We start from the raw sequence: 57,671 nt of genomic DNA, 5'->3' as shown, positions 1-57,671 counted from the left end.
GACGCTCGCAGCGACATCTACGCGCTCGGCTGCGTGATGTATGAGGCCGTGACCGGCACCCCGCCGTTTGAGGGCGAGTCCCCCTTCGCCGTGGCGTACCAGCACGTGCAGGAGGATCCGCAGCCGCCGAGCGAGCGTATTAGCGCCACGTTGAGCCCCAACGAGGCCGTGAACGTGGACTCCGTGATCCTGACTGCCATGGCCAAGCACCCGGCGGATAGGTACCAGAGCGCCGATGAGATGTGCGCGGACCTGGCGCGGCTTGAGCGCGGCTCCGTCACCAACGCCGCCCGCAGCCACCTCGCCGCCGCAGAGCAAGACCTTGGTGGCCGCAGCGGATACAACAGCTCCGACACCACCGTGGTCGCGGCACCCGTGCGTTCCGGCCAGCCGCCGCGCAGGGAGCCAGCGCGCCGCGACGTGGCGCCGCGCGAGGACATGCGTGCGGCCGCTCCCGCCGCCGGCGCGGGCGCCGCAGGCGGGGCAGGTGGGGCCTCGCGCTACGAGGATCACCGCCGCGCGAACGAGAAAACGTCCAGCAGCAGCTGGATGAAGTGGGTTGCCTCGCTGCTGGGGCTCGCCCTGCTGGCGGGCACCGGCTGGCTGGCGTACACCTACTTCTCCACCCCGGAGCCGCAGCAGGACCAGGCACCTGCGCAGCCGCAGATGGTGGCGCTGCCGGACGTGAACGGCAAGCCGCGGCACGAGGCGGTGGCTGAACTCGAAGGCTTGGGCTTCAAGGTTGCCGTGTCCGATCAGCCCAGCCCCGACGTACCGCGCGGGCACGTGGTTGGCACGAACCCGGTCGCAGGCTCCGAGCTCGCCCCGGGCACCCTGATCACGGTCAACGTGTCCACCGGCCGCGAGATCACGGACGTGCCGGACCTGACCAACCTCACCGCGCAGGACGCTGCCGCGGCGCTGGAAGAGGCTGGCCTGGAACTGAACGAAGACATCCGCCGCGAAAGCTCTAACGACGTGCCGGAGGGCATTATCACCTCCCAGTACCCGGCCGCGGGATCCCAGATTTCCAAGGGGTCGAAGGTAACCATCACGGTGTCCACCGGCCGCGAGCGGGTGACCATCCCGTCCTTGGAGGGCCTGAACGTGAATCAGGCAACCGCCACGTTGTCCCAGCTCAACCTGCGTTCCACCGTCACCCGCGTGGATTCGGAGCGTCCGGACGGCGAGGTACTCGGTGTCGCCGGCGCCAACACCGAGGTGGAAACCGGCACAACGGTGGAGCTGCGCGTGTCCAACAACATGCTGATGACCATGCCGCAGATTACCCGCATGAACCCGAGCGACGCGGACCGGACCATGCGCGCCGCCGGCTGGAACGGCCGCCTAGTCGCCGGCCCGACGGTGCCTACCGGCGCGCTGGTGGATTCCGGCCTGATCGGCCACCAGGAGATCCCCGCCGGCAACACCATCCGGAAGGACCAGGCGATTGGGTACAACCTGTGGGAGTTCGACGCAGCCGTGCTCAATCCGCTGAATAACCAGGGCAACTAGGCCGGTGCTACCCTATTGCCAGCCCCGCGCGAAAGGATTTGATCAAAGATGCCCAAGGCAAAAGTAACTAAGGACGCCGCCCGCCCGGTATCTTCCACCTCCTCCGGTGCAAACCGCACCCCGGTGAAGATCAACACCGGCGGCACCCCCGCCTGGTACAAGGCCATCATGTTCGGTCTGATGATCTTCGGCCTGGCCTGGCTGCTGTTCTTCTACATCGCCGGCGACCAGGTCGCCTTTGTGGCGCAGCTGGGCCCCTGGAACTACGCCATCGGCTTCGCGGGCATCATCCTGGGTCTGATGATGACCATGGGCTGGCGCTAGCCCGTACCCCGGCTTAGTACACCGGCTTAGTACACCGGCGCAGACAGTGGCAGCGTAGCCGCCCACACCGCCGCCGTCCCCAGCGCCAGTCCGGCGAGCGCACCCACCCACCGGGTGCGCATGCTTTGCGACGTCAACGGCCACGCCATCAAGGCACCGAACACCAACCCGCCGGCGTGGCCCCAAAAGCTCACGTTGGTCGCCATCAAGGTGTAGGCCACGTTGACGGCGATGAGTGCGAGTGGGGCGCGGAGATCAACGGAACGTCGTAAAGCAATAGCCACCAGCATGGCCATGAGTGCGTACAGCGCGCCCGAAGCTCCCGCGGTGGGCGTGGCAAAGTTGAACGCCAGCACCGCGCCGGAAGAGCCAAGCACGCTGGCCAAATACCCCACCGCGTAGGGCCCGGAGCCCACGTAGCGCTCCACCTCCGCGCCCACGAACACCAGCATCAGCATGTTGAGGAACAGGTGCGTGATGTCCAGATGCAAAAAGCCCGCGGTGAGCGGGCGGAGGTAGCCCAAGCCCTCCACCAGCGGGCCCCACAGAATCATCGCGGAGCCCAGCGGAGAATCCCACACCACGTCCGTGATCGAGCGGGCCTGCAGTGCCGTGATCAGGAAGACCACGATGCAGATCGCCGTGATCGCGCTGGTTACGGGTGCGCCGCGCAGCGAATTGCGGATGACGGTGTTGGGACGGGAGGTGCTGGGGGCCATGTCAGCCGAATGTACCCGCCCCAGCTGGGGCGGGTCACGGCGCGTGGGAGGTTAGTTCACCTCGACGGACTCGATGACAACGTCCTCCACCGGGCGGTCCATGCGGCCGGTCTGCACGTTGGCAATCTCATCCACAACCTTGCGGGAGGCCTCATCGGTGACCTCGCCGAAGATGGTGTGGCGGTTGTTCAGCCACGGGGTGGCGTCCACGGTGATGAAGAACTGGGAGCCGTTGGTGCCCGGGCCGGCGTTGGCCATGGCCAGCAGGTACGGGCGGTCGAAGGAGAGCTCCGGGTGGAACTCATCCGCGAACTGGAAGCCCGGGCCGCCGGTGCCGGTGCCGGTCGGGTCACCGCCCTGGATCATGAAGCCCGGGATAATGCGGTGGAAAATCGCACCGTCGTAGAACGGGCCCTCGGTGGAACCGGAGGCGTTCTTGGTGGAGTACTCCTGCTCGCCGGTAGCCAGGCCGGTGATGGTGGCAACGGTCTTCGGCGCGTGGTTGCCAAAGAGGTCAACCACAATGTCGCCGTGGTTGGTGTGGAACGTAATCGTCTGCGTTTTCTGAGTCATACGTTCCACCCTACGCGGAATTACAGCCCGGAGACCACCTCGTCGCGCGCGGCGACAAGGTTGCGCAGGCTCGGCTCCACCTCAGCGTAGCCGCGGGTCTTCAGACCGCAGTCCGGGTTCACCCACAGGCGCTCATTCGGCACGTTCTCCAGCGCAGCCTTGAGCAGGCCGACGATCTCCTCCTGGGACGGCACGCGCGGGGAGTGGATGTCCCACACGCCCGGGCCGATCTCGGAGTGGAAGGTGTCGTCGATATCCTCCAGCAGCTCCATCTTGGAACGGGCCGCCTCGATGGAGGTCACGTCTGCGTCCAGGCCGGCAACAGCGTCGATGATCTGGCCGAACTCGGAGTAGCAGAGGTGGGTGTGGATCTGGGTCTCCGGCTTCGCCTCCAGGGCCACCAGGCGGAAGGCGCGGACGGCCCAGTCGAGGTAGGACGGGCGATCGTCGGCACGCAGCGGCAGCAGCTCGCGCAGCGCCGGCTCGTCGATCTGGATGACGGAGATGCCGGCCTCCTCCAGGTCGCGCACCTCGTCGGCCAGGGCCACGCCGATCTGGTCTGCGGAGAGGGACAGCGGGACGTCGTCACGCTTGAAGCTCCAGGCCAGGATGGTGACCGGGCCGGTGAGCATGCCCTTGACCGGCTTCTCGGACAGGGACTGGGCGTACTTCGCCCACTCCACCGTCATCGCGGCCGGGCGGGAAACATCGCCGACGACGATTGGCGGACGGGTGCAGCGGGAACCGTAGGACTGGACCCAGCCGTTCTCGGTGACCACGAAGCCGTCCAGCAGCTCCGCAAAGTACTGCACCATGTCGTTGCGCTCCGCCTCGCCGTGCACCAGCACGTCCAGGCCGATCTCCTCCTGGAGCTCAATGACGTTCTTGATCTCCGCCTTCAGCGCCTCGGTGTACTGCTCATCCGTCAGCTCGCCGGCCTTGTGGTCGGCGCGGGCCTTACGGATCTCCGGGGTCTGCGGGAAGGAGCCGATGGTGGTGGTGGGCAGCTTCGGCAGGCCGAGCTGCTCGTGCTGCACCTTGTTGCGCTCCGCGAACTCCGGCTGGCGCTGCACGGCACCGGTCGGCAGGGCGTTCACGCGGGCCTCAACGTCAGCGTTGTGGGTGCGCGCGGACTCTGCGCGGGTGCGCACGGCGCGGTCGGAGCGGGCGAATGCCTCTGCGGCGTTCTCTTCGCCGGCAACCAGAGCCTGGATCTCGGCGATTTTCTCGTCCGCGAAGGACAGCCAGTTGGCCACGTCCACCGGCAGGTTCTTCTCCGCGTTCAGGGTGTGCGGCACGTGCTGCAGGGAGGTGGAGGTGGAGACGTGCTCCGCGCCCAGCTGCTCCAGGAGCTCCGCCTTCTGGCGCAGGTTGGCGGCCCACACGTTGCGGCCGTCGATCAGGCCGGCGACCAGGGTGGTGTCCTTGCCCTCGAAGGCGGCGGCCACGCGGGCGGCGTAATCAGCGTCCACGTCCAGCGTCCACGGGGACAGGTCCACGTGCAGCGCCTCCGGAGCAAGCTCAGCCAGAACGTTCAGGCCCTCGCGGGTCGCACCGTACGGGGTGGTCAGGTACACGTTCGGGCGGTTCTCCCCGCCCAGCAGCTTGGACCACGCCTGCTGGGTGTACTTCGCCAGCTCCGCATCCGGGGTAGACAGGTCGGCGACCAGGGCCGGCTCCGCAACCTGCACCCACTCCACACCGGCGTCCTTCAGCGCGGCGAAGACCTGGGCGTATGCGTCGGTGAGCTTGTCCAGCAGGGACCACTCGGCCGGCTTAGACAGGGCGATCAGGGTAACCGGGCCAACCAGGTACGGGCGCACGGTGTGGCCGGCTTCGCGGGCCTCCTCCACCAGCCGAAGCACGCGCTCCGGCGCCGGGGTGATGTCCTGGTCAGCCGCAATCTCCGGCACCAGGTAGTGGTAGTTGGTGTCGAACCACTTGGTCATCTCCAGCGGCACGCGCTCTGCGTTGCCGCGGGCGAGGGCGAACTCCTCATCCAGGTCGGTGCCGCCCGGGATCAGGCCCACGGTCAGGCCCGTCTCCAGCACCTGGTCGTAGTAGGCCACGTCGGCCGGGATGGCGTAATCCTCGGTCAGGCCGAGGTCGCGCAGGTGGTTGTAGTTGTCAATGCGCAGGGCATGGGTGGTGGAGCGGAACGTATCAGCGTCGATACGCCCTGCCCAGTAAGACTCCAGCGCGCGCTTCAACTCGCGGTTCGCGCCGATGCGCGGGTAGCCCTCAATCGTGGCCTTAGGAAATGGTGCGGTCATCATCTCTTCCTTTTGTCAGTATTAATTACGGCTGCTGGATGCCAATGCGCCCGAGCAGGTCCCGCGTCACCGCGAGGTTGTTGTGCGTGTACACGTGCAGCCCGCCGGTTCCCGCGCGCAGGATCGTGCGCGCCAGCTCCGCGGACATTTCCATCCCCACCTCGTACTCAGCTTCCGGCGTCCCCGCTGCACTCAGCTTTTCGACGACACTTCCAGGCACCTCAAGCCCCGAAAGCTCACCCATTCGCTGCACGCGCTTCAGGCTGGTCATCGGCATGATGCCGGGGATCAGCGGGATGCGCACGCCGGCCAGGCGGGCTACCTCGACGAACTCGAGGTAATCAGCGGCGTCGAAAAACAGCTGCGTAATGGCGAAATCCGCGCCGAGGCGCTGCTTCGCCAACAGCACGTCCAAGTCCTCGTCGAAGTTCTTGGACTCAGCGTGGCCCGAGGGGTAGCACGCCACCGACAGCGCCAGCTTGCCCGCGGCAAGCCGGAACGCCTCTTCCTCCTGCACCTGATTAATCAGGTTCAACAGGTCGGTCGCGTGCTGCAGGTAGCCGTCCGGCAGCCGGGTTTCGCCGGGCTGCAGGTCGCCTCGGAGGGCAAGGAAGCCGCGAACTCCGACGTCGATAAGCTGCCGAATCCAGCCCTCCAGCTCAGCCTTCGTGCCCGCCGTGCACGCGAGGTGCGCGATGGGACGCAGGTCGGTGGTACTGGCCACGCGCTCAATCAGCGCGGAGGTGCCCTCCAGCCAATCGCTGCGCATGGAGCTGGTGACGGCGACGTAGTCGGGGTTGTAAGCGGCGAGGCCGGCAATGAGTTCGTCGAGAAGCGCGGAATCGGCCCCGTGACGCGGCGGGATCAGCTCGAAGCTGAGTGCCGTGCGGGCGCGCGGGCGCCGGGGGCTGGTGCTGAAAGCCTCATCCGAGCTGTCGAGGGGTGCCGAAGCAGACAGCCGCGTTGAGGCAAGATTCCCACGCATGGAAACCATCGCCTTTCGGTCTCGAGGTGTCTGGCCGGGCTCGGCACTTGACGGGCAACCGCGTGGCCGGGCATTGCGCCCGCACGACGGTGTTTTGAAATCTATTGCCCGGGTTTCCCGGACACAATGTACCGTGCTGTCTTCCGGATGTTTGTGCAGGCAGACGCTTTTCGACGGCTGAATTTAAAGCCCCAGAGTGAACAGCTCTGTCCACTTTGTTTGGGCTGCGGGGCCGGAGGCGCGGCGGGCGTTTTCAGTACGCTGGGGCCAAACGTTTACCCAACGACTTACCTACGACTTAACCCGAACAAAGGAGCCCCCATGAACCGCCTCGCAATTGCACTTGCCCTCAAGGGCGCGAATAGCGCTTTCAACTGGTACCGCGACCAGGACCGCAAGCACCAGGGCGATGTGTACGATGCCCTGCTTTCCGCCGTCAAGGACGGCAAGATCCAGGACTTGGGCAAGGACGCCAGCATCGACGACATTGAGGAGTTCTTTGACAAGGCCCGCGCCGAGGCCGGCGAGCTGACCCGCGATGCTCACGAGCGCCTGGACCGCCGCCGCGCGGCTTTCGCCGCCGCCGCGCCGGACCGCAAGGCCCGCCAGGCTGCGCTGAAGGCGCAGGCCAAGGCTTACGAGAAGGAGAGCAAGAACGGTGCCGGCAAGTTCATCGGCACCGCGCTCGGTGTGGCCGGCGCGGCCGCCGCCGCGTGGGCGGTGTGGGAGTACTGGCTTTCCGACATCGTGGAGGAGAAGACTTCCGGCTCCAAGTCCGGTTCCGCGAGCTCTTCAGGCTCCTCCAAGAAGGTCACCGTGACCAAGCCGGCCCCGTCCCGCACTGAGACCGATGCCGCCGGCAAGTCCACCCTGGTCTACTCCACCCGCAGCGAGGATGGTGCTGCGGGCACCGGCGCCGCGGGCACCGCGCACACCACCCGCCTCGCGGACGACCCGAACAACGAGATGCGCCCGAAGGTTGCAGGCCCGCTCGGCGAGGAACCGGCCGAGCGCGATGAGGCCCTGCTGACCTCCATCGACGACCAGCTTTCCACCCTGGACACGCTCGAGGACGACCAGCGCCAGGCCACCGCCCCGCGCCACGACGACTCCGCACGCAGCGACGTCCTGGGCGATACCGGTTCCGGCAGCCGCTCCGACAAGGTGTCCGACGCTGACACCACCATTGGCGCCTCCGGCCGCCACGAGCTGCGCAAGGACCAGGACGGCAAGAACAGGAAGTAGCGGCTCTGGGCCGGGGCCTTCGGGCCGCAGCTAGGTGCCGGGGCCTTCGGGCCGCAGCTAGGTGCCGGGGCCTTCGGGCCGCAGCTAGGTGCCGCTTGGCCTATTGGCTCCCGCGCCTCAGCCCCAGACGTATAGGCTCGGAACGATATGACGAACTCGTTCCGGGCCGCTCCTATTTCTGCAGGTCGCCAAACGAGACGCTTTGTGTCAAGTGGTTGTGAACCGTTTTTGTTATGGGTTGGTGGTTAGTGGTTGGGGGCTGGGGTGTGTGGTGGTGGTTGTGCGGATGATGGTGACTTCTCTGGGCAGTCCGGTTGGGGTTTTGGGTGGTGTGTGGATGCGTCCTTCTTCTAGGGCATCCTGGATGGCGTGGTGGCGGCTGGTTTGCAGTGTGCGCCAGGTGCCGTCGAGGACGCTTTGTGGGGTGTAGTAGTTGATCGCGCTGTTTGGCCGGCTGTTGTAGTTGGTGGTGAAGGTGCTGACCCAATTGGTGGCGTGGTCGATGGACGCGAACACTGGCGGGTAGTAGGGACTTCCTTTCATGGTGTGAAACAAAGACTCCATGTGGGGGTTGTCGTTGCTGGTGTGGGGGCGGCTGAAGGATTGGGTGATGCCGCGGGAGTGAAACAGCTCGGCGATGGTGGTGCTGGTCATCGAGGGGCCGTTGTCGGAGTGCACGGTGTGCACGTCGGGGTATTGGCTGAGGATGCGAGTGAACAGCTCGGTTGCGGCGCGGGTTTGTTCGCGCGGGGTGATGCTGGTGCCTACTACGGCTCGCGAGTACAGGTCGATCACGGTTAGGCAGGCGTAGTTCTGACTGATGCATGGTCCAGGTAGGAAGGTGATGTCCCAGCACAGCACTTGTCCCGGGGTCGTGGCGATGACGTGTGGGGGTGTTGTGCGTCCGCGTTTGGTGTTGTTGCGTCTGCGGGTGTGGGAGCGCTGTTTAAGCAGGCGCTGGTGTTGGCGGGCGGTGCGGTAGAAGCTGCTCAAGCTGGCGATGTATAACCCGTGGTTGTAGGCGTTGTAGTACACGTCGTCGACGCTTGAATACGGGTTGGCGTCGAGCAGCGCCAGAATGTCGTCGACTTGCTGCTCGCTCAGACGGGGGATGTTGCGGGCGGTGTGCGGGGTGGGATTGGGCTTCGTCGGGCGGGGTTTACGGGCGTAGAACACCCGGCTGCGGCTGACGCGAAGCAGTTGCTGGGCTTTGGTTAGGGAGTGTCCGTAGGAGACGAGGGCGTCGATGAGGCGTTGTTCTTCCTTGAGACCAGTTTCATAGCGGCGTGTTTCGTCTTCGGATAAGGATTTTCCTCCGCGTCGTAGTCCACGCCAGGAAGATCGGGCATGGACGCTAAAGCTTTTCCCAGCGCATCACTGGTCTGCCTCCACTTATCCAACTCCGCGTCTTGGCGCTGAAGCTTCTGGTTGGCCTTCGCCAACTCCCGCTTCAGCCGGTCGTTTTCGGCGAGCATCCGCTCAACCTGCTTACGACTGCGCGTTGGGTCGTCATGCGTACCAGAGCCCACAATATCTGCCTTCCGTTTCAGCGCGTATTGCTCGATTGATCCGTCCGCCAGAGGGTGTCAGGAGTTTTGTGTGTGAGGCTCTGATCTGAATGGAGTTTCACCGATAATGACTACGGTGTCACCAAAGAAAGGCTATGACCCGTCGAGGGTCAACGCGATCAGCGAGAAGCTGATGAATAACCCCGAGCTCGCTAAGCTCATCGGGGAGCTCTCCACCTCCACCGATGACGCCAGCGAGCTGGTGAAGGGTCTTCTACAAGCATCGATCAACGCTGGCCTGCAGGCGGAGATGGATGCTCATTTGGGCTACGAGCACTCCGACCGCAAAGCCAAAGCCCAGGTCGATGCCCGGGGTGGTGGTAACCACCGCAATGGGTCGTACACCAAGACCGTGGATTCCGGCTACGGTCCGCTGGAAGTGACCGTGCCCAGGGATCGGGCGGGCACGTTCCGGCCGCAGATGGTGCCCAAGGGCGCTCGCCGGCTCACCGAGCTCGATGACATGATCATCTCCCTGTACGCGGGTGGGATGACCGTGCGCGATATCCAGCATCACCTTGCAACCACCCTGGGTGTGGATATGAGCCCGGATACCATCAGCACGATCACCGACGCGGTGCTCGATGAGGTGATGATCTGGCAGAACCGCCAGTTAGATGAGTTCTACCCGGTGATCTTCCTCGACGCGTTGCGGGTCAAGATCCGCGACGGCCACCGCGTGGTCAACAAGTCCTGCTACATGGCCGTCGGTGTGGACATGGACGGCATCAAACACATCCTGGGCTTGTGGATCGCCGATACCGAAGGTGCCGCATTCTGGGCGTCCGTGTGCGCTGACCTTGCAAACCGTGGGGTGCAGGACGTGTTCATCGTCTGCTGCGACGGGCTCAAGGGCCTGCCCGAGGCGGTGGAGGCAACCTGGCCGAGTTCCATGGTGCAGACCTGAATCGTGCACCTGATTCGGGCGGCGAACAGGTGGGTGTCCTACCAGGACCGCAAACCCGTCTCCAGCGCACTGCGGGAGGTCTACACCGCACCCAACGAAGACACCGCGCGCGCCGCCCTAGACGCGTTCGAAGCATCTGAACTTGGGCGGCGCTACCCCCAGTCGGTGAAGGTATGGCGCGACGCGTGGGATCGGTTCGTGCCGTTTCTGCAGTTCCCGCCGGCAGCCCGCCGGGTGCTCTACACCACGAACTCCATCGAGTCGCTCAACGCGGAATTGCGGAAAGCCACCCGCAACCGGGGCCAGTTCCCGAACGACACTGCGGCGCTGAAGACGCTGTGGTTGATGATCTGCAACATCGAAGACAAGCGTGCCGCCCAGCGTGCGAAGAAGGCGAAACGGGCAACTGAGTGCAACGGCTATATTGAAGGGGCGAAAGCCACCGGGTGGAAACAAGCCATCAACCAACTAGCCGTGGCATACCCCGACCGGTTCGCGGACTACGTGTAAACCAAGCCCCCGCACACAAACAATCGGACACTCTCCCCGTCGGTGCGGTTTAACCCGGTGCGTTTCGACGTGCGCCGCACCGACAAAACCGGCGTTGTCACCCTAGACGGCAACCGTTACCTGGTCGGGCCTGCCTGGGCGAACAGGCAAGTCACGCTGGAGTTGTCCCACGACACCGTCACCGTTTTAGACGACGACACCAGACGCATCATCGCATTGCCGAGAGTTTTCGGTACCGCAGACTCGACGGTGATCAACCCGATGAGTTTGCTGCCTGGGTTAGCGAAAAAACCCGGGGCGTGGACGAACTCACCGCTTCGCCATCACCTGCCGGACGCTGTCGTGGGCTACCTCGACGGGGCGGATACCGCTACACGCCGGGAGTTTTTCACCCACGCGCAAACCACCGCCACAGAATGCGGATTCGACGCCACCGTCACCGCAGCCGCCGCACTCTTAGAGACCAACGCCCAACCAACCGGGCCTCATCTGGGTATCGCCGCACGCTACAGCTCCCCACCACCACCACAACACACACGAGCGAACCTCACCACCTATGACCAGCTCCTTGCCACCACAACCACCTCACAGCATGCGGAGGTGACCTCACAGTGAGCACCGATACCACCAACAACAAAGACCGCGTGGTGGCTCTTGGCCGCCAGCTCTACCTCACTACCGCCGTGTTACGCCAGTGCGCAGACCATGCCACCCCACGCCAATGCGACATCCTCATTGAGCTCTTCGAAGCGGAGCTTTCTTCCAGGGCCGCATCAAGAGCGCGGCGCCTGATGCACCGCGCGCGTGTCCCGGTACGCAAAACCCTCGACAGCTACGACTGGTCCCCGGTCACCTTGCCCGCCGACATCACCCGCGAACACCTCACCACACTCGACTTCCTCAACGGGTGTGAAGACCTCGTCTTCTACGGCGACGTCGGAACCGGCAAAACACACCTCGCCATCGCACTGGTCACCGCGGCATGTCTCAGAGGCATCCCGGCACGGTTTTTCACCGCCGCAGGACTCGTCGACCATCTACGGAACGCGAAACACGCAGGCAAACTCGACAAAGAGCTCGCATCCCTAGGCAAAAACGAACTCCTCGTCATCGACGAACTCGGCTACATCCCCATCGACACCGACGGGGCAAGACTTCTGTTCCAAGCAATCGCCGACGCGTACGAACAACGCAGCCTGATCATCACCACCAACCTTGCATTTTCCCAATGGGGCCAAGTCTTCGGAAACGACGACATGGCAGCCGCCGCAATCGACCGCATCGTCCACCACGGCCGCATGATCACCTTCACCGGCCAGTCCTACCGCATGGCAAACGCCCTCATGAAATAGCCCCGAAACCCCAGCAACGCTCACACGGCCCAAAACCGTGCAGACCTGGCCTAAAAAACCGAGCCGAAATGGCCTACTACAACTTGACAAAACACACGGCCCCGGCCAGGCGGCCCCGGCCAGGCGGCCCCGGCCAGGCGGCCCCGGCCAGGCGGCCCCGGCCGGGCGGTTCGGCCAGGCGGCCCCGGCCGGGCGGTCCGGCGGGGCGGCCCAGCCGTAGGCTCCGACCCCCGGACCCGAAGGTTAAAGGCGCCCGAGGGCGGCGAGCCTGTTTTCGATCACCGGCTTGAGTGTCTCAGGAAGGTCAGGAAGGCTCCCGTCTGAATAGCGCAGAGGTGTCCAATCCTCGCCCGCCACCGCGAGATTGATGGCGGTGTCTTTATCTCGGCGTTCCTTGTTCCAATGCTGGGCGCCGTCGTACATTAGGCCGATCTTGAGTTCCACGATTGCAAGGTCGAAACGGGTTATGTGGCGTCCGTCGATAAGCACGGGAACCTGCTCCGAAAGCAGCAGCCCGTACGCCGCTACAACCTGAGCCGCAAGGAGGCGCATTTCGGTCTCTTTCGGGGAATCCGCAAAAACGGAAGAGGCAAGAAGCACATCGGTGATCCACCGTTTGTTGAGCCGGGACTCGCTGGCGCGGAGGATGTCGACACCGTCGATGCCCAGCTGGTTGCGGGCGGCGTCGACAAGCTGAACAGCGCGAATGAACGCCGCTTCATGATCCGGAATCTCCAAGACTTTCCAACGGACAGCGTCCCGGCGGATAGCCATCAGCGCCTGCACCACGGCTAGGGCTGGTGAGGCAATAGCAATCGGAGCCTCTCCGCATTTCACCGTCCAGAGGTGGTGGTGAGGAGTCCGCCACCGGGAAATCGCCGGAGCGTTCGGGCCGGCAGGCTGGTTCATATCCCCAGCGTCGGCAAACAGCTCCGTGTCCGTACCCTCGACGAACGCCTCCAAGCCGTATAACGCCAGCGCCGCAAACCCGCCGACGGTGAATTCCGGGTGAGTCAGCGCATGCGCCGCGGCGCGGAAAGCCGCCGGCACCGGATACGCGATCCCTTTCGGATGCTGCCGTCCGTGATGCGCCACCAAACTCGGGTCAACCAGGACGTTGTTGTGCAGGCCGAACGTGCTGTTCACCGCACGGAAACCCGGCGGCAGCCCCCCTGCCGGAATACGCACCAGCTCCCCGCCGGCAACACTCATGCCGTTCTGAAGTGAAAAAGTCATGAGTATTAGACGCGCCCCGCCCCCGCGCGGTTCCCTACGCGCGCCAGGCGATCAGCAGATGCCGCACCAGGCGCTCGCGCACGTCCGGGAAGAGGGCGTTGAGCTGGGCATCCATGGGCCGCGTGACGACGATCAATTCAGACGCCAATTCAATCGGCTTCAGTGCCGGATCCACCAGCCCGTGCGCAGCGGCGCGTGCCAGGAGGACTTCGACATCCGCGAAGAACTGGTCGCGCTTGTCCATGACCACCGGGTCCACCCCGGCGGCCCCGCCGGCCCCAGCCCCGCCAGCCACCCCGGCCCCGCCAGCCACCCCAGCCACCCCAGCCGCGCCAGCCGCGCCAGCAACACTGTCGGGAAGATCACCCGCGAGCGCGCCGACGAGCATGCCCACACCGAAATCCACCAGTTGCCACACAAAGCGTTCCCACTGGCCCGCCGGATCTCGGTCAAACGCCTCGAGCGTTTCGGCCAGAAAATCCTCCAGCACGTCGATAAATTCCAGCGCGCACGCCTGCCGCAGCTCTGACCTGCGGGGGAAATGCCTGTACACGGTGGCTACACCAACACCCGCTTGGGCGGCGATGCCGTCCGTGGTCACCTGGGAGGCCGGCAGGGTGCGGTACTGCTCCATGGCGGCGGAAATGATTTGGGCGCGTTTTAAGCGAGCGTCGGCACGCAATGGAAGCCTCCTTCGGCGCGCAAATTTTGACATGATTGCCGGTGGCGAGGATGATAGCGCCAGATTTAAGTGATAGCCAATCCTCCGTTTTGGAGTAAACAACAATGCAACCTGTACTGATCGCGCGCGATCTCGTGGCCAATGAGGGCAATACGCCGGTCACGCTTGAGGTCTATGACGGCCTGACCATCGTGCAGACAAAGCGCGAGTCCGGCGGCTCCACGCTGTCGATGGCGCTTGCCGGGCGCTACCGCCCGCACTCCGGCACCGTGGAGGGCCCGGGATTCAAGGGCATCGCACTCGCCGGCGTGACGCTGATTGATTCGCTGGAGCGCCAGGTGCCGTCCCGCGAGGCCATCCGCGAGGAGGTCGTCTGGGCGCTGCCGTTCTTCTCGCGCACCCCGCGGCGCCAGAACATCCTGGAGCACAAATACGTCCAACCATGGCTGGAGCCCCTCCAGCTGACGGACTTCGACCCGGACCGGACCCCCGGCGAGCTGGGTGTCCTGGAGCGCTTCCGCCTGCGGATTCTGCTTGCGCTCATCGCGCGGCCGAACGCCGAGCTGCTTATTGTCGACGACATCGACCAAATCAAGAAGATGCCGCTGCGCAGTGAGCTGTTGGCGGATCTGGAGAACGTCGCAAAGCACGTGCCCGTACTTGTGACCACCGTAAACGAGGAGCTATGAGCGGACTGCACCTAGGAACCAACTTCCGGAAGTTTGGTCACGGCAAGCTGCCGCCGCTGGCGCTTATCGCGATCATCCTGCTGCCGCTGCTGTTCGGCGGCTTGTTTGTGTGGAGTTATTACGACCCGCTGGGCAACTTCAACAAGGTGCCCGTGGCGCTGGTGAACTCCGACGAGGGCGACGCCGGCCAGGAGGTGGTGGACAGGCTCCTGGAGGAAGATCCGATGGAGTTCCACGTGGTCAGTGCGGAGGAGGCGCGCGAGGGCGTGGGATCCGGCAAGTATTACCTGGCCATGGAGATTCCCACGGACTTCACCGAGGCCGCGACCAGCGTGAACTCGGATAATCCGCGGCAGGCCAAGATCAACGTCGCGCTGAATGAGACGAACGGTTTCATCCCCACCATGCTGGGCAACGTGGCCACGCAGTCCGTGGCCAACGCCGTGTCCAACACCGTCGGCGCGAAGGTGGTGGACCAGCTCTTCGTGGGCTTCAACACCATCGGCGAGGGCATGGACACCGCGGCCGAGGGCGCAGGCAAGCTTGACGACGGCGCAAATACCGCACGCGACGGCTCCGAGAAGCTCGGCGAAGGCGCCGGCAAACTGGACGGCGGCCTGCAGGAGTTCAATTCCCAGCTGCAGAAGATGCCCGGCGCGGCGAACCAGCTGGACCAGGGCGTGGGCCGCCTGCAGGACGGCGCGCAGCAGCTTGGTGCCGGCATTAACACCGCGGCCGACGGCTCCCAGCAGCTGGCGGACGGCATGACCAAGCTGCAGGGCGGCACGGAGCGCCTCGGCGCCGGCGCTGCGCAGATCGCCGGCGGCGTGGACAAGATCACGGGCGTTGCCGGCCAACTAGGCCAGGCGCAGGCGGCGGTGCAGGACATTGACGCGAACCTGGCGCGCGTGATCGCGGACCTGGATGCCTCCCCGATTCCCGGTGCGGACCTGATTAGCAAGCAAGCCAAGGACATCCGCTACCAGCTGAACAACTCCGCCCTGAGCGCGCTTGCGGGCAGCGACCTGGTGGGCCAGATGATGCAGCTGCAAAACGGCGCGCACGAGCTGGCCAACCAACTGCAGGACCCGGCGTCGGAGTATCGCTCCGGCGTGGACACCGCAGCCAACGCCGCCCAGCAGCTGGCCGCCGGCCTGGCCCGCCTGCAGGAAGGCTCCGGCACGCTGCTCGCCGGCGTGACCGAGCTGAAGAACGGCACCTCCCAACTGGTCGTGGCGGCCAACACCGCCTCCGACGCGTCCTCCAAGCTGGCCGCCGGCTCGAACCAGCTGGTGGTGGGACTGGGCGCGCTCAACGACGGCTTGGTCCAGCTTTCCGACGGCACCGGGGAGCTCTCCATGAAGCTTTCCGACGGCGCCAAGGAAGCCCCCCGCTGGGAAGGCGAGCGCCTGGACCAGGCAATCGAGGCCGCTTCCGAGCCTGTGGTGACCCACCACGTGGGCGATGAGGTGACCTACTTTGGCAAGGGCCTCTCCCCGTTCTTCCTCTCCCTGTCCCTGTGGTTCGGCGGCCTGATCATGTTCATGATCATGCCGGCGCTGAACCGCCGCGCGATCGACTCCGCGGCCCCGCGCGCCCGCGTGGCCATGAACACCCTGGTCCCGGCGTTCCTCATCGGCTTCTTCCAGTCCCTGGCGCTGTGGCTTGTGCAGGTGTTCGCCCTCAAGGTGGAGCCGGCGCACCCGATCTGGCTGCTCATCGTGCTGGTGGGTGTGTCCTGGGCGTTCATCACCGCGATCTACGCGCTCAATACCGTCTTCGGCCAATCCGTCGGCCGCCTGATCACCATGGCGCTGATGTCCCTGCAGCTGGTCGCCTCCAACGGCCTCTACCCGCCGGAGGTCCAGCCGAAGCTGATCCAGTGGGTGCACACCGTGGACCCGATGCGCTACTCCGTGGACCTGGTCCGCTTCGCCCTCTTCGGCACCACGGCGGATGATCCGCGCATGCACTTCGCGCTGTTTGTCCTCGTCTCCATGGCCGCAGTCTGCTTCATCGTGTCCTGCGTGGCGCTGCGCATCATCCGCGAGGTCCCGCGCAAGGACATTCACCCGGAGATTGCGGTCTAGTTGTGGCCCGCCGCGTGAGTGCCGCAGCCGCCGCGCTGCTGGCAAGCGTCGGCACGCTCGCGGCCCCCGCCGCCGCCCAACCGTGGGTGCCCAGCTGCGCCCCGGTGGAGGTGATCCAGGCGGCCGGCACCGGCTTCTCCCACTCCTGGCACCCTGACGCGCGCACCACGCTTTTCGACGACTCCTCCTCCCCAGCCGACGACCTTCAACAGCGCTTCGGTGCCCAGCGCGTACGCCACTACCAGGTGAAATACCCGGCCACCCTCGGCCGCGTGAGTGCCCTTGCCAGCGCCGGCGTTGGCGTGGAGGGCACCGAGGCCGCCACCTACGGCGAATCCGTCACCATCGGCCGCGACGACGCCATCCTGGAGATGCAAACCGTCACCCGCCACTGCCCCGGCACGAAGTTCGTGCTGGTGGGGTACTCCCAGGGCGCCCACCTGATCGGCGACGCCGCCGCGTTGGTTGGCGCCGGGAAAGTGCCGGGCGTGACCGCCGACAACATCGCCGCGGTTGTACTGTTCGCCGACCCCGGCCGGGCGCCGCTTGCGGGCGGGGGTGCTGCCGGTACTGCCGGTACTGCGGCTGGTGCCCCCGCTGCTGCTGGCACCGCCGATAGCCCCGCCCTCGCTGCTGGCGCCCCTACCGCTCCGTCCCGCCTCTACGGCCCGCCGCCCGCCGGCATCCGCGCCGCCAACTTCGAGACAGTCCAATCCGGGGGCACACCCCTCGACCCCACCCGCGTCGGCATGGCCGGCGTGCGCCCCGGCAACTTCGCCGCACTCGACGGCAAGGTCCTCTCCCTCTGCAACGCAGCCGACCTCGCCTGCGCCTCGCCACCCGGGTCCGTCATCCGCGCGATCGCCGACGTCGCTGCCCGCGAAGTTCGCGTCGGCCCGCCCAACCCCGTCACCGGCATGCGCGTGGCCAGCCTCGCCGGGCTGCTGGCCCAGGGCGAGAGCTTCCCTTCCGCAATCCGCGCTTCGGGGCTTTCGCTTATCGACGCCACCACCCTCCTCACCATGTTCCTCGAGATCGCCATGATCCTCGACGCCGCCGACAAAGCCTCCGCAGCCCCACCTGGCGCGTCGGCCGGTGGTCCCGCCGGTAGCGGGTCCACCCTTCCCGGCGGCCCGGTCGGTGGCCTCGCTGCCGGCCCGGTCACTCCGCCGGAGCAGCGCCTCGGTATTGCTCTGCTGGCCGCCCTGCCCAATCTGGCGATGGAAGGCGCAACCTGGCCGTACCTCCTCAGCGCTTTGCAGGGACTTCGCGATGTTGTCGCCCGCGGTGTCGATGCTGCTCCAACCAATGACCAGACCAACGACCCAGCTGCCGAGGCCCTCGCTTGGTTCGATGTCGCCCTGGAATCCATGCGAGCGATCGATGCCAGCGAGAATCTCTACCGGCAACTCGCTGCCACCGGCGTAGTCCCCCGCGTGCCCACGGGCACCGAACACCGCCAAGCGTTCGTCCACGCAACGGTCACCGAAGGCGTCAACCGGGTCATGGCCGCCGCCGGCCTCGATGCCGCCGCCCGAGCGAATCCGGCCCTCATCGCCGAAGCTCAACAAGCCGGCGACTTCGGCCCTCAGCACTTCGCCTACTACAAGCTCGGTTACACAGACGACTTCTCCATTAACGGCCGCACCGGATACCAGTACGCCCTCGATTGGACCAGCGAGGTCATCGAAGGCGTCCTCGCCGAGCAGTAGCCCCTGCGCCCTGTGCCCCGCACCCCCGCAGCGACCGGCGCAGCCCGGCAGCAGATCACCCGAACCGCTTTTACTATCCCCCGCCCCGTCCCAGCGTTGCGATCCCCTATCGCGATCCCCCATTGCCGATCCTTTTACGACGATCCAGAGGCTTTTATTCTTCAATCCTGGTTGAATTTAACCCCCTGGATCGTCGCGTGAGGATCGCCGACAGAGGATCGGAACGCGGTACCCCCTTCGCACTATCCCCACGGCTACGAAGCCGCCAGTCGAGCCTTTCGAAACTCTTCCTCGTAGAACCTCGCAATCTCCGGATCAATTCGCACTGGCTGGGTTGGCAATTTCGGCAATGCGGAGACTTTAGGCACCGCCGGGACACTCGGCACCGCGGAGATACCCGGCTCTACCGGCGAGTTTGGCGCGACCGGGACAGATGGCGCGCTAGGAACGCCGGCGCCGCTCGGCAAAGCCGGCACGCCAGGGACATTCGGCACACCAGGAATATTCGGCACGCCTCGGACATTTGGCACACCCGGCACCGCCGGCACCGTTGTCAGACCTGGCGCGGCACCCTTCTTGCCGATGCCGCGGATCTTTGTCGCCAATCCGCTTGCCAACACCCTTATCGCCCTGGGCACCCGCAGCACCGGCACCTCCGCCAGCGCCGCCAGCACCAGCACCGCCAGCACCAGCACCGGCAGCGCCCTGGCCACCAGCGCCCACACCATCAGCGCCCACGCCACCAGCGCCCACACCACCAGCACCACCAGCCTCACGCGCCAACTTCTCCAGCTGCTTCGCCGCCTCCTTCTCGGCCTTCTTCACCGATCGCTCCGCCGCGCCCTTCTCACCAGCGGTCTTAATCATGTGCGACGACGTATTCTCCGCATACCCGCACGCCCGCATCGTCAGATCGCCGGCCGCGAGACCCAGCGCCAACAACGCCAGCGCCCCAACACCGGCGCCGATCATTTCGGCATTCGTGCGCCGGAACGCGGCCTGTGCGTTGGCGGCGGTGCGGGCGCTGCGATCGTCGTAAATGCCCAAGCCCTGCTGCACCTGCGCGTTCACGCGCTGAATCGCGCCGTTGAGCTGGTCGTGCAGGTACTCGAGGCCGGGCACGCGCACCTGCGACAGAATCCCAATCGGAATCAGCAGCAGCAACGGCGCAGAGAACCCGACCAGCGACGCAATGCACTTCCCGTCCAGCGTCCTGGGCATTTTGCTTGCCGACGCCCCCTCCACCGACACCGTCACCGTATTCACAACCTCCACGCCGCCCGCGCCGCTCCAACGGATGGGGAGCGGACCGGTGATCGGGGTGCCGTCGATACGCGTGATGGTCCACGTGCCGTCGCCGTTATCCACAATCCGGAAGCTGCGGCCGTCGCCGACCGTGAGCTGGCCACCTGTACCCGGCACGCGGACGGTGACAGTGCCGTCCGGACCGACCGCGATGATTTCAATCGTGCCGCCCAGGCTCGGCGCCCCGGGGGCCGGTGTTGGTGTGCCCGGCGTGGGCGTTGGCATAACCGGCGTGGTCGTGCCCGGCGCGCCATTGCCGTTGGTGCCGTTGCCGTTGGCACCGTTGCCGCCGCCGTTGGCGCCGTTGCCGTTGGCACCGTTGCCGCCGCCGTTGGTGCCGTTGCCGTTGCCGCCGATCTCGGTGATGGTGCCGCCGGAACGGTCGGCGTTGCCCCCGATGATCGTCGTCACGCTGCCGCCCGGAGTTGCGGCCGGCTTGATCTCGAGGGTGTAGCGCACCTCAACGCGCCCGCGCTCGTCGCGGCCTTCGATGATGATCGTGCCGGTCGCACCCTCATTCGGGCGGATGGTCCACACACCAGTCTGCTTATCAATCGCGGCCAGCTCTCCGCCCGACACCACCACCAAGCCGGACCCGCGCAGCTCAAGCTGCTTCGTGCTGTCCAGCTTGTAGGTGTACTCCGCAATCGGAGCCGGCTTGATGGTGATTTCGTAGCGGGCCACCACCCGCCCCGCCGCGTCGCGCTCCTCCAGCACCACTAGCCCGTCAGAACCTTGCCGCGGCGCGACGATCCACCCGCCAGCCGTGGGCTGGAGCGGGAAGATGAGGTTGCTTTCCGACGCCACAACCAGCGTATTCGTGCCCGCACCCGCCGTAATCTTCGCGTCCTGGCGGTCCATGATGGTGATCCGGTGCGTCACATACGCCGGGGTCGGCTGGGGCTGGGGCTGTGGTTTCGGCTGCGGGGCCGGCTGGGGTTGCGGCGCCGGAGCAGGCTTCTGCTTTTCGACGACCGTAACTACATACCGGTACTTATTCCCCCACTCATCAGCAACTTCCACCACTGCTTCACCCGCGACCCCTTTATTGGCGGTGATCACAAGCTTCTTGCCGCTTTCCCGAACCTGAATCAGGTTGCTACCCGACACGATGGACCAAGTCTCCTGCCTATCGACCTCCTTGGATTCCCCCGACTCCAACGCCAACTCGTGCGTGCTCGTCTCGGTTACCACCGTTATTCCTCGGCGGTAATCCCATTGGTTTCCGGTCGCGTCGGTAAATCTGAACAGTAACTCTCTACCTTTGGACTCGGGAAGGATCGTGATCTTTAGTTGCCGCTCACTAGGGTCCACCGCCACATAGGTAGCCGGGAGTTTGGTTGGCTCGTCGAGTACTTCGTAGTCAGTCGCGCCCGCCGGAAAATCAAGAACTCTAGTGCGCTCTCCGTTCTCGAAAAGCCAAACCCGGTTGTCTCGGCGCACAGTCTTCCCCGAACCGGTCTCCGCCGCTACGGCCTGCTCCACTGGACCGACGATGTTTACAACTGAGACTGTCGTGAGGGAGACAACGCTCGCGACGGTCGCGGACAAAATCTTTTTTCTCAGGTTGCTCGAAGGCACTGGAATTCCTTTCGACGCATCGCACCCACGACGCGTATGTACAGGTCAACGTGATAGACGAACAGAAAAAATGGTTGCGCCTTTGGGCCGACTGAGATCCCCCGCCCCCCAAGGTTCCACACCGTGACCAAACACTAAGCTAAGTGTTTTCTACGTTCTCGCTAAGGTTCCATATAGATTTTCTTAACGTTCGCCCCGCCCTCCCCGACAGAGCCACGCTCGCGCCCAGAATCGCCGTGTTACCCCAGCTCATCGGCCGAAAGCCTCCCCAACCCCCACTACGGTCGAGCCGGGAATCGTAGAACCGCGCATCCCCAAATAGGGGGTAGATCTTTAATCCGCCCCGCATGACGCGGAGCCACCAGGCGGGGTCAATCCATCTGCAGCACAGTACGCAGTTCCGCGAACAATTCCGGGCAGACGTGATGGGTGACTGCTCTCCCGGACCGGCTGCGCTCCAAGAGGCCGGCCTCTGTGAGCTTCTTCAGGTGGTGGGAAATCGTCGGCTGGCTCAAACCGGTTCTCTCGGCCAGACCGCTGACGCTGATCGGCTCGCACCCGTCCTGCGCGAGCTGGGAAAGCAGACGCAGCCGGACCGGGTCCGCCAGCACCTTGAACAGCGCGGCGTAACGCTGCGCTTCCTCGGTAGAGAGCAACCCAGACCCGAGGGAGCAGCACGCCGCGCGTGCATCCGGCGAAGACACGGAGCCGTCCGGCACGATCCCGATCTGCATGCTCAGCCTCCTTGTATTGACGCATATCAATATAGCGTCTAGGTTTTGGTATAGATAACCGTCGATAAGTAAAGGTGCTTCCATGGCGAACGCTGAGCCAGCCAGGCAACCGTCCCCCCGCCTATCCTTCCTCGACCCTGCCGGTGTGGATCATGCTGGCAATGGCGCTGGGGCTCGGGCTGGGGCATGTGGCGCCGCAGTTAAGCAGCGCGTTGGAGAGCATGGAAGTGGGTGGCATCTCCCTCCCCATCGCCCTGGGCTTGCTGGTGATGATGTACCCGCCGCTGGCGAAAGTGCGCTTCGATAAAACGCTCGAGATCGCAGCGGACAAGCGCCTGATGGCGGTCTCCATAGTGCTGAACTGGATTGTCGGCCCAGCGTTCATGTTCGCCCTCGCCTGGATCTTCCTGCCGGACGAGCCGGAGCTCCGCACAGGGTTGATCATCGTCGGGCTGGCGCGGTGCATCGCCATGGTGCTGGTGTGGTCCGACCTAGCGTGCGCCGACCGGGAGGCAACCGCCGTGCTGGTGGCCATCAACTCCGTGTTCCAAGTCGCCATGTTCGGCGTTCTGGGGTGGTTCTACCTGCAAGTGCTGCCCGGCTGGCTGGGTCTGCCCGTTACTTCGGCGGAATTTTCGTTCTGGTCCATCGTGACTTCGGTCTCCTCGTATTCCTGGGCATACCCCTCATCGCGGGCTTCGCCTCCCGCATCATCGGCGAAAAGACCAAGGGGCGCGAGTGGTACGAAAACACGTTCCTGCCAGCAATTTCCCCGCTCGCGCTGGTTGGCCTGCTGTACACCATCATCCTGCTGTTCTCGCTGCAGGGGAAACAGATCGTCGCGCGTCCGTGGACCGTGGCCAAGCTGGCGCTGCCCCTGCTGTGTTACTTCGTGGGCATGTTCGCGATCGCCCTGATCGTGTCCAAGGCCTCCGGCATGGGATACGCCCAGGCCGCCTCAGTGTCGTTCACCGCCGCCGGAAACAACTTCGAGCTGGCAATCGCAGTTGCTATCGGCACCTTCGGCGCCGAATCTGCGCAGGCGCTCGCCGGCACAATCGGCCCCTTGATTGAAATCCCCGTTTTGGTGGGGCTTGTGTACGCCATGCGGTGGCTCGGCCCCAAACTTTTCCCCGGCGATCCAACGTTGCCTAACTCCCCGTCCGCCACCCGTGCGATCTCTTAAGAAGGTGTAACCACTATGCAACCTGTCCCTACTGTTCTTTTCGTTTGCGTACGCAACAGCGGCAAGTCCCAGATGGCGGAAGCCCTGGCCAAGAAGCACGCAAACGGTCGAATTGAGGTTCATTCCGCCGGCACCCAGCCCGGCACGTCGCTGAACCAGCAATCGGCCGCGGTGATCTCGGAGGTGGGCGCTGACATGTCGGCGGGGCACCCCAAACCAATCTCCCCGGATCTGCTCCGCACCGCAGACAAAGTCATCCTCATCGGCGACGAGGCCCAGCTGGATTTGCCGGAAGAGGCCGCGGGCACGCTGGAGCGCTGGCTTATCGACGAACCCTCCAACCGCGGCATCGAAGGCATCGAGCGCATGCGGTTAGTGCGCGATGAGATCGACACCAAGGTGCGCGCTCTGGTCGCCGAGCTCAGCGCTGATTAAACCGCCACGGGTTCGAACGGATTCGGAGGGTTAAACGACAGAATGTGTGTCCGGATTCGTCGGTTTGTTTGGGATGATCAGGGGTAATCCGGAAAGTATATGCTCCTGGGGCTTATATCTGCCCGAGGGCGGCGAAATACCGGGGTGTGACAGCAGCGTGTGGTAGTGGCCGGTGTTGGCTTGATCAATGCCGAAGAACCAACCCCGCTGCCAAGTGTGCGGCGGCGAGATGAAACGCAACGGAAAGACCTCCGCCAACCGCACCCGGTGGCGATGCAAAACCTGCGGCGCCTCCACCACCAAACAGCGCCCCGATATCACCAACGCCGCAGCCTTCGCAGCATTTATCACACACCTCACGACCGGTGCGAGCTTGAAAACCACTGCCACCGAAGCAGGGTGTCATCCTCGTACCCTCCAACGCCGGTTTAAACACTTCTGGCTAGTTGATGTCCCCGATCCCACGATCGGGCACGAAGGCCGGGTCTACGACCAGGTCTTTCTTGACGGCACCTACACCGCCGGTGGGTGTCTCATCGTGGCCGCCACCTTGGACCACGTCATTGCCTGGCACTGGTGCACACGTGAAACCACCCGCGACTACCAAAGGCTCCTCGAGCGTATCCCCGCACCCTTGATCGCTGTCATCGACGGTGGCCAAGGTGCCGCCAGCGCGATCAAAACATGCTGGCCTAACACCAAGATCCAGCGTTGCCTTGTCCACGCTCAACGCGTGGTGCGCCGGCACACCACCGCACGCCCGCGCACCGATGCAGGACGAGCGATCTATCAGCTCGCGCTCAACCTCACCAAGATCACCGATCTTGACGAGGCGGCCGTGTGGGGTGCGCAGCTGCATGAATACGGCACGATCTACCGCGACTGGATGAACCAGAAAACGTGGACAACCGACCCGGCGACACGTCAACGCACCTGGTCGTGGACACACGAACGCACCCGCAAGGCCTACAACAGCCTCCTCAACCACCTATGGCGCAACAACCTACTGTTCGTCTACCTCGAACCACCCAACGGTGTCCTCGATGTCAGCCGAATCAAAGCCACCACCAACAGCCTGGAAGGCGGCATCAACGCCCAGCTGAAACTGCTGGCCCGCACCCACCGCGGCAGATCCGGTGAGCATCAGCGCCGGATGCTGGAGTGGTGGCTGTATCTGAAAACGGAACTGCCTGACGATCCAGTAGAGATCGCCAGGCAGTCCAACTGGGGCCAGGACCAACTCGCCAAAGTATCCACCCTGACCCCCAACGAGAACCAAGCCAACCACGAAACCGGACGACCAGCCCTCTACGACAACGCTATCGACACCAACTACACACACTCAATCGGCATCCAAAAAGGCCACATCTAACCCCACGACACGCCGAACCCAGACACAATACATTTTGTCGTTTAACCCGATTCGGACCTGAGGTCTACCGCACCCAACGCAAGAACCCGCAGGCTTTCACCTGCGGGTTCAACTTGTGGAGCATAGGAGAATCGAACTCCTGACATCCTGCTTGCAAAGCAGGTGCTCTACCAACTGAGCTAATGCCCCGTCCACACAACCAGTCTAGACTAGCTGCAGTGGGCCTAGCAGGAATCGAACCTGCGACCTCATCGTTATCAGCGATGCGCTCTAACCGACTGAGCTATAGGCCCTGCGAACGAGATAGAACATTACCCAGCACGGTGCCAAGCACCAAATCGCCAGGTCAATGTCCGTTTCTCTATCGCACCACCAAGCGGTAGCGCCGGGGAAGCCGCCAACATTCTCGTCGGCAGCTTCCCCACCGCGCTACCCCCAAAACGGGCTACTTCACACGGTTGGACATAGTGAACACGATGCCGCCCACAAGATCGGCGATGGAGTTGTAAATCACCGTCAGCAGCGGTGCCATCACCGCTGTGAACACCACGCCGATCAGTCCAAGCAGCGCCGCGCCGGAGAGCACCAGTGTCATGTCGATGACCTGGTCGCCGCCCACGCCGCCGATCAGGGAGTTCATGGAATCAACCACGCCGACGCGCTCGAGGCCGTAGTAGATGATCGTCGCGGCGATCATCCAAGCCACGAAGCCGATCAGGGAGAGGATCGTGGCCACCTTGAACACGGAGCCGACCGCGATGTGCTTCACGGCCACCTTGCGTGCTGCCATGGTTACTCCTCGTCCTCGTCAGCGCCGGACTCATCAACGGCCTCGTCCTCATCCACGTCGTCGGACGCGGAGGTGATGCCCTCGGTGATCGGATCGTCGTCGTCCCACTGCTCGCCGGAGACGCCGAGCTTGAAGTCACCGTCGTCACGCGAGCCCCCAGTGCCCTCGCCTGCACCGCCCGGCGCGGAACCGGTCACTTCCTGGGCCTCCTCGAGGGTTTTCTGGCCGGTTGCCACTGCGGTGGCCTCTTCCTCGCCCTCGTCCTCGACGTTCTTGTCAATGGCCAGGAGCTCAACGCCGTCCCCAAGGTCCACCAAGCGCACGCCCATGGTGGCGCGGGAGGACGGGCGGATCTGGTTGACCTCGGTGCGGATTACGCCGCCGGCGGAGGTGATGGCGAAGATCTGGTCCTCCTCATCAACCGCCAGGGCACCGATGAGCTTGCCGCGCTTCGGGGTGTACTTGAACGTCATCACACCCATGCCGCCGCGGCCTTGGACGTTGTACTCCTCGATCGGGGTGCGCTTGCCGTAGCCGCCGGAGGTGGCCACCAGGATGTAGTCGCCCTCCTGGACCACAGTCATGGCCAGCAGCTGGTCGTCGCCGCGGAAGCGCATGCCCTTCACGCCGGCGGTGGCGCGGCCCATGGGGCGCAGCTGCTCGTCGTCAGCCGTGAAGCGGATGGCCTGGCCCTGCTCGGAGACCAGCAGCAAGTCATCATTCTCGCCGGCAAGGGCGGCGCCGATCAGCGCGTCGCCCTCGTTGAGGTTGATGGCGATGAGGCCGGCGGAGCGGGCGGACTCGTAGTCGGTCAGGCGGGACTTCTTCACGCGGCCGTCGCGGGTAGCCAGCACCAGGTACGGCGCGTCCTCGTAGGACTGGATCTGGATCACCTGGGCGATCTTCTCCTCCGGCTGGAACTCCAACAAGTTGGCCACGTGCTGGCCGCGGGCGGCGCGGCCCGCCTCCGGCAGCTCGTACGCCTTCAGGCGGTACACGCGGCCGAAGTTGGTGAAGAAGAGGATCCAGTCGTGCGTGGAGCAGATGAAGAAGTTCTTCACCACGTCATCCTGCTTCAGCTCGGCGCCGCGCACGCCCTTGCCGCCGCGCTTCTGGCTCTTGTACGCGTCCACCTTGGTGCGCTTGGCGTAGCCGGTGGAGGTGATGGTGACAACCACGTTCTCGCGGGCAATCAAGTCTTCCTCGGTCACGTCACCGGTGGCGGCGACAATCTTGGTGCGGCGCTCATCGCCGTACTTGTCCGCGATCTCCTTGAGCTCCTCGCCCACAATCGCCCGCTGGCGCTCCGGCTTGGCCAGAATGTCCTTGTAGTCCGCAATCTGGCGCTCGATTTCGGCCAGATCGTCGATGATCTTCTGGCGCTCCAGGGCGGCTAGGCGGCGCAGCTGCATCGCCAGGATCTCGTTCGCCTGGATCTCATCCACGTCCAGCAGGCGCATCAAGCCCGTGCGGGCCTCATCCACCGTGGCGGAGCTGCGGATCAGCGCAATAACCTCATCCAGCGCATCCAGCGCCTTGACCAAGCCGCGGAGGATGTGGGCGCGCTTCTCGGCCTCGCTGAGGCGGTGCTGGGTCCTGCGGACAATGACCTCGATCTGGTGCTTCACGTAGTAGCGCAGCATCTGGTCCAAACGCAGGGTGCGCGGCACGCCGTCCACAATGCTCAGCATGTTGGCGGAGAAGTTCGTCTCCAACGCAGAGTGCTTGTACAGGTTGTTCAGCACCACGCGCGGCACCGCGTAGGGTGACCACGATGCGCATGCCGATGCGGTCCGATGATTCGTCGTCAATAGCGGAGATGCCCGCCAGCTTGCCGGCGTTGATCTGCTCCGCGATGGAGTGGATGAAGTTATCCGGGTTGACCTGGTACGGCAGCTCCGTGATGACGATGACCTGGCGCTTGCCCACCTCTTCAATCTCGGTGCGCCCGCGCATGCGGATGGAGCCGCGGCCGGTGGTGTAGGCGTCCTTGATGCCGGCATCGCCCACAATTAGGCCCGCGGTTGGGAAGTCCGGGCCCTTCACGCGCTGCATCACCGCGTCCAGGGTGGCCTTCTCCTCCGCCTCCGGGTTATCCAGGATCCAGTAGATCGCCTCCGCCAGCTCGTTCAGGTTGTGCGGCGGGATGTTGGTGGCCATACCCACGGCGATGCCGTTGGAGCCGTTCATCAGCAGGTTCGGCACACGCGACGGCAGCACCGTCGGCTCCTGGGTCTTGGAGTCGAAGTTGGGGACGAAGTCCACGGAGTTCTCGCGGATGTCACGCACCATCTCCATGGCAATTGGGGTGAGCTTGCACTCCGTGTAACGCATGGCGGCTGGGCCGTCGTTGCCCGGGGAGCCGAAGTTGCCCTGGCCATCGACCAGCGGGTAGCGCATGGACCATGGCTGGGCCATACGCACCAAGGTGTCGTAGATCGCGCTGTCGCCGTGCGGGTGGTAGTTACTCATCGTCTCGCCGACGGCCTTCACGCTCTTCACATAGGAGCGCTCGGGGCGGAAGCCGGCGTCATACATCGCGTAAATCACGCGGCGGTGCACCGGCTTCATACCGTCGCGCACCTCCGGCAGCGCGCGGCCGACAATCACGCTCATCGCGTAATCGATGTAGCTGGTCTGCATCTCATCGTTGATGTCGATTGGCTGGATGCGGTCGAATCCGTCGCCGCCTAGAGTCTCATCACTCATTGATTGCCTTTCTCCGGTCGTCGTAAAGCATTCTAGCCCCCGTGAGCGGCCTTTCTCGGACCAGCAGTGGTATCACTTTGGTATGGCTATGACGCTGAGATTGACCGCAGACGAGGACAAGGCGCTCGTGCTCCTCGCCTCCGCCTGGGGCTGCTCGAAGCAGGAGGCGGCGCGGCGCGCGGTGGTGGCTGCCGCGTCCCGGCTTATCGACGACGCCACGGTCCGCGACCTCGCCCGCGACCTCATCCCCGAATACCGCGCCACCGAGGCCCGCATCCGGCAGGCCCGACCATGACGCGCGCGCTTTCCGCCGAGCAACTCCTCGCCATCGCCGACGAGTTCTGCGCCGCCACCAAAGCCCGCGTCCGCTCCTTCCCCGCCCTGGCCGCCTGCGCCGCCATCCCCGGCGCGCGCATCCACGGTGTCCCCGCTTGCGGCTCGGAGCGTGAGGCGGGGCTTTTGCTTTACGACGCCATCTTGAACCTCAAACCCCTCACCAGCCACAATGCCGAGTTCGGCGCCGCTGCCCGCGAGGTGTATTGGCGGTGGGTGGAGGGGACGTAGATGGAGTGGCGGCGCGCCCGCTGCCCTACAGTTATGCCCATGACCCGCACTTCCGCCCGCACCCGCGCCCTCGCAGCCGCCACCGCCGTAGCCGTCGCGTTGACCCTCGCCGCACCGGCCACGCCCGCGCACGCCCAGGCCGGCATCTTCGAGCTCTCCAGCGGCTCTAGCCTCCGCACCCCCGACCACACCTACCGCATCGATCCGGACGACCCATCCATCGACGTCCCCGCGCAGACCCCCCTCGGCAGCGCCTACACCGGCATCGCGCCGATCAGCCTCGCCCTCGCCGCGATCCTCCCGCTCGCCGCTGCACAATTGCTTATCGACGCCTCCCCAACCCTCCGTCAAGCCGTCGACAACGCCGCGGCTTCGTATGGCCTCGAGTACCTGCCCGGTTCCTCCGAAGGCGACCGGATTTTCGACGTTCCGGCGTGGCGCGAGCAGGCACGTCGCGTGATTGGAAACTTGCAACTGCCTTGAGTAGACCTGGCAGTACCCCCGTGTTACTGTTGTTGCCGTTGTGGTTGCAGTGACTTATGTGACTTGAGTGGTCTGGGTGCTGTGGCGGAAGAACTGCGACACCCGAAGCGGTCCGAGCTGAAAAGCAGCGCGGGCCGCTTTTCCTTGCGCCGCACTTGCCTGCGCTGCGCTTTTCCTGGCGCAGCACGGGTAGACTCGGCGCGCATGAGCGAAGCTAACAACGCAACTGTGCAGAACCTCCTCAACCCCGGCACCCGCGAGGCCGTGGTGGCTGATCTGGCCAACTTGGTGGAGAAGACCATTAGCAACCAGTCCGGCCTGACCGGCATGGCCCTGAAGTCCGCCGTCGGCGCCGCGAAGAAGGCGGACGCGAACGCTGTGTCTAAGGGCATCAACATGGGCATGCCGCAGATCGTGGAGGAGCTGGAGCCGTTCTGGCAGGGCTACCGCGGCGTGGACACCAGCAACGTCGCTGCCCCGAACTCCTTCGGCGACTACCTGTCCAGCCGCGAGGACGACGTGGTGAAGGCGCTTCTGGATGCCGGCGACAAAGCCGTGAACAGCGCTCCCGGCGCAATCCAGAAGGTGTACTCCTCCATGCGCGGCAAGGCCGGCAAGATTGTCAGCCCGGCACTGCCGGAGCTGGGCGCAATCGTGGAGAAGTACGCGGGCTAACGCTCACACGCGCGTGGGCCGCGGCGATGGGCTAGCGCCCTGCCCGGCCCTCCAGCCCGTCCGCGAACTCGATCAGGCGCTGCACCACAATCTCTGGTTCACGCGCCCATTTGTTGTGGCCCAGCCCGCCGGCGAGTTCCTTAACCCGCGCGCCGGCCACCGGCTCGGCCAAGGCTTGGGCGGAGGCGAGGGTGCAGTCGCGGTCGTTGCCGAAGCGGGTGAGCACCACCGGAGCTACAACCTTGCCCATGGCTTCGATGTAATCCATATCCGCGCCAGCCAACGCACCGCGCTTGCCCGAGCGGTTCATTCGGGCCCACTCGTTCAGATACGTGCGCGGGTGGCGGCCCCACGTGCCACCGAGTTTCACCTTGTCACCCGGCCAATAGCCCAGCACCTGGGAAGCCAGCCAGATCATCTGGATGCCCAGGCCGTACTTCAGGCGGTCCCGCCACGGAAACGCCTTGTACCACGGGTTTCCGGCACCTACGCCGAGCAATCCGACGACGTTAAGCTGCTGCGCCTCGGGCCGCGCCATGAAGAGCACCCCAACCTGCCCGCCCATGGAGTGGGTGAGGAGGATGGTCGGGTAATCGTCGGCAAGCGAGAGTGCCTTCTTCGCCTCCGCGATGGTCTGGGGAAAGTCCTCCGCGGCCACGTGGTGGTAGCCCCACTGGTTCTGCCGTGAGGCGAACTGCGGGCTGCGGCCCTGGCCGCGCAACTCCCCGATCGCAACCGGGAACCCGGCGGCGGCCAAGGCCTCCGCGATGGGGCGGTAGTAGCGGCCCTCCATGCCCATGCCGGGCATGATGACAACCAGCTGCCGCCCAGCCGCGCCACCCCCCGCCGGAAGCACCACCGGTGGCGCAATGACCAGGCCGGGCGCGGCCGCATCATGGCTAGACATCGAGGAAGCGTACGTCCTTTGCCTTGCGGGTGATAAAGCTGCGGCGGGCTGCAACGTCATCGCCCATGAGGATGGAGAAGAGCTCGTCCGCGCGCTGGGCGTCCTCGATGTCCACGCGGCGCAGGATGCGGGTCTCCGGATCCAGCGTGGTCTCCCACAGCTCCTTGGCGTTCATCTCGCCCAGACCCTTGTAGCGCTGGATGCCGTCGCCCGTGTTGATCTTGCGGTTCTCCTCTAAGCCCTCTGCAAGAAGCTGGTCGCGCTCCGCGTCGGTGAAGGCGAAGCCAGGCTCGCCCTTCTGCCACTTCAGCTTGTACAGCGGCGGGTTGGCTAGGTACACGTGGCCTTCCTCGATCAGCTGCGGCATGAAGCGGAACAGCAGCGTGAGCAGCAGGGTTGCAATGTGCTGGCCGTCCACGTCCGCGTCCGCCATCAGCACAATCTTGTGGTAGCGGAGCTTGGAGATATCAAACTCGTCGTGGATACCCGTGCCCAGCGCGGTGATGATCGCCTGCACCTCGGCGTTCTTCAGCACGCGGTCCATGCGCGCCTTCTCCACGTTCAGGATCTTGCCGCGCAGCGGCAGAATCGCCTGGTAGAGCGAGTTTCGGCCAGCCTTGGCGGAGCCACCTGCGGAGTCGCCCTCCACGATGAACAGCTCGCTGACAGTCGGGTCCTTGGAACGGCAATCCGCCAGCTTGCCCGGCAGTCCGCCGAGGTCGGACGCAGACTTGCGGCGCACTAGGTCACGCGCCTTACGCGCAGCCTGGCGGGCCTGGGAGGACTGCACCGCCTTGTTGACAATGGTCTTCGCCTCGGCGGGGTTGGCGTCGAACCAATCCGCCAAGTTCTCATTCACCGCGCGCTGCACAAAACCCTTGATCTCGGTGTTGCCCAGCTTGGTCTTCGTCTGGCCCTCAAACTGCGGGTCCGCCACACGCACGGAGATGACGGCGGCGAGACCCTCGCGGCAATCGTCGCCAGTGAGGTTCGGCTCCTTGTCCTTGAGCAGCTTGTGCTCGCGCGCGTAGCGGTTCATCAACGTGGTCAGCGCTGCGCGGAAACCTTCCTCGTGCGTGCCGCCCTCATGCGTGTTGATGGTGTTGGCGAAGGTGTGCACCGACTCCTTGTAGGAGCCGTTCCACTGCATGGCGATCTCCGCCTCATGCTCCGTGCCCTTCTGCTCGAAGCCCACGATGGTCGGGTGAATCGCCGTCTTGCCCTTGTTCAGGTGCTTGACGTAATCAATCAGGCCGTCCGGGTAGTGGTAAGTGACCTTCTTCTCGCGCTTCTTCTTGGTCTGCGGGGCGACTTCATCGCCAGGCTCAACCGGGTTGCCGTCACCGTCTTCGTCCACCTCCATGGGGGACTGCATCACCGTGTCATCGTCAAAGGAGTCTCCATCTACCGACGCAGCGGTGTCGCCCTCCTCCGCGATGGCCTCGAGCTCCAGCTCCTCATCCGTGACGCGCTCGTCCTTCAGCGTGATGGTCAGGCCCTTGTTCAGGAACGCCATCTCCTGGAGGCGGCGGGCAATCGTGTCGTAGTTGAACTCGACCGTCTCAAAAATTTCCGGGTCCGGCCAGAACCGGATGGTGGTGCCGGTGCCGCGGGCGTTGCCGCCCTCCTGCAGCTCATCCGGCACGGCATTCTCAAAGTTCTGGTACCAGTGCTTGCCGTCGCGCTTAATGTCCGCTTCCACACGGGTAGACAACGCATTGACCACGGAAATACCCACACCATGCAGACCACCAGAGACCGCGTAGGACTCCGAGTCAAACTTGCCGCCGGCGTGCAGCTGTGTCATGACAACCTGAACTGTTGGCGCGCCAGTCGGGTGCATTTCCACCGGGATACCGCGGCCGTTATCCACAACCTCCACGCCGCCATCCGCCAAGAGGGTGACGTCCACGCGGTCCGCGTACCCAGCCATCGCCTCATCGACGGAGTTGTCCACCACTTCCCACACCAGGTGGTGCAGGCCGCGCACACCGGTGGAGCCGATGTACATGCCCGGGCGCTTGCGCACGGCCTCGAGGCCCTCGAGGATGGTGATCGATGAGGCGTCGTAATGCGGTTGCTGCTCAGCCACGGTGAACGGGTACTCCTCTTCTCAATTACGGCCCCGGCGCGATAACGGCGCTCTGAGGCGGTTTAACCCGTCCTATCCTACACCTAGTAGGGGCTAACTACGGCAGCGACCAATCGCGCCAGAGGCCGCGTCACGCCGGTTTTTCGGGATTGGCGTTGTTCACATGGGTAGCCCCTTTGTCCCTTGGGTTCGCTTGGGTGCCGGGCCTCCCCGCGCACGCTCCGCTTATGCCGGGGCCTTTCCTCATCTCCCTAAATCACGTTTGTCCCATGTGCCCCGAGGCTTCTTCGGGGTGCGACCTTGTTTTTCCTCGCAGTCGGCGAATTCACGGGGATTTTTCCTGTCGCCTTCAATATCGGGTCCGGCTAGGATCTCACCCTGACAAAGACTTAACCTCGGCGATTTGCTTTCAAGCAGGGATCGTTCCGAGGCTTTCGGGGGAAGAATACAGTTTATGCGCGAGAGCGTCAACTTCGATCAGTTGGCTAAATGGTTTTCATCTGAGCGGATTGCTCGGTAAGGGTGAGCGAGATACGCGCTCGTCGACCCTGAGCATTCCCGGTAAATTATCCCGCTACAACACTTACCCGTACGTGTCGCGGGGGCCGCGGCCCTTCACGTGCAGCGGGCCGTGACGCCACGACTTCGTCTTCGGGCCATAGACGTGCAGTTTCGTAATCACTCCCGGACCCACCTTCTCCGCTACCGCGCGCAGGACCGTGGACTGCATGTACTTCAGCTGCGTCGCCCAGGCGGTGGTGTCGCAGGAGATGTGGACTTCGCCACCCTTGATCATCTCCACCGTCGTGTGCTGGGCAATCTTGGCACCGACCAGGCTCTCCCAGTTCCCCATCACCCAGCCGTACGCCATCTGCTCGGTCCAGTCGCGCTGCCGGATTTCCCGACCGACGAGCGCGCCGAACGACGCCACGCGGTTCGGTTTCGGCAGCGCGCGCCCGTCGATGCCGGTGGGCCGCCCGCGGAAAGGTGCAGGCGAGGGCACGGGCGCGGCTGAGGGAGCGCTGGGCTTTGCGGCGGCTGAGTTTCTTGCGCCTGAATTTCGATCGTCGAGAAGCGAAAGCCCCGGGATCTGCGCACCGCTCGACGCCGCACCAAGCCCACCAGCAGCGCCCACGCCCTTACCCACGCTGCGGCGAGGGACGACGGCGGTGCCTTGGCGGGAAAGGTCCGGCAGGCGTACGCCGCGGCGGCGAGCCATGTCGCGCCAGGTGTCGAAGGTGTTACGCACCAGATCGCTCAATGCTGCTCACCCCATCCTCCATGGTCACGGTGTAGCGGGCGGAGACGGCATCGTCGAGGTTGCCGGGCAGGTCGTCGCCTACCGCAGCGGTGATCAGGACCTGCTCCGCGGATTCGGCGACGTGCACCAGGCGCTCGCGGCGCTTGGCGTCAAGCTCGGCGAAGACGTCGTCCAGGATCAGCACCGGGTCCGACCCGTCGGAAGCCAGCAGCTGGTATTCGGCCAGGTGGAGCGCAAGCGCGTAAGACCAGGTCTCGCCGTGGGAGGCGTAACCCTTCGCGGGTGTCTCGCCGAGCATGAGCACGAGGTCATCGCGGTGGGGACCGACAAGGGTGGTGCCGCGGTCGATCTCTTCGCGGCGGCGGCGGCCCAGTTCAGCGAGCATGGCGGCCTCGAAGATCGCGGGGTCGCGGATGGGGTCGGTGGGGTTGGCATCGGTGTTTGTGGCGGTGCCGGTGCCTGTGCCGGTCAGCTCCCGCACCGCGGTATCCAGCGTGGACTTGGCGTACACCGACGCGGGGCGTGACTCCGGGGCGACGGCGGCGTAGGACTCGGTGATGCGGTCGGAGAGGGCGTCGATAAGCAGGAGCCTGCCCGCGATCAGCTGCGCGCCGTAGCCCGCGAGCTGGGAATCCCACACATCGAGCGTGGTCAGGGCGCTGGCGCCTGCCTCGTCTGCGTACCCGCGGCGCAGCGTCATGGAGGAGGTGCGGAGCAGGGCGTTGCGTTGGCGCAGCACCTTCTCATAATCCGCCCGCACGCCGCCGAGACGGGGCGTGCGAAGTGCCGCGAGGTCGTCGAGGAATCGGCGCCGCTCCGACGGCTCACCGGTGACCAGCCGCAGATCCTCCGGGGAGAACATCACGGTGCGCAGCACGCCGAGCAGCTCGCGCGGGGTTTTCAGGCGAGTCCTATTTATCTGCGCCTGGTTTGCGCCGTTGGCGTTGATGAGAAGGTGCGTGGTCAGCGCGCGACCGTCGTTGACCGTGGTCGCGGAGATGCGGGCGTTGTGTTGATTCGCGCGGATGAGCGGACCGTCCCCGCTCACCCGGTGGCTGCCCAGCACCGAGGTGTAATGCACCGCCTCGACGATGTTGGTCTTGCCGTGGCCGTTGCGGCCGGCGAAGACGGTGACCCCTGGCTCAAGCTCCAGGTGCAGTTCCGGCCAGGAGCGGAAATCGCGCAGGTCAAGCTCTGCGACGTACACGCCGTCGCACCGACTAGCCCGGCAGGCGCACCGGCATGAGCAGGTACGTGAAGTAGGTCTCCGGGGTGGGGAACGTGCCGTCCGCGTTCGCCTCCGGCAACTGCTCCGGCTCCGGAATCATGATCGCCGGGCGGGATGCCTCGGTGAAGCCGAAGAGCACGCGCTCGGTGCCGATCACGGCCAAACCGTCGCGCAGGTAGCCCGCGTTGAAGGCGATCAGGAGCTCGTCCGCGCCGGTGAATGCTGCGGGGATGGTCTCCTGCGCCTCGCCGGAATCCGCGCCGGAGGCGTGCAGCGCCAGCTCGCCCTCGCGGAAGTGGAGGCGGATCTGCGCGTTGCGGTCCGCCACCAGGGAAACGCGGCGGATGGACTCCATTAGCGGGGCGATCTCCACGCTGGCAATAGAGGTGTGGGACTTGGGCAAGAGCGGCGCCACGTTGGGGAAATCTGCGTCCAGCATACGGGTGGTGGTTTCCCGGTTGCCGGAGTGGAGGCCGAAGAGGCCCTCCCCGCCAACGTTTCCAGCACCGCCGACGGCGATCTCCACCGGCTCATCCACGTGCGTGTCCAGCGTGCGCGCGTTGTCCAAGAGCGTCTTCGCCGGGATAAGCAGTTTGGCCTCCACGTCCTGCGCGGCCGGCTCCCACTCCAGGGTGCGCAGCGCCAGGCGGAAACGGTCCGTGGCGGTGAGCTTGAGCTGGTTACCAAACATTTCCATGTGGATGCCGGTGAGCATGGGCAGCGTGTCGTCCCTTCCCGCGGCGGAGGCGACCTGGGTCACCGCGCCGGTGAACGCGGCTGGGGAAATCTTGCCGGTGACCTCCGGCAGGACCGGCAGCTGCGGGTAATCATCCAGGCTCATCAGCGGCAGATCGAACTTCGCGGAGCCGCCGCGCAGGCGCAGCGTAGAGCCGTCGACAGAAACCTCGACCGGCTTGTTGGGCATGTTGGCCACGATGTCCGCGAGCAACTTACCGGCCACGGCGATGCGGCCGGGCTGATCCACCTCGGCGCCGATGCGCACGCGGCTGGAAACCTCGTAGTCAAAGCCGGCGAATTCCAAGCCGTTGTCATCCGCCGTGATCACCACAGCGCGCAGGATGGGCTGGGTGTTCTTGGTGGGCAGGCTGCGCGCAACCCATGCGACGGCGTCGGACAGGTCCTCCTTGTGAACCCGGAATGACACGGCGTTGTCACCGATGCTTGCTGCCATGGCGCGCGCTGCTCCCTCGTTGCTCCTGTAATTCGACTCCACTCACTCTAGGCAACCGCGCGCCTAGAAGCCACGCGCTTTGGAAGTTGGCATTTGGTGCTGGGCGAGGGCGCTGGCGCTGCGTTGCGACGAGCAGTCGGCGTTGTGCACACACCCTGTTTCTTCTGATGAATTACAAGTAAACGAGTTGGTAACAACAGTAGGTGTTGTGGATTCTGTGGATTGTGGCCCGTCGCGCCAGCTCGCTCCGGCGAGTCGCCGTGTGATTCACACTGTGGATAACTTGTGGATAACTAGGTCCATCTGTGGACAACTTTCTGGGCCCGGATAGATCCCACAATTGGATGCTTCCCTATCCCCTGTGTTTCCACACGCGCGGTCACCTTTATCCCCAGGGGCTTTTTGCCTCGCTGGACGCTGGTTGTGACGTATTTAATAGAACTACATCGGCGTAATTACACAGATGTGGACAAGTCTGTGGATAACTCTTCAGGAACGCGAAGAGGTGGTGCCCGTAAGAGGTGGGAGCTGCCGTCGCAGGGGAAATTCGTCGATTCTTTCGCCGGCGGCTAGCTGATAGCGCATAACGTGCCCGACGCGCCTAGCAGTTCGCTTGGAACCGCCCGGATCGTGTTCTGCTGGCCCCGTTGTGCGCTGTTACGGGTTACTGATAGCGCACAACACCACCCAAAAGCCCCCAAAACGGGCCAGTTTGACCCCGTTGTGCGCTATCACCAAAAGCTAATAGCGCACAACGTGGTGATAGCGCACAACACGGAAGTCAAAGCACCGCACGGGCTACCGGCATCCCCCGTCCTGGCATCCGGGCTACCGGCGTCCCCAGCTTCCACCGGTCAATCCGGCCCGGCAGGCACTCGGCACCCATCCGGCAGCCCGCGGCGCTGGTGATCGAAGCCCCGGCCGGGCGGCTGGCTGCGAATGACTACCGCGTGCGGGCGCGGCTTTTGATGATCTGGGTAAGTTCCTGGATCTCGTCGTAAGTCCCGCGGTTTTCTTTCATCTCTTTGCGGATCTTGCGGTCTGCATACATCACGGTCGTGTGATCCTTGCCGCCAAATTCGTCGCCGATTTTGGGCAGGGAGAGATCCGTCAGCTCACGGCAGAGGTACATGGCAATCTGGCGGGCGTGCGCGACGTGGCGGGTTTTACCCGCGCCCGTGAGCTCGCCCATGGATACGCGGAAGTACTCGGCCGCGGACTCCTTGATGGTGGCGCCGGTGATGTTCACGTCGCTCTCATCAGGCAGGATGTCGCGAAGCGCTACCTGCGCAACTTCCATGGTGATCGGCTCATTGATCAGCGAGGAGTACGCGGACACGCGAATGAGCGCGCCCTCCAGCTCGCGGATCGAGGACTCGAACTGCGAGGCAATGAGCTCCAGCACGGCGTGATCCACCTGGGTGCCGTCCGCGGCAGCCTTCTTCATCAAAATGGCGATGCGGGTTTCCAGGTCTGGCGGCTGGATGTCGGTGATCAGCCCGCCCTCGAAACGGGTGCGCAGGCGGTCCTCCAGCGTGGTCAGCTGCTTCGGCGGGCGGTCTGAGCTCAGGATGATCTGCTTGTTCTGCTGGTGCAGCGAGTTGAAAGTGTGGAAGAACTCTTCCTGGGTACCTTCCTTACCCTCGAGGAACTGGATGTCATCCACCATCAGAATGTCCAGGTTGCGGTAGCGGCGCTTGAAGGATTCCTGCCGGTCATCGCGTACGGAATTGATGTAGTCGTTGGTGAATTCCTCGGAGGAGACGTACTTGATGCGCAAGCCCGGCTGCAGCACCTGCGCGTAGTTGCCGGCCGCGTGCAGCAAGTGGGTCTTGCCCAGGCCGGAGCCGCCCCAGATAAAGAGCGGGTTGTAAGCGCGGGCGGGATTCTCCGCCACGGCCACCGCAGCACCGTTGGCGAAGCGGTTGGAAGAGCCGATGACGAAGTTCTCAAACGTGTACTTCGGGTTCAGGCTGGTTTCCCGGTCCGGGTCGTGCGCCGGTTTCTCGCGCGGCAAACGCTGCGGCACCGTGGGGTGAGCGCGCTCTGCCTGCGCGTTCTGGTGTGCATTCTGCTGGGCGTGCATGGCGGCTAACTCGTCCAAACCCATGGGGATTTGTTCGCCCGCGGTCGGGTACGCCGGTTCCGTCATGGTGTGTGATTGTGTGGAAGACCAGTCCGGTACCACCGGTTCTGCCTGCGAAACGTGATGCTCAGCCGGAGCAACGTGCTGGGGCTGCTCGGTAGGCACTTGCTGCGCAGGTGCTGCAGGCGCACCCGGCGCCGCTGCAGGCGGCGCCGGTGGCACGGGGGCAGCCACCGAGACCGCCAGAGTGCACGGCGTACCAAGACGGGCTTGCATCAGCGCGGTGATGTGCGGTGCCAGGGAATCTTCCACAACCTTCTTCGCCGCGGCGTGGGGTGCGGACAAGATGGCATACCCATCCACCAACACAACGGGTTTGACTAGCTGCAGGTACGCGCGCTGCTGGTGGGTCAGGGTGGGTACGGAGGAATTCGGCCGTTCAGAGAGCTGAAGAATGTCCGCGACTATGTCGCGCCAAAGCGCCTCAAGCTGCTGTTCGGGCACGGGCCCCTCCCATCCGTGGTTACTGACATTCCAACACATCACACCATGTGCCACTCACGTGAAACTGACCAGCCGCTCCACAGGAACGACATCGTTTTCACGTCTCTCACCTGTTGTTCCACAGAGTTATCCACAACTGTGGATAGTGTCCCGTGAAAAGTTATCCACAGGGGTGTGGATAGTTGTGGATGGTGTGGAGTGATCGTCGAAAAGCGTTCTGCCTGCGAAAACGCTGGGTTTTCCGGCAAAGTCTCAACCATTACTTCACATTTATCCACAGGCCATGTGAGGCGGGAGGGTGTGAAATTGCGTGATAAGTCATTGTTACCGCGTCCGAGCTGGCCCTGTCTAGCAAATGCCTGTGAGCACCCCTGTGGATAACCGGCCAGTTCGAACACAGGTACCGGCCCCCGGAGGGCCGCATGAGCCACAACCCCAGCACCCTCCGGCGATTCGCGGCCCCACCTGCGGAAAAACACAGCTTTGTAATTCCGGGGGTATCGCTGGGGTGGCGCCGCGGAAGCGGTGTCTGCGATTTGTCGCGGGGCGGTCAAATCACGTAGTCTGACAACGTCTGTCACATCAGTACCTACTGGTGTGCTTGAGAGCGCCCCCCACGCTGTGGACCGGGCCGCCCACAAGCCGCATCCCGGCTCGCGGGCGTGTCGGCGGGGAGGTGCATGCGAACACCATCCCGCAATCTCACATCAACTTTCCACACTGGGACGGCCTCTGCCCCGGGAGGGTGGACGCGGCGCATCGAGCGTCGCGTCTGCCCGCTGGCCGTTCGCAACCTGTCTTAAGGAGACTGTTGTGTCCAAGCGGACCTACCAGCCGAACAACCGCCGTCGTTCCCGTAAGCACGGCTTCCGCCACCGCATGAGCACCCGCGCAGGCCGCGCGATCGTGTCCGCACGCCGCAAGAAGGGCCGCGCAAAGCTCAGCGCGTAAGGCTTTCGCGCACAAGCGCATAACACCGTGCTACCCCGCCCGCACAAGCTTTCCTCTTCCGCCGACTTCCGGCGGGCGATGAGGAAGGGTGCGCGAGCGGGGTCTCGCACGTTAATGGTCCACGTATACCGCCAGAACACCACGGCGGAGGACACAACACATGACCCAGCGGCGCAGGACCCGCCCGTCATCCACGGCGGCCCCCGCTTCGGGCTGGTGGTGTCCAAGCAGGTGGGCAACGCCGTGACTCGCCACGCGGTGTCGCGGAAACTTCGGGAGGTGCTGCGGGCGAACGTCGATAAGCTTGAGCCCTCGCACCATGTTGTAGTGCGAGCTCTGCCTGCCGCAGCGACGGCGACCAGCGCGGAGCTGGAGGCGGACTACCTGCACGCGCTGCGCAAAGCTCTCGCGAAGTCGCAGAAGTAAACACGATGGCGTACTACAACTTCCTCGGCGCAGAGATCCCGGCCGCCCGCGGACCGGCGGCAAAAGCCATGGTGGGGCTGGTGCGCGGTTACCAAAAGTACCTTTCCCCCCTTAAGATGAGTGGGACCTGTCGTTTCATGCCGGTGTGCAGCGCCTACGCGCTGGAGGCCGTGTCCAGGCACGGCGCGGTGCGCGGCGGCCTTATGGCTACCGCGCGTGTGTGCAAGTGCGGGCCGTGGCACCCCGGGGGATTTGACCCGGTGCCGGGCAGCATCGAAGCGGCTGTGACCACGCAAGATGAGGAGTAACACCGCAAAGTGCTGAATTTCGTCTACTGGCCGATCTCATGGGTGCTGAGATTTTGGCACGAGGCCGTCGGGCTCATCATCCCCAAGACCTCTGGTCTGTCTTGGGTGCTCGCCATTGTGCTGTTGACCTGTACCGTCCGTATCTTCCTGGTGCGCCCGATGGTGAACCAGATGCGCTCCATGCGCCGCATGCAGGAGATGCAGCCGCGGATGCAGGAGATCCGCGAGAAGTACAAGAATGACCAGCAGAAGATGGCGCAGGAGACCCAGAAGCTCTACAAGGAGATGGGTACCAACCCGCTGGCGTCCTGCATTGTGCCGATTGTGCAGATGCCGATCTTCCTGGGTCTGTTCCACGTGCTGCGCTCTTTCAACCGCACCGCCGGCCCGAACCAGCCGGGGTTGTCGATTGAGGAGAACCGCAATATCGCCAACTACGCCTTCCCGCCGTCGGACGTGCAGTCCTTCCTGGACGCCACGTTCTTCGGCGTTCCGCTGTCCGCTTACATGTCTATGCCGGAAGAGGCGTGGGCGGCGTTCACCGGCGTTGACTTGACCCGCGGCCACATCATCGCCGTCTGCCTCCCGATGGTGCTGCTGTGTGCGGTGATGATCCACCTCAACGCCCGCATCTCCATCAACCGCCAGAATGAGCGCCGCGCGTCCGGCAAGGTCGCCGCTCCGCAGGGTGAGCAGGCGAAGATGATGGAAGCGCAGATGGGCATGATGAACAACATGATGCTGTGGATCATGCCGCTCATGATCGTGGCCACCGGCTTCATGTGGCACATCGGCCTTCTGGTCTACATGCTGTCCAACAACATCTGGACCTTCTTCCAGACCAAGATCGTGTACGACAAGATGGATAAGGAAGAGGCGGAGGAAGAGGCCCGCAAGGCCGAGGCCAAGCGCGCTTCCGCCCCGGTGGTCGGCGCACGCAAGGTGGACAAGCGCTCCAAGAAGCAGCGTAAGCAGGGCAAATAAGCTTTACGACGTTCGCTTGAAACCACACACCCCGCACAGCCATACCGGCTGTCCGGGGTGTTCGTGCTTTATCGGCCGGATTTACTAACATCGGGATGTACCTGTCGCGGCCTGGCCCAAGGCCGCGGCGAATCCCGCAGCTTGAAGGAGTGCACAGCCGTGTCAGATCAGGTTCCAGCCATCGCCCGGGAGGTGTTCGGCGACCGCCTCGAGCTTGCCAAGGCGTACCACGATTCCCTGGCCACCACCGCGGCGGAACGCGGGTTCATCGGCCCGAAGGAAGTTGACCGGTTGTGGGACCGGCACGTGCTCAACTGCGGCGTGATCGCGGAGGCGTTCGCGGAGGGGGCCTTGGTCGCCGACATTGGTTCCGGTGCTGGCTTGCCCGGTGTGCCGCTGGCCATCGCGCGCCCGGACCTGAAGGTCACGTTGATAGAGCCGCTGTTGAAGCGCTCCACTTACCTCGCGGAAGTCAAGGAAGCGCTTGGGCTGGACAACGTCACCGTGGTCCGCGGCCGTGCGGAGGAGCAGCCGAAAGGCACGTTCGACGCTGTAACCTCTCGCGCGGTCGCCCCGCTGGGCAAGCTGGCCGGGTGGTCCCTGCCGCTGGTGCGCCACGGTGGTGCCATGGTGGCTATGAAGGGGGCGTCCGTAAGCGAGGAGCTCCAGCGGGATGCGAAAGAGATCGCTGCCGCGGGCGGCGTGGATGCGGAGATTTTCCAGGCCGGCGTTGGTGTGCTTGAGCAGCCGACCACCTTGATCCGGATTGTGAGGAAGTAGATGCTGGCAAAACCGGATCAGCCGCGCGTGATCACCGTGGCCAACCAGAAGGGTGGCGTGGGTAAGACCACCACCAGCGTGAACATGGCGGCGTCTCTGGCGCGCCAGGGGATGCGCGTGCTGGTGATTGACCTGGATCCGCAGGGCAACGCCTCCACCGCGCTGGGCGCGGAACACACCTCCGGCACCGTCTCTAGCTACGAGGTGCTGATTGGCCACGCGGAGCCCGCCGAGGCGATGCAGGTGAATCCGGAGAACCCGGATCTGTACTGCATTCCGGCCACGATTGACCTTGCCGGCGCGGAGATTGAGCTGGTGAGTATGGTGCGCCGCGAATACCGGCTGCACGACGCGATCCGCCGCGGGTTCCTGCAGGAGCACGGCTTTGATTACGTGTTTGTGGATTGCCCGCCGTCGCTGGGCTTGCTGACCATCAACGCTATGAATGCGGTGGATGAGGTGCTGATTCCCATCCAGTGCGAGTACTACGCGCTGGAGGGTGTGGGCCAGCTGCTGGGCAACATTGGCATGATCCGGGAGCACCTGAACCACAACCTGCACATCTCCGCCGTGCTGTTGACGATGTATGACGCGCGGACCAAGCTCGCCTCCGAAGTCGCCTCTGAGGTGCGGAACCAGTTCGGCGAAGTGGTGTTGAAGAACGTCATCCCGCGCTCCGTGAAGGTGTCCGAGGCACCGGGCTACGGCCAGACGGTGATTGAGTATGACCCGTCCTCCCGCGGCGCACTGGCGTATTTCGACGCCGCCCGCGAGCTGGCGGAGCGCGGCGATTACCAGCCGCACCCCGCAACCGGCCCGATCGGCGTCAGCCCGGAGGTGTATGCGGAGCTGGACGGTTCCGCCGCGACACCCGAGCCGGCGCACGACGCAGAAAGCAACGAGGAGTAACGCATGGCACAGGAACGCAAGGGCGGCCTTGGCCGCGGGCTCGCGGCGCTGATCCCCTCCGCGCCGTCTGAGATGGACAAGTCCGGTAAGACCGGCGGCATCGGCGGCGGCGCCTCCGACGTGATCTTCGGCACCCAACGGCAGGACGCGCCGGAGCGCCCCGAGGCTGGCGATCAGCCGACACCAGCCGCGCCGAAACCGCAGGCACCGAAGGGCGCTCCCCAGGTTGCCGGCGCGCCGCGCGCTGTGCCGGGTGCTCCCACCGTGGCCGCGACGCGCGAGAACGTCATGCAGCCGGTGCCCGTCGGTGCCCGCTACCAGGAGATCCCGCTCGGCCAGATCATCCCCAACCCGAAGCAGCCGCGCCAGGTCTTCGACGAGGATGAGCTGAACGAGCTGGTCCACTCCATCCGGGAGTTCGGTCTGCTCCAGCCGATTGTCGTCCGCGATACGCGCGACGGCTTCGAGCTAATCATGGGCGAGCGCCGCTGGCGCGCCGCCTCCAAGGCGGGACTGAAGTACATCCCGGCAATCGTGCGCGAGACGTCCGACCAGGACATGTTGCGCGACGCGTTGCTGGAGAATATCCACCGCGTCCAACTCAACCCTCTCGAAGAGGCGGCGGCGTACCAGCAGCTGCTTGAAGAGTTCGGCGTGACCCAGGAGCAGCTGGCGGACAAGCTCGGCCGCTCCCGCCCCGCCATCACCAACGCGATCCGCCTCCTCGGCCTCCCCGTCGCGGTGCAGCGCCGCGTTGCCGCCGGGGTGCTCTCCGCCGGGCACGCCCGCGCGCTGCTGGGCATCAAGCTTGGCGACGATACAGAGCAAGCCCAATCCACCCTTGCCGACCGCATCGTGGCGGAGGGCCTGTCCGTCCGCGCGACGGAGGAAGCCGTCACGTTACTAAATAAGCATGGGGAAGCACCCTCCAAGCCGAAGCGTGAGCCGACGCCGCAACCGGAGTATTTCACCCACGCAGCAGAGCGCCTCGCGGATGTGTGGGACACCAAGGTCTCGGTGACCATGGGCAAGCGCAAAGGCAAGATTGTTGTGGAGTTCGGCGACCGCGATGATTTCGAGCGCATCATGTCCCTGATCAAGGGCGAGGAGTAGATCCTGCCGTGGCGGCGCACCGGGACGCGTCCACTCACCGCGATGCGCACGCGCATGTGGTGCCGCTTCGCGCCGGCGCGCTCGATTGCATCCACCCACGCACAGCGGCGGGCGTCTTCTGGGAACTGGACCCGCTAGCTGCTGGTGTGGATGCCGCCAACCCGGAGATCGACAAAGAAGCCTGGATGGTGGCGATGGCGTACCGCCAGGATCCCATCGGCTTTTCCATCGTCGACTGCGACGTGTGCGAACCCGCCACCGCGGCCTTGGCCACCATTCTCTTCTGCCCGGCGGAAGACGCACCTGGCGCGGTGCGCATGCCCACTGCCCCGGTGAGCCGGGACGCCTGGCTGATCACCAGCCTGCACATTGATGTCGCAGTACGCCGCCGCGGGTGGGAATCGGTGCTGTTGGATTCCGTCATCGGTGCCGCGACGGCAGCGGGGATCGAAGCGCTGGAGGTATTCGGCGTGCGCGGCGATGCATCGGGGAGCGCGACATCCCCCGCATGCCGTGATCTCATCGAGCAGGCGCCGGTGGTGGGGCTCACCGAGGTATCCATCTTGGAGTCGGCCGGGTTCAAGGTGCACGTGGATCACCCTGCAATCCCCCGCCTGCGCCTCACGCTGCCGCCGCAATTCGATTTGCTCACCGCGCACGAGATCGCGGAGCTGTTGGCGGAAATCCCCGCGCGGTAGCGGCGCGCGAATTACATCATTCGTTTTCCATCCATTCAATCAGTTACACTGCGCGTATGGATGGGATGGATATCCGCGCGATGATCACGGCTGGTGAAGGTCTTACAGTCGCCTTCGCTCGACGTGTCTCCGCCGCCTACATCAATGAGCGGCGCGTGATTGAAATCATGGCCTGCCTGGCCAACGCGGAGGGCGGCACCTTACTCATCGGCGTAGATCACGACGGCACGGTGAGCGGTTGCCATCCGTTCCACGGGGACCGGACGGATCCCGCGTTGCTCGCCTCTGCAGTGTACCGCCACACCTACCCCGGCCTCCCGGTAACGGTGGATATTGAGGACGTGGACGGACGTGAGGTGGTGGCCATCACCACCCGCGCGCAACACACGCCCGTCGCCACGGCGTGGGGTGTGTACCGCACCAGGCGCCTCAACTCCCAAGGCAAGCCGGAGTGTGTGGGGATGGAGCCGGCGTATCTGTTCACCCGCTACCGCGACGCTAACGGCACGGACTGGGCGCTTACCCCTTCCGCCGGGGCGGGCGCCGAAGACCTAGACCCCAATGCCATCGCCGTGTACCGGGACATGTGTCAAGACCCCCGTTTGGCCTCGTTAGACGACATGGGGCTGGTCCGCGCTCTCGGATTCCTGGACGATTCCATCGAGCCGGTGTCTCTCGGAGCTATTGCCCTCTTTGGCACCCAAGACGCGCTGCGCAAGCACCTCCCCTACCACCAGGTGGTTGTGGCGGATCGCAGAGAAGCGCCGCGCACCTGGCGCTCCAGTGCTCCGCTGGCGCTCACCCTGGAGGCGATCCAGCGCAACAGCGAGATCCTGGGTCCCGCGTTCCCCCTAGTCATCAACGCGCTGCTACACCGCGACTATTTCCTTCCCGGCCCCGTCTACGTCGGCCTCGACGCAGATGGTGCCCGGGTGACCAGCCCCGGCGGCGCCCCGCGGGGCGTTGATCTCGCAGCAGCCGCGACCGGTGCCTCCACGCATGCTCCTCGCTCGCTGTACCTGGCCACCGCGATCGCGCACACGGGTATCGCCCAGGGCGCCGGCGCCGGGTTGCCGAGCCTCGGGGCGCGGGTGCGTTTCGACGGTTCCCACGACCACGCTGTCACCGCAACCGTGACCTGGGAAGATGGACCAGAGGAGACAAACCCGCCTTCACCCCAGCCCACCCCGGAACTCTCCGGCAACGAGCTTTTAGCCTTCAACGCGCTCCAGGCGGCGGGCACCGAGATGTCCAGCAGCGACGTCGCCGAGGCCGCGGGTCTGAGCACCCAGCAGGCCTACCGCGCGCTGCGCAAACTTGTGGATGCCGGCCACGTCACACGCAGCGGCGAGACGAGGATGACCCGCTACAGCGTCTAAGCCAGCTCTTCTCGCAGCAGGTCGGTGAAGGTGTACGTGCCGGTGGGCTGGTCATCCATATCCAGCAGGTAGAGGCGCTTCACCGCAACCACAATCGCCTCCGCGATGGCGTCGCGCTGTTTCGGATCGGTGAGCACCGCAACGTCCTCTGGGTTGGTCAGGTACCCGGCCACAACCTCCACGGTGGGCATCTGCGTCATGCGCAGCATCTCCCAGGTGCGGCCGTGGTTGTGGCAATTCTGCAGCTCGGTGCGTGCGGCAATCTCGCGCTGGATGTAGCCGGAGAGCGTCTCGCCCGCGAGGGAGGAGGTGCCGTGCTCCGAGCCGAAGTAGAAGGTGGCCACGCCGTGGGCCTTCTCATTACGGTACCTATCCAGTTTGAGGGAAATCACCAGGTCAGCGCCGAAGCTGTTCGCCAGGTCGGCGCGGGATTTCACCGAGGGGTTATCGCCCCGGGTGCGGGAAATAATGGTCTCCATGCCGGCGGCGACCATGCGGCCCTCAATGCGCTGGGCAAGGTCCCACAGAATCGCTTCCTCATCGATGGTGCCGTAGCGTCCGGCAACCTCCATGCCGCGCTCTTTGCCGCCCAGACCCGGATCAATCACCACACGCTTGCCGGAAAGGTGCGGGCCGGCCTGGCGCACGTGCTCACGCTCGCGGATCTGCGCGGCGGAGCCGCCGGTAATGCGGCGACCCAGCAGGCTCAGGGCGCGCAGCGTGTCTGGCCCGCACACACCATCGTCCTCAAGACCCGTATCAAGCTGGAAGTTCGCCAGCGCCTGGTGCGTGTCCGGCCCAAAGCGGCCGTCCACCCTGCTTTGGTAAAAGCCCAGCTCATGCAGCTGCTTCTGCAGCTCCCCCACGTCGTCGCCCACCATCATCTGGTTGGGTTGGTAGCTCAGCACCCGGGCACCAAGGCGGTAGGATGCCTCGCGCAGTTCGCGCAACGTCAGGTCGTCGATCGCTCCCGTCGGCACAATGCCGCGAGATTGCTGGAAGGCGCGGATGGCATCGGCCAAGCCATCGTCGAAAAGCATCTCCTGCTTGGAGAAGCTCCGCGACTTGAAGTCCTCGATATCCCCCGCGTAGCTGTCCAGCATGCCGATGCGGGCGAGAGCAGTGCGGACCTCCGCGACACGCGCGCTCGAATCACCGACGCGGAGAATGTCAGGCACGTCTACACCCTTCCTAGTTCGTGCGAATGGATAACAACAACGGTCAGTCTACGGCCGCGGGCTTTAGAGCTTTGCCTGCACCCGCTTGAGAATCTCAGACTTCGGGCGGGCGCCGACGAATTCATCCACCTGCTTGCCGTCCTTGAACAGCAGGACGGTCGGGATGGACATGACCTGGAACATGGCGCCCAGGGTGCGCTCATTGTCCACGTTCACTTTGGCCACCTTGACCTGGCCGTCCAGCTCCTGGGCAATCTCGTCCAGCACCGGGCCCAGCTTGCGGCAGGGGCCGCACCATTCCGCCCAGAAATCCACCAGCACCGGCACGTCCGATTCCACAACCTCGGACTTGAAGGTGGTCTGCGTGACATCGATCGGTGCGCTCATTGGATTCCTCGGCATTCTTCTCGGTGACGTATCTTGCTTTTCACCCACTCTAGTGGCGCTTCCCGCGCGGGCGTTAGCGCGCCGCGAGGTAGTGCTGCGCGTCCAGCGCCGCGCGGCAGCCGGAACCGGCCGCGGTAATGGCTTGGCGGTAGGTCTTATCCACCAGATCACCGCAGGCAAACACGCCGTCCACGCTGGTGCGGGTGGACGGCTCCGCCACGGTGACGTACCCGCCCTCATCCACCTCAACCTGGCCCTCCAGGAAGCCGGAGCGCGGGTCGTGCCCGATGGCCACGAACATCGCGGTAGCGTCCAGCACGCTGCGCTCCCCGGTTGCCACGTTAAGCACGTTCAGGCCGCCGACCTTGCCGCCAGCGTCGATGACAGATTCCACAATGGTGTCCGGCAGGAACTCAATCTTCTCGTCCGCCCGGGCGCGCTCCAGCATGATCTTGGAGGCGCGGAAGTTCTGGGAGCGGTTGATAATGGTCACCTTGGAGCCGAACTTGCTCAGGAACGTGGCCTCCTCCATCGCGGAATCGCCGCCGCCCACCACGGCAATGTGGTGGTCCCTGAAAAAGAAGCCGTCGCACGTCGCGCAGGTGGACACGCCGTGGCCAGTCAGCTCCTCTTCGCCCGGCACGCCCAGGTGGCGCGGCGCAGCACCGGTGGCCAGGATCACCGCGTGGGCGCGGTACTCCTCACCATCCACGTACACCTTCTTCACGTCGCCGGAAAAGTCCACGCTATCCACCAGCTCGGAGCGCAGGTCCGCGCCAAACTTCTCCGCCTGGTCCCGCATCTCCCCCATCAGGTCCGGGCCCATAACGCCACCGGAAAAGCCCGGGAAGTTCTCCACCTCGGTGGTGTTCATCAGCTCACCGCCGTACTCAAAACCCTCAAAGACCAGGGGTTTCAGCTCCGCGCGCGCCGCGTAAATCGCGGCGGTGTATCCGGACGGGCCGGAGCCGACGATGATCAGGTCGTGCACCTGGTCCGGGGAACTCGTCGCCGCGGGGGCTGCGGCCTCCGTCGCGGCCGTGGCCTGGGTGTTTGCGCCAAGGGTGATAAAACCGGGGTTTGTCATAGCCCCAAAGTCTACTTGCCCGCGTCAACTTCCCGCCCCGGCGCTGCTCAGCGCCGGCATCGTTTCAGTCAGCGCCGCAGTGACGCTTTCGCGCGCACGGTGGCGCCGGGATTTCACCGTCCCCGGCTTCACGCCCAGCTTGTCGGCGGCGTGCTCGACGGTGTAGCCGTAGACGTCGATAAGCAAAAGCGCCTTGCGCTGCGCCACCGGCAGCGTCGCCACCGCCTGCCGCAGCGCCAGGAAATGCTCCAGCGTCGCCGTCGGGTCGTGCGCCAGAAACCGGTTGTGGTCCTGGCTCACCGCTTCCCCGTCGTCCAAGCTCACGATGTTGCTGCGCCGCTGCAGCCGCCGCTGGTGGTCCAGCGCCGCGTTGGTCACGGTCCGGTGCAGCCAGGTGCTCAGCTTCGCGTCCCCGCGGTAGGTATGCATGCTTTTCGACGCTCGAAAGAGCGCCTCCTGCACAATATCCTGCGCATCATGCTCATTCCGGGCGTAGTTGCGGGCCACGTAGTACATCCGCTGGCGGTGACGCAGCACAATCACCTTGAATGCGCGCTCATCGCCTGCCAGATAGTCGTGCGCGAGCTGCCGGTCGGTGCGGTGCGGCATGGTGGTCCCCCTGTGCTGTTGTTGAATCCCCCGCTTTAGTGCGTACTGGTTCAACTATGCCGGGCACCCTTACCGCGCGGCAGGGGGCGAGCGCACACTTCAGTGGACACGCTCGCCGCTGCTGGGCCCCTGCTTATCTGCGGTCCGTGTACCCAATCACCGAGACCTCACGCAGCGTCGCGCTGCCCACGCCGTCCGCCGCGTCAGCGCGCGGCGGGAGGTACAGCATGACGGCTTCGAGCTTGACGTTGGTCAGGCTCTCCCCCGCCACGTCGATGTTGTTTTGCCCGCTGTGGAAGGTGCCTTCGGCCAGTAGCGGCATTTCGTCGGAAAGCGTCGTGAGCCCGTCTACGGGGTTCATGCCGTCGCCGTGGCCCTCCGGCAGGCCGTAGACCTTGTACGGCCCGCCCTCAGAGGCGGTGGTGACCAGCAGGTGCTCCAGCGTGAACCCACCTGCCCGCTCGTTCTCCGGGCGGAGCACCACCAGCGTGCCGCGCGGGGTGGTCCAGCTGGTGGAGTTATCGCCGTCCACAATGTCCGCGACGGTACCGGCGTCAGGTGCACCCGGTGTTCCCGGCGCGTCGGGTTTCGCGTCGCTGTCCAGGGTCACCGTCTCCGCCCGCAGCGGGCCGATGATCACGGGCAGCGAGGACGGCTGTTGCGCCGTGGGGTCGGTGACCTTGTCGGTGCTCTGGATAGATTCCTGGTTCACGGGGCTGTTGGTGTCCTCGCCGGAGAACACGCCGATCAAGTAGGTGGTCAGCGCCGCGATAATGACCACGGAGACCACCGCAACGAAGGAGAGCAGCGTGAGGGTGACCAGGCCGTAGCGGCGGGAACCAAAGCCGCCGCGCAGGGCCTCCGGGTCGCTTTCCTCCGGCGCGGGTTCCTCGCCAACCTGGCCGCCGAAGGCGATCTGCTCCGCGGTTGCGGGGGCAGAAGCATCCCCAGCGGCGTCGGCGGACGCGTCTGCGGAGGCGGACGCTGCGGCCGGTTCCAGGACCGCGTCGGTCACCGTGCCCGGCAGGTTCGCTTCCCGGCGCAGGGCAGTCTGGATGTCGCGGAAGTCCTGGGTCTCAATCGCCTCCGCATCCACCAGCGCGCGGGTGTTGCGGGTGAGCTCCGCGAGCGCATCCGAGTTCACGTCTGCGGTCAAGAGCTCCAGAGCTGAGGCGAAGGACGTTGCGTCGCGCTGCGGGGAGTTGTTGGGCAGCACTGCCGGGAAGGCGAGGCGGATCTTGCCGTCCGTGTCCACGCGCAGGCGCTGGCGGTTATCCAGGCCCAGCGGGACATCCGCGGTGCGGGCAGCCACCAGCGCCCCGGCAAGCGGCGCCAGCGCGTTGGCCACGGCTTCGGTGTGCAGCGTCTGGCCGCTCTCCGCGACGGCCTTCACGGAGGTGCCCTCAATCCAGTCCGCCACCACTAGCGCGCCGGTGCGGTAGGACAGGACCTCGATGTTGTCCGCGATCGCCGGGTGGTTCAGGGACGCAAGGAGCTTCGTGCGGTGCGCCACGCCGGCGGCCTCGATGGCGGCTTCGCGCGGGCTGGCCGGTGCCATCGGGGAGGCGCCGGTGGTATCCACAAACGTCAGCGCAACCGGGCGGCCGGTGGCCACCTCGCGGGCCTGCCAGAAGCGGGCGCCGGTGGTGGCGCCGTGGTCCCGGATCAGGCGGAAGCGGCCGTCGGACACGCTTGCGCCTGGCACCAGGCGCGGTCCGCGGACCACACCGGCGGACATCGGCGGCGGCACCGGAGAGGCGTTGAAGGTGTCGGAGGCCAGGAACTGGGTGGACACGTCGCGCGGATCCACCTCGCCGGTGTCAATCGCGCGGTCCTCATCCGGCGTGATAAAGCGGCCCATGCCCGGGATGCGGGCCAGGGCACGGCCCAGGTTCTGCACCTCCGGCAGGCCGGAGCGCGCCAGCACCATGCCGGTGACAATCACAAACACAATGCCCTGCAGGACAACCTCAATCAGCAGGCCCACAGACGGCACGCCTGCCATGCGCCCCAGCACGTCCGCCATCTCGATGCCGGCCACGCCGCGCACCAGCCAGCGACCCAGCAGCGTGGCGGCAATGCCCACCAGGCCGGCGCCGAACGCCCACAGGGAGGTGTGCAGCACGGTGCGCATCTGCAGGGTGCCCAGCTTCCGGCGCAACAGGAGCGCACCGATCAACGCGCCGGCGATGAAGCCGAAGCCGTTGGCGGCACCCAAGAGCACCACCACGTGCTCCGGGCTGTCGGCCACGCGCGGCGCCAGGTAGGACAGCACGACCTTGGTGGCGGTGATTCCGGCGATGATCAGCGTCGGCGTCCACGCTTCCTCGCGGGCGTAGAACACGCGCAGGTGCAGCATCACCAGCGCGTACGGGATCAGCGTGAACGCGGAGAAGCTGATGGTCAGACCCAGGTTGCGCGACGCCTCCGCGTCGAAGGCGCCGTAGGCGAACAGCGCGTGGCCGATGTCGGGGCCCAGCGCCGTCATGAACACGATGATGGGAATCAGCGCGATGAACGTCAGCTTGGTGCCCAGGGTCAGGTCCCGCACCACCGCCGCGTGGTCGCCGTCCGCGGCGTTGCGGGACAGGCGCGGCATGATCGCGGTCAGAAGCGTCACGCCGATGATGCCGTACGGCACTTGCAGCAGCATCCAGTGCTGCTGGTAGATAAACGGCGCGCTCTCCGATGCCAGCGAGGCGATGCGGGTGGTGACAAAGTAGCCGGCCTGGCTGATGGCCACGTACGCGATAATCGCCAGCGCCATGCCGCCGAACTGCTTCAAGCGATCATCAATACCCCACACCGGCTTCAGGTTGATCCCCAGCTTGCGCAGCGCGGGCAGCATGATCAGGCACTGCACCACCACGCCCAGCGTCGTGCCCACACCCAGCAGGAGCACGTGGGGGTTGCTGACGGAGGCCGGGGCGGCCGGGTTCAAGCTCCCGGGCAGCGCCATGTAGAGCAGCAGCACCGCAATGGCGACGATGTTGTTGGCCACCGGGGCCCACGCGCCGGGCCGGAAGTGCTCCTTGGTGTTCAGGATGGCCATGAAGAGGGAGAACATGCCGTAGAAGAAGATTTGCGGCAGGAGCAGGTAGGCGAACGATGTGGCCTGGACGATGTTGACCTTGCCGTCATCCTCCAGCGGCAGCCTGGTCAGCAGCGGCGCTGCGATGACGGCCAGGATGGTGACCACCGTCATCAACGTCAGCGTCAGCGTGAACAGTTGGCGCACGAAGCGCTCGCCGTGGTCCGCATCCTCCTTCTCCGCGCGCACCAGCACCGGCACCACCAGGGCGGTGAGCACGGAGCCGAGGACAATCTCCGTGATGAGGTTCGGCAGCGTGTTCGCCGTGTTGAACGCGGACGCCACCGCCGGACCCAGCGCGGCGCCCAGGAGCACGGTGCGGATGAAGCCGGTGATGCGGGAGATCAACGTGGCAATGGCCATCGACCCGGTCGCGCGCACCACCTGGGTGTTGGAAGTGCCCTCGCCGGAGGTGTCGCCCTCCCCGGCTGCACCTGCGCTGGCCCCGGACTCCCCGGCCCCGGACTCCGCCGCACCTGTTGCTACCGCGGCCTGGCCGTGCTTGGCCTCCATGGTTGCCACGGCGGTCTGGGTGGCCAGCTCCGTGCCCTCATCCCCCATCGCCACCACGGTGTCTGCCGTGGCCGGCGGGGCGATGGTCTCGCCCTTCGGGCTGGTGGTCAGCAACGAGCGGTCCGGCGCGTCCGATGCGGTGCTTGCGGCCGCCTTCTTCACGCGCGGTGCCGGCACCGGTGCGGGCGGAGCCGGGGTGACAATGCGCCGCCGCAGCCCGGCGCGGGGCTGAGCTGCGTTACCGGACCCTTGGTCAGGTGCGGGCGGCTGCGTCTCGTCCGGTGTGGTCACGGGGAATCTCCATTCGCTTTGGTGTGGTGCGGTGGGCGTTAGGTGTCGTCGATAAGCGGGGGCCCAGTGGAAGGAGCGCCGCGGGTGCGGGTGCGGCGTTTGCCGATGCTGTAGAGCAGGGCGAGTGCGACCGCCGCGGTGCCGATGAGGAGGAGCACCCAGCCGCGCAGCGCCAGGCGCGGGGTGCGCACGGAGATTTCCACGGGTTGGGAAATGGCGTGGCTCTGCGGGCCGGCGAGGTAGAGCTGAAGGTCTGTGCTGCGCGCCTCTTGCGGGAGGTCCGCCGTCATCTGGACGGTGACGGACCCGCGGGCGGGGATGCGCAGGCTTTCTGGCACGTTGAGGCGCACGCCGTCCGGCGCGGAGTAGCGGATTGCGGTGTCCACTGGCAACGGCATGCCGTTGCGGGCGACAATCAGCAGTGGACTGGACGGGCTGGTGCGCGTGTACACGTTGCCGGGCGGGATGAGGGTGACGGATGCGCGCAGGTCCTGCAACGTGGCGCGGGAGCCGGCGAGGCGTTCGCTGGTGGCGGTGACGGCGTCGTTGTAGCCCTCGATGGAGCGTCGGCCAGCGGGCGCTAGCGCGGTGAGGATGTCGCGGCGCAGCGGCAGCGTGAAGCCGTAGCGGGTCAGGGCGATGGAGGGGTCCGGGGCGAGCAGCGTGGAGAGGTCGTTGATAAAGCGCGCCTGTTGGGTGGCGGCCAGGATCTCCGAATCGGAATACGTGCTCGGGTCCGGGTACGGGGTACCCACGCGGGTGGCGGTGCCAATTGCGGTGCCGACGGGCGGGGTGATGTAGCTGGCGAAAGCGATCGGGTACGCGGCTCCGCCGGCGAGCAACTCCGCCACGGTGCCAAGAAGCGTTGCGGCGGCATCGGCGTCCCAGGCGGCGGGCGGGTTGATGAACACGGGCTCGCTCGCCGGCTGGCCCTCGTACGTCCAGGCTTCTTGCACCGCTAGCTGCACTGCGGCCGCGGCGTTGAGCTCGCGGGCCTGCGCGGAATCGGCGGTGTAGTCGAAGCGCAGGGCGTCGTTGGAATAACCGGCTGTTTCCGGCTCATCGCCGACAGTGGCCAACGTTGCGGCAAGGGAGTCCTGGTAACGCACCGCCATGATGCCCGGCGCAAGCTGCGCGAAGCGGTCCGCGGCAGGCGGGGGCGCGGCGTGCGGGTCCTCGGCGTTCGGTGCTGCCGCGGGCGCCTCCGCGTCCACCGCGCCGTAGGGCACGAGGACGTTGACAGTGTGCTCCGGTGCGGGCGCGGCGGCCCAGGCGGGGGCCGCGAGGTCGCGCTGCTCCAGCGAGCTTTGGCTGCGGCCGGCCGGGCGACTGCCCGCGGCGTCTTCCCCGCCCGCTGCCGCCACCTCGCGCTGGTGCGCCACGGCGCGCTCCCACGAGCCGCTCAGGCCCTCGGTTGGGATGGTGGAGCGCGTGTGGTCCGCCCAGCCGAGGGCGCCTACGGTGTCCGCGGCGACGTACCCGGTGCCTGGCACTACGGTGTTCATCGTGCCGGTACTGCCCAACACACGCCCGAGCACGAACGGGCCGCGCTCGATGGCCTCACGCATCAGCCACGGATCACCCGTGCGCGCCACGGCGTTGAGGTCGGTGTTGGCCCACGGCAGGGCGACGGTGCAACCCGTGGCGGAGATGTCCCGCACCTTGTCCAGCCAGGCGGCCGCATCCGCGGAGCCGGTGCCGGGTGTGCCGCGGTCGATCGCGCTGTCGCCCCAGCTGTCGCGCAGACGCTTCGGCTCCTCCACCGCCGGTTCGCGCTCCTCCGCCACGATGTAGCCGCGGCTCATGCGGTCCACCACGTCGATCAGGGCGGGGTCCAGCGCCGCGCACGTTGCCAGCCCCACCTCTGGGTTCTGGGTGGCCTCGCGGTACGTCTCCACCAGCGTGTCCAGGCGCCCGCCCGGCGCGATCTCGCCCGCCAGCGTCTCGGAGGCGAGCACCAGCTGCGGATCCTCCGGCGCCTCGCCCGTCTCGCCGGGGAGGATGTCCACCGGCGCGCTGATCGGGTACAGCGCAGTCACGCCCGCCGGGTGCGCGCCGTCTGGGCGCAGCGGGCGATCCTCCGCCGGCACACTCAGGTGGAAACGCTCGGTGTCCAGCGTCTGGCCGTCCTCATCCGTCAGCTGAAACAGCAGCGGGTACACGGCCGCGCCGGGCAGCGGCAGCGTGTCCGGGCCGAGCTCCACCGTCAGCTCCCGGGATTGGCCGGGGCCAAGGCGGGTGCCCAGCTCGCGGCGTGCGCCTACCGTGGCATATTCGCTTATCGACGCCACCGTGGCCACCCGTTGGTCCCACACCGACCCCGTCGCCGGCCCGCGCCGCGGGGTGACTGTTAGGCCCTCAAGCGTGTCGTCCGAGGTGTTGGTCACGCGAAGTTTCACGTGAAACATGCCGTTTTCGGCCTTCGAGGGAACGTCGACAAGCACAAGCTCCGCCCGCTTCCCCTCGCCCGCGCGGATGGCGGGATTGGCCCACTGCTCCGCTACCTCCGGATTCGTCGGGTCCACGGGCACCGGCAGCGCGCCCGCGACCGGCACCTGCGCCGCGGTGATACCGAGGGCGGCGCACACCGCCGCGGCTGCAGAGCGGGCCCTGCGGGCAAAGGCCGTCATCGCGGGGTCGCCCTTCCGGCCTCAGCTTCCTTTCTTGCCAGGTCCGGCATGCGGTCGACGGCGATGCGGGCGAGTTTGCGTTCGTCCGCGTACGCGAGGCGCTCAATCAGCTCGCTCATGGGCACCCACGTCACCTCGGTGACCTCCGGGTCCTCATCATTCAGCACCCCGTCCACGTAGCGCAGCAGGTTGTGGTGCACCGTCTTGTGGATGCGCACGCCGTCAGACACAAACCAGTAGTCGATGGTGCCCAGCGTGTCGAAGGCCTCGCCGCGGATGCCGGTTTCCTCCCACACCTCGCGCTCAGCCGTGCGCCACTGGTGCTCCCCGTCCTCCACATGGCCCTTAGGCATGGACCACAGCAGGCGGCCGCGCCGGTCCAGGCGGCCAATCAGCGCGGCGTAAATCTGGCTGAGGTCCACCGCGCCGTTGGGCGCCACTGCCTCCGCCATGCCGGAGACCACCAGACCGCCGGCGGATGTTTCGTCCCGCGTCTCTATCAAGGAATCATGCTGTTCTTGGTGCTGCGCCGGACGGCGGTGCTGGTACCCGGTGCGGCTGGATGGCGTCGGGCGCGGCCCGGGCTTGGAGCCGCGGCGGCGTGCGTTGCCCGGCTTCGGCGAAGTGTTGGACTGCGTCCGCTTGCCTGAAGCCTGCTGCTCCTTCCGCTTGCCGCTGTGCTGCTTGGAGCCCTGCTGGCTCTGGCCGGAGCCTTGCTGGCGCTGCCCGCGCTTATCGCCGTCGCTAGAGCGGTGCTGATCACCCTGGTTCGAACCCTGCTGGCCGCGCTGGCCCTGCCCGCGCTGCTGGCCCGAGCCGTGCTGGCCCTGGCCCGAACCCTGCTGGCCCGAAC

The 57,671-nt window shown here is 65.4% G+C and carries 47 protein-coding genes, 2 tRNA genes and 3 pseudogenes (2 of these 52 cut by a window edge); 25 read left to right on the top strand and 27 right to left on the bottom strand.

Features of this window, described 5'->3' with window-relative positions:
* Both pknB and crgA read left to right on the top strand, forming a co-directional pair.
* Positions 1 to 1,515 carry the 3' portion of a Stk1 family PASTA domain-containing Ser/Thr kinase gene (pknB, locus tag JZY91_RS11170; RefSeq protein ID WP_234947918.1) on the top strand. It extends 567 nt beyond the left edge of the window, so only the last 1,515 of its 2,082 coding nucleotides appear in the window; its start codon lies off the left edge, out of view; its stop codon occupies positions 1,513 to 1,515.
* A 48-nt stretch (positions 1,516 to 1,563) separates the two neighbouring features.
* Entirely contained in the window at positions 1,564 to 1,839 is a 276-nt protein-coding gene (gene crgA, locus JZY91_RS11165) for a cell division protein CrgA (protein WP_234947917.1), read from the top strand.
* 26 nt (positions 1,840 to 1,865) lie between these two features.
* Here crgA and JZY91_RS11160 read toward each other — a convergent pair whose 3' ends face one another.
* Genes JZY91_RS11160 through JZY91_RS11145 form a run of 4 tightly spaced genes read right to left on the bottom strand, consistent with a single transcriptional unit; the run spans position 1,866 to position 6,389 of the window.
* Positions 1,866 to 2,558 carry a rhomboid family intramembrane serine protease gene (locus JZY91_RS11160; RefSeq protein ID WP_234947916.1) on the bottom strand — a complete coding sequence of 231 codons (693 nt, stop codon included), beginning with the start codon at positions 2,556 to 2,558 and terminating at the stop codon, positions 1,866 to 1,868.
* 51 nt (positions 2,559 to 2,609) lie between these two features.
* Positions 2,610 to 3,131 (bottom strand): peptidylprolyl isomerase, encoded by a 522-nt coding sequence (locus JZY91_RS11155; protein ID WP_234947915.1) that lies wholly within the window; start codon positions 3,129 to 3,131, stop codon positions 2,610 to 2,612.
* A gap of 20 nt (positions 3,132 to 3,151) precedes the next feature.
* Positions 3,152 to 5,407, bottom strand: a complete 2,256-nt coding sequence (gene metE, locus JZY91_RS11150; RefSeq protein ID WP_234947914.1) for a 5-methyltetrahydropteroyltriglutamate--homocysteine S-methyltransferase — start codon at positions 5,405 to 5,407, stop codon at positions 3,152 to 3,154.
* Between the two features lie 22 nt (positions 5,408 to 5,429).
* Positions 5,430 to 6,389, bottom strand: a complete 960-nt coding sequence (locus tag JZY91_RS11145; protein ID WP_234947913.1) for a methylenetetrahydrofolate reductase — start codon at positions 6,387 to 6,389, stop codon at positions 5,430 to 5,432.
* A gap of 321 nt (positions 6,390 to 6,710) precedes the next feature.
* On the opposite strand from JZY91_RS11145, the gene JZY91_RS11140 reads away from it, so the two are divergent.
* A complete protein-coding gene (locus tag JZY91_RS11140; RefSeq protein WP_234947912.1) occupies positions 6,711 to 7,634 on the top strand; it encodes a hypothetical protein in 924 nt (307 codons plus the stop codon).
* A gap of 231 nt (positions 7,635 to 7,865) precedes the next feature.
* Here the strand turns inward: JZY91_RS11140 and JZY91_RS11135 are convergent, their stop codons facing one another.
* Both JZY91_RS11135 and JZY91_RS11130 read right to left on the bottom strand, forming a co-directional pair.
* Positions 7,866 to 8,810, bottom strand: coding sequence for a DDE-type integrase/transposase/recombinase (locus JZY91_RS11135; protein WP_234947911.1), 945 nt, complete (start codon positions 8,808 to 8,810; stop codon positions 7,866 to 7,868).
* A gap of 38 nt (positions 8,811 to 8,848) precedes the next feature.
* Positions 8,849 to 9,163 (bottom strand): hypothetical protein, encoded by a 315-nt coding sequence (locus JZY91_RS11130; RefSeq protein WP_234947910.1) that lies wholly within the window; start codon positions 9,161 to 9,163, stop codon positions 8,849 to 8,851.
* A 106-nt stretch (positions 9,164 to 9,269) separates the two neighbouring features.
* On the opposite strand from JZY91_RS11130, the pseudogene JZY91_RS11125 reads away from it, so the two are divergent.
* From JZY91_RS11125 to istB, 3 genes and pseudogenes are all read left to right on the top strand, one after another.
* Positions 9,270 to 10,619, top strand: a pseudogene (locus JZY91_RS11125) (IS256 family transposase).
* Positions 10,620 to 10,661: 42 nt separating this feature from the next.
* A complete protein-coding gene (locus JZY91_RS11120) occupies positions 10,662 to 11,234 on the top strand; it encodes a hypothetical protein (RefSeq protein ID WP_234947909.1) in 573 nt (190 codons plus the stop codon).
* Positions 11,231 to 11,971, top strand: a complete 741-nt coding sequence (istB, locus tag JZY91_RS11115; protein WP_234947519.1) for an IS21-like element helper ATPase IstB — start codon at positions 11,231 to 11,233, stop codon at positions 11,969 to 11,971. The genes JZY91_RS11120 and istB overlap by 4 nt, the downstream gene beginning before the upstream one ends.
* A gap of 243 nt (positions 11,972 to 12,214) precedes the next feature.
* Here istB and JZY91_RS11110 read toward each other — a convergent pair whose 3' ends face one another.
* Together JZY91_RS11110 and JZY91_RS11105 are read right to left on the bottom strand one after the other, a co-directional pair.
* A complete protein-coding gene (locus tag JZY91_RS11110; protein WP_234947908.1) occupies positions 12,215 to 13,207 on the bottom strand; it encodes a hypothetical protein in 993 nt (330 codons plus the stop codon).
* A 34-nt stretch (positions 13,208 to 13,241) separates the two neighbouring features.
* On the bottom strand, positions 13,242 to 13,889 hold the full coding sequence (locus tag JZY91_RS11105) for a TetR/AcrR family transcriptional regulator (protein WP_234947907.1): 648 nt from the start codon (positions 13,887 to 13,889) through the stop codon (positions 13,242 to 13,244).
* Positions 13,890 to 13,993: 104 nt separating this feature from the next.
* Here JZY91_RS11105 and JZY91_RS11100 point away from each other — a divergent pair, with 104 nt between their 5' ends.
* Genes JZY91_RS11100 through JZY91_RS11090 form a run of 3 tightly spaced genes read left to right on the top strand, consistent with a single transcriptional unit; the run spans position 13,994 to position 18,380 of the window.
* Complete coding sequence (locus JZY91_RS11100) at positions 13,994 to 14,578, top strand: hypothetical protein (RefSeq protein ID WP_234947906.1); 585 nt, start codon at positions 13,994 to 13,996, stop codon at positions 14,576 to 14,578.
* Positions 14,575 to 16,668: a YhgE/Pip domain-containing protein gene (locus JZY91_RS11095; protein WP_234947905.1), complete on the top strand. Its 2,094-nt coding sequence runs from the start codon at positions 14,575 to 14,577 to the stop codon at positions 16,666 to 16,668. Before JZY91_RS11100 ends, JZY91_RS11095 begins: the two co-directional genes overlap by 4 nt.
* 14 nt (positions 16,669 to 16,682) lie before the next feature.
* Positions 16,683 to 18,380, top strand: coding sequence for a cutinase family protein (locus JZY91_RS11090; protein ID WP_234947904.1), 1,698 nt, complete (start codon positions 16,683 to 16,685; stop codon positions 18,378 to 18,380).
* 441 nt (positions 18,381 to 18,821) lie between these two features.
* Here the strand turns inward: JZY91_RS11090 and JZY91_RS11085 are convergent, their stop codons facing one another.
* Both JZY91_RS11085 and JZY91_RS11080 read right to left on the bottom strand, forming a co-directional pair.
* On the bottom strand, positions 18,822 to 20,879 hold the full coding sequence (locus tag JZY91_RS11085) for a hypothetical protein (RefSeq protein WP_234947903.1): 2,058 nt from the start codon (positions 20,877 to 20,879) through the stop codon (positions 18,822 to 18,824).
* Between the two features lie 758 nt (positions 20,880 to 21,637).
* Complete coding sequence (locus tag JZY91_RS11080) at positions 21,638 to 22,000, bottom strand: helix-turn-helix transcriptional regulator (protein WP_234947902.1); 363 nt, start codon at positions 21,998 to 22,000, stop codon at positions 21,638 to 21,640.
* 161 nt (positions 22,001 to 22,161) lie between these two features.
* Here JZY91_RS11080 and arsB point away from each other — a divergent pair.
* From arsB to JZY91_RS11065, 3 genes and pseudogenes are all read left to right on the top strand, one after another.
* A pseudogene (gene arsB, locus JZY91_RS11075) lies at positions 22,162 to 23,186 on the top strand (ACR3 family arsenite efflux transporter).
* Positions 23,187 to 23,201: 15 nt separating this feature from the next.
* Entirely contained in the window at positions 23,202 to 23,621 is a 420-nt protein-coding gene (locus tag JZY91_RS11070) for a low molecular weight phosphatase family protein (protein WP_234947901.1), read from the top strand.
* Between the two features lie 187 nt (positions 23,622 to 23,808).
* Positions 23,809 to 24,993: an IS1249 family transposase gene (locus tag JZY91_RS11065; protein WP_234947900.1), complete on the top strand. Its 1,185-nt coding sequence runs from the start codon at positions 23,809 to 23,811 to the stop codon at positions 24,991 to 24,993.
* A 116-nt stretch (positions 24,994 to 25,109) separates the two neighbouring features.
* On the opposite strand, the gene JZY91_RS11060 is transcribed toward JZY91_RS11065, so the two are convergent.
* The 4 genes and pseudogenes from JZY91_RS11060 to gyrA form a co-directional block, all read right to left on the bottom strand.
* A tRNA-Ala gene (locus JZY91_RS11060) sits at positions 25,110 to 25,182 on the bottom strand.
* A 30-nt stretch (positions 25,183 to 25,212) separates the two neighbouring features.
* Positions 25,213 to 25,286, bottom strand: a tRNA-Ile gene (locus JZY91_RS11055).
* Between the two features lie 152 nt (positions 25,287 to 25,438).
* The gene (locus tag JZY91_RS11050; protein WP_234947899.1) at positions 25,439 to 25,783 is read right to left on the bottom strand and encodes a DUF3566 domain-containing protein; all 345 of its coding nucleotides are present in this window, start codon (positions 25,781 to 25,783) and stop codon (positions 25,439 to 25,441) included.
* A gap of 224 nt (positions 25,784 to 26,007) precedes the next feature.
* Positions 26,008 to 28,492 (bottom strand): annotated as a pseudogene (gene gyrA / locus JZY91_RS11045) (DNA gyrase subunit A); the annotation flags it as partial.
* Positions 28,493 to 28,574: 82 nt separating this feature from the next.
* Between gyrA and JZY91_RS11040 the strand changes: the two are divergent.
* The 4 genes from JZY91_RS11040 (at position 28,575) to JZY91_RS11025 (ending at position 30,214) form a co-directional block, all read left to right on the top strand.
* Positions 28,575 to 28,787 carry a CopG family transcriptional regulator gene (locus JZY91_RS11040; protein WP_234947898.1) on the top strand — a complete coding sequence of 71 codons (213 nt, stop codon included), beginning with the start codon at positions 28,575 to 28,577 and terminating at the stop codon, positions 28,785 to 28,787.
* Positions 28,784 to 29,056, top strand: coding sequence for a TetR family transcriptional regulator (locus JZY91_RS11035; RefSeq protein WP_234947897.1), 273 nt, complete (start codon positions 28,784 to 28,786; stop codon positions 29,054 to 29,056). The genes JZY91_RS11040 and JZY91_RS11035 overlap by 4 nt, the downstream gene beginning before the upstream one ends.
* A 39-nt stretch (positions 29,057 to 29,095) precedes the next feature.
* Complete coding sequence (locus tag JZY91_RS11030) at positions 29,096 to 29,539, top strand: hypothetical protein (RefSeq protein ID WP_234947896.1); 444 nt, start codon at positions 29,096 to 29,098, stop codon at positions 29,537 to 29,539.
* A 204-nt stretch (positions 29,540 to 29,743) separates the two neighbouring features.
* Entirely contained in the window at positions 29,744 to 30,214 is a 471-nt protein-coding gene (locus tag JZY91_RS11025) for a hypothetical protein (RefSeq protein ID WP_234947895.1), read from the top strand.
* Positions 30,215 to 30,245: 31 nt separating this feature from the next.
* On the opposite strand, the gene JZY91_RS11020 is transcribed toward JZY91_RS11025, so the two are convergent.
* The 6 genes from JZY91_RS11020 to dnaA all read right to left on the bottom strand — a co-directional run bounded on the left by JZY91_RS11020 (position 30,246) and on the right by dnaA (position 39,523).
* Complete coding sequence (locus JZY91_RS11020) at positions 30,246 to 31,121, bottom strand: alpha/beta fold hydrolase (protein WP_234947894.1); 876 nt, start codon at positions 31,119 to 31,121, stop codon at positions 30,246 to 30,248.
* On the bottom strand, positions 31,114 to 33,213 hold the full coding sequence (gyrB, locus tag JZY91_RS11015; protein WP_234947893.1) for a DNA topoisomerase (ATP-hydrolyzing) subunit B: 2,100 nt from the start codon (positions 33,211 to 33,213) through the stop codon (positions 31,114 to 31,116). Before gyrB ends, JZY91_RS11020 begins: the two co-directional genes overlap by 8 nt.
* Before the next feature lie 583 nt (positions 33,214 to 33,796).
* Positions 33,797 to 34,432, bottom strand: coding sequence for a DciA family protein (locus JZY91_RS11010; protein ID WP_234949141.1), 636 nt, complete (start codon positions 34,430 to 34,432; stop codon positions 33,797 to 33,799).
* Between the two features lie 22 nt (positions 34,433 to 34,454).
* Positions 34,455 to 35,681, bottom strand: a complete 1,227-nt coding sequence (gene recF, locus JZY91_RS11005) for a DNA replication/repair protein RecF (protein ID WP_234947892.1) — start codon at positions 35,679 to 35,681, stop codon at positions 34,455 to 34,457.
* A 13-nt stretch (positions 35,682 to 35,694) separates the two neighbouring features.
* Positions 35,695 to 36,894: a DNA polymerase III subunit beta gene (gene dnaN / locus JZY91_RS11000; RefSeq protein ID WP_234947891.1), complete on the bottom strand. Its 1,200-nt coding sequence runs from the start codon at positions 36,892 to 36,894 to the stop codon at positions 35,695 to 35,697.
* A gap of 943 nt (positions 36,895 to 37,837) precedes the next feature.
* Positions 37,838 to 39,523 (bottom strand): chromosomal replication initiator protein DnaA, encoded by a 1,686-nt coding sequence (gene dnaA / locus JZY91_RS10995; RefSeq protein WP_234949140.1) that lies wholly within the window; start codon positions 39,521 to 39,523, stop codon positions 37,838 to 37,840.
* 774 nt (positions 39,524 to 40,297) lie between these two features.
* Here dnaA and rpmH point away from each other — a divergent pair.
* From rpmH to JZY91_RS10950, 9 genes are all read left to right on the top strand, one after another.
* Positions 40,298 to 40,435, top strand: a complete 138-nt coding sequence (rpmH, locus tag JZY91_RS10990; RefSeq protein ID WP_234947890.1) for a 50S ribosomal protein L34 — start codon at positions 40,298 to 40,300, stop codon at positions 40,433 to 40,435.
* Between the two features lie 27 nt (positions 40,436 to 40,462).
* The gene (gene rnpA, locus JZY91_RS10985) at positions 40,463 to 40,861 is read left to right on the top strand and encodes a ribonuclease P protein component (protein WP_234947889.1); all 399 of its coding nucleotides are present in this window, start codon (positions 40,463 to 40,465) and stop codon (positions 40,859 to 40,861) included.
* A 5-nt stretch (positions 40,862 to 40,866) separates the two neighbouring features.
* The gene (gene yidD / locus JZY91_RS10980; protein WP_234947888.1) at positions 40,867 to 41,169 is read left to right on the top strand and encodes a membrane protein insertion efficiency factor YidD; all 303 of its coding nucleotides are present in this window, start codon (positions 40,867 to 40,869) and stop codon (positions 41,167 to 41,169) included.
* Between the two features lie 9 nt (positions 41,170 to 41,178).
* Entirely contained in the window at positions 41,179 to 42,153 is a 975-nt protein-coding gene (gene yidC, locus JZY91_RS10975; RefSeq protein WP_234947887.1) for a membrane protein insertase YidC, read from the top strand.
* Between the two features lie 159 nt (positions 42,154 to 42,312).
* Positions 42,313 to 42,933: a 16S rRNA (guanine(527)-N(7))-methyltransferase RsmG gene (gene rsmG / locus JZY91_RS10970; RefSeq protein WP_234947886.1), complete on the top strand. Its 621-nt coding sequence runs from the start codon at positions 42,313 to 42,315 to the stop codon at positions 42,931 to 42,933.
* Positions 42,934 to 43,842 (top strand): ParA family protein, encoded by a 909-nt coding sequence (locus JZY91_RS10965; RefSeq protein ID WP_234947885.1) that lies wholly within the window; start codon positions 42,934 to 42,936, stop codon positions 43,840 to 43,842.
* Between the two features lie 3 nt (positions 43,843 to 43,845).
* Positions 43,846 to 44,955: a ParB/RepB/Spo0J family partition protein gene (locus tag JZY91_RS10960; protein ID WP_234947884.1), complete on the top strand. Its 1,110-nt coding sequence runs from the start codon at positions 43,846 to 43,848 to the stop codon at positions 44,953 to 44,955.
* Positions 44,956 to 44,963: 8 nt separating this feature from the next.
* Positions 44,964 to 45,653, top strand: coding sequence for a hypothetical protein (locus tag JZY91_RS10955; RefSeq protein ID WP_234947883.1), 690 nt, complete (start codon positions 44,964 to 44,966; stop codon positions 45,651 to 45,653).
* A gap of 56 nt (positions 45,654 to 45,709) precedes the next feature.
* Positions 45,710 to 47,032 carry an RNA-binding domain-containing protein gene (locus JZY91_RS10950; RefSeq protein WP_234947882.1) on the top strand — a complete coding sequence of 441 codons (1,323 nt, stop codon included), beginning with the start codon at positions 45,710 to 45,712 and terminating at the stop codon, positions 47,030 to 47,032.
* Here the strand turns inward: JZY91_RS10950 and JZY91_RS10945 are convergent.
* The 7 genes from JZY91_RS10945 to JZY91_RS10915 all read right to left on the bottom strand — a co-directional run.
* Positions 47,029 to 48,210, bottom strand: coding sequence for an N-acetylmuramoyl-L-alanine amidase (locus tag JZY91_RS10945; RefSeq protein ID WP_234947881.1), 1,182 nt, complete (start codon positions 48,208 to 48,210; stop codon positions 47,029 to 47,031). The genes JZY91_RS10950 and JZY91_RS10945 overlap by 4 nt on opposite strands.
* Before the next feature lie 63 nt (positions 48,211 to 48,273).
* Entirely contained in the window at positions 48,274 to 48,597 is a 324-nt protein-coding gene (gene trxA, locus JZY91_RS10940; protein WP_234947880.1) for a thioredoxin, read from the bottom strand.
* 73 nt (positions 48,598 to 48,670) lie between these two features.
* The gene (gene trxB / locus JZY91_RS10935; RefSeq protein WP_234947879.1) at positions 48,671 to 49,684 is read right to left on the bottom strand and encodes a thioredoxin-disulfide reductase; all 1,014 of its coding nucleotides are present in this window, start codon (positions 49,682 to 49,684) and stop codon (positions 48,671 to 48,673) included.
* 24 nt (positions 49,685 to 49,708) lie between these two features.
* On the bottom strand, positions 49,709 to 50,293 hold the full coding sequence (locus JZY91_RS10930) for an RNA polymerase sigma factor (RefSeq protein ID WP_234947878.1): 585 nt from the start codon (positions 50,291 to 50,293) through the stop codon (positions 49,709 to 49,711).
* Positions 50,294 to 50,426: 133 nt separating this feature from the next.
* On the bottom strand, positions 50,427 to 54,188 hold the full coding sequence (locus JZY91_RS10925; RefSeq protein ID WP_234947877.1) for a murein biosynthesis integral membrane protein MurJ: 3,762 nt from the start codon (positions 54,186 to 54,188) through the stop codon (positions 50,427 to 50,429).
* A 38-nt stretch (positions 54,189 to 54,226) separates the two neighbouring features.
* Entirely contained in the window at positions 54,227 to 56,818 is a 2,592-nt protein-coding gene (locus tag JZY91_RS10920; RefSeq protein WP_234947876.1) for a hypothetical protein, read from the bottom strand.
* Positions 56,815 to 57,671 carry the 3' portion of an NUDIX hydrolase gene (locus tag JZY91_RS10915; RefSeq protein WP_234947875.1) on the bottom strand. The gene runs 166 nt beyond the window's last position, so only the last 857 of its 1,023 coding nucleotides appear in the window; its start codon lies off the right edge, out of view — the gene reads right to left on this strand; its stop codon occupies positions 56,815 to 56,817. The genes JZY91_RS10920 and JZY91_RS10915 overlap by 4 nt, the downstream gene beginning before the upstream one ends.

Source organism: Corynebacterium sp. CNCTC7651, from assembly GCF_021496665.1.
Classification (GTDB): domain Bacteria; phylum Actinomycetota; class Actinomycetes; order Mycobacteriales; family Mycobacteriaceae; genus Corynebacterium.
Note: the sequence above shows the minus strand (reverse complement) of the source record. Positions and strands in the feature narration are given on the sequence as shown.

Bases quoted from the DNA above. Each gene is read 5' to 3' on its own strand.
- crgA (WP_234947917.1), top strand. From the start codon at position 1,564: ATGCCCAAGGCAAAAGTAACTAAGGACGCCGCCCGCCCGGTATCTTCC.
- JZY91_RS11160 (WP_234947916.1), bottom strand. From the start codon at position 2,558: ATGGCCCCCAGCACCTCCCGTCCCAACACCGTCATCCGCAATTCGCTG.
- JZY91_RS11155 (WP_234947915.1), bottom strand. From the start codon at position 3,131: ATGACTCAGAAAACGCAGACGATTACGTTCCACACCAACCACGGCGAC.
- metE (WP_234947914.1), bottom strand. From the start codon at position 5,407: ATGATGACCGCACCATTTCCTAAGGCCACGATTGAGGGCTACCCGCGC.
- JZY91_RS11145 (WP_234947913.1), bottom strand. From the start codon at position 6,389: ATGCGTGGGAATCTTGCCTCAACGCGGCTGTCTGCTTCGGCACCCCTC.
- JZY91_RS11140 (WP_234947912.1), top strand. From the start codon at position 6,711: ATGAACCGCCTCGCAATTGCACTTGCCCTCAAGGGCGCGAATAGCGCT.
- JZY91_RS11110 (WP_234947908.1), bottom strand. From the start codon at position 13,207: ATGACTTTTTCACTTCAGAACGGCATGAGTGTTGCCGGCGGGGAGCTG.
- JZY91_RS11100 (WP_234947906.1), top strand. From the start codon at position 13,994: ATGCAACCTGTACTGATCGCGCGCGATCTCGTGGCCAATGAGGGCAAT.
- JZY91_RS11095 (WP_234947905.1), top strand. From the start codon at position 14,575: ATGAGCGGACTGCACCTAGGAACCAACTTCCGGAAGTTTGGTCACGGC.
- JZY91_RS11080 (WP_234947902.1), bottom strand. From the start codon at position 22,000: ATGCAGATCGGGATCGTGCCGGACGGCTCCGTGTCTTCGCCGGATGCA.
- JZY91_RS11070 (WP_234947901.1), top strand. From the start codon at position 23,202: ATGCAACCTGTCCCTACTGTTCTTTTCGTTTGCGTACGCAACAGCGGC.
- JZY91_RS11065 (WP_234947900.1), top strand. From the start codon at position 23,809: ATGCCGAAGAACCAACCCCGCTGCCAAGTGTGCGGCGGCGAGATGAAA.
- JZY91_RS11050 (WP_234947899.1), bottom strand. From the start codon at position 25,783: ATGGCAGCACGCAAGGTGGCCGTGAAGCACATCGCGGTCGGCTCCGTG.
- JZY91_RS11040 (WP_234947898.1), top strand. From the start codon at position 28,575: ATGGCTATGACGCTGAGATTGACCGCAGACGAGGACAAGGCGCTCGTG.
- JZY91_RS11035 (WP_234947897.1), top strand. From the start codon at position 28,784: ATGACGCGCGCGCTTTCCGCCGAGCAACTCCTCGCCATCGCCGACGAG.
- JZY91_RS11030 (WP_234947896.1), top strand. From the start codon at position 29,096: ATGACCCGCACTTCCGCCCGCACCCGCGCCCTCGCAGCCGCCACCGCC.
- JZY91_RS11025 (WP_234947895.1), top strand. From the start codon at position 29,744: ATGAGCGAAGCTAACAACGCAACTGTGCAGAACCTCCTCAACCCCGGC.
- JZY91_RS11020 (WP_234947894.1), bottom strand. From the start codon at position 31,121: ATGTCTAGCCATGATGCGGCCGCGCCCGGCCTGGTCATTGCGCCACCG.
- JZY91_RS11010 (WP_234949141.1), bottom strand. From the start codon at position 34,432: ATGGCTCGCCGCCGCGGCGTACGCCTGCCGGACCTTTCCCGCCAAGGC.
- dnaN (WP_234947891.1), bottom strand. From the start codon at position 36,894: ATGGCAGCAAGCATCGGTGACAACGCCGTGTCATTCCGGGTTCACAAG.
- dnaA (WP_234949140.1), bottom strand. From the start codon at position 39,523: ATGTGTTGGAATGTCAGTAACCACGGATGGGAGGGGCCCGTGCCCGAA.
- yidD (WP_234947888.1), top strand. From the start codon at position 40,867: ATGGCGTACTACAACTTCCTCGGCGCAGAGATCCCGGCCGCCCGCGGA.
- JZY91_RS10965 (WP_234947885.1), top strand. From the start codon at position 42,934: ATGCTGGCAAAACCGGATCAGCCGCGCGTGATCACCGTGGCCAACCAG.
- JZY91_RS10960 (WP_234947884.1), top strand. From the start codon at position 43,846: ATGGCACAGGAACGCAAGGGCGGCCTTGGCCGCGGGCTCGCGGCGCTG.
- JZY91_RS10950 (WP_234947882.1), top strand. From the start codon at position 45,710: ATGGATGGGATGGATATCCGCGCGATGATCACGGCTGGTGAAGGTCTT.
- trxA (WP_234947880.1), bottom strand. From the start codon at position 48,597: ATGAGCGCACCGATCGATGTCACGCAGACCACCTTCAAGTCCGAGGTT.
- trxB (WP_234947879.1), bottom strand. From the start codon at position 49,684: ATGACAAACCCCGGTTTTATCACCCTTGGCGCAAACACCCAGGCCACG.
- JZY91_RS10930 (WP_234947878.1), bottom strand. From the start codon at position 50,293: ATGCCGCACCGCACCGACCGGCAGCTCGCGCACGACTATCTGGCAGGC.
- JZY91_RS10920 (WP_234947876.1), bottom strand. From the start codon at position 56,818: ATGACGGCCTTTGCCCGCAGGGCCCGCTCTGCAGCCGCGGCGGTGTGC.